Annotated in this window: 53 protein-coding genes and 4 pseudogenes (1 of these 57 only partly in view); 42 read left to right on the plus strand and 15 right to left on the minus strand. The window is 70.4% G+C overall.

Annotation, left to right across the window (positions count from 1 at the left end; translation table 11 throughout):
- The 3 genes from J7656_RS03555 to J7656_RS03565 all read left to right on the plus strand — a co-directional run.
- Positions 1-1300, plus strand: partial view of a sodium:solute symporter family protein gene (locus J7656_RS03555; protein WP_211554120.1) — the 3' portion only. Its footprint begins 185 nt before the window's first position; 1300 of the gene's 1485 nt are visible here — the last part of the coding sequence; its start codon lies beyond the left edge, outside the window; its stop codon occupies positions 1298-1300.
- A gap of 465 nt (positions 1301-1765) precedes the next feature.
- Positions 1766-2638, plus strand: coding sequence for a YqcI/YcgG family protein (locus J7656_RS03560; RefSeq protein ID WP_211554122.1), 873 nt, complete (start codon positions 1766-1768; stop codon positions 2636-2638).
- On the plus strand, positions 2631-3224 hold the full coding sequence (locus J7656_RS03565) for a cysteine hydrolase family protein (RefSeq protein WP_211554124.1): 594 nt from the start codon (positions 2631-2633) through the stop codon (positions 3222-3224). The genes J7656_RS03560 and J7656_RS03565 overlap by 8 nt, the downstream gene beginning before the upstream one ends.
- Before the next feature lie 25 nt (positions 3225-3249).
- Here the strand turns inward: J7656_RS03565 and J7656_RS03570 are convergent, their stop codons facing one another.
- Positions 3250-4716 carry an MATE family efflux transporter gene (locus tag J7656_RS03570; protein ID WP_211554127.1) on the minus strand — a complete coding sequence of 489 codons (1467 nt, stop codon included), beginning with the start codon at positions 4714-4716 and terminating at the stop codon, positions 3250-3252.
- 249 nt (positions 4717-4965) lie between these two features.
- On the opposite strand from J7656_RS03570, the gene J7656_RS03575 reads away from it, so the two are divergent.
- Positions 4966-6411, plus strand: a complete 1446-nt coding sequence (locus J7656_RS03575) for a HEAT repeat domain-containing protein (protein ID WP_211554129.1) — start codon at positions 4966-4968, stop codon at positions 6409-6411.
- A 114-nt stretch (positions 6412-6525) separates the two neighbouring features.
- A pseudogene (locus J7656_RS03580) lies at positions 6526-8216 on the plus strand (phospholipase D-like domain-containing protein).
- Positions 8217-8286: 70 nt separating this feature from the next.
- Here J7656_RS03580 and han read toward each other — a convergent pair.
- Positions 8287-10281, minus strand: a complete 1995-nt coding sequence (gene han / locus J7656_RS03585) for a Hef-associated nuclease (RefSeq protein WP_017343922.1) — start codon at positions 10279-10281, stop codon at positions 8287-8289.
- Between the two features lie 141 nt (positions 10282-10422).
- Here han and J7656_RS03590 point away from each other — a divergent pair, with 141 nt between their 5' ends.
- From J7656_RS03590 to J7656_RS03610, 5 genes are all read left to right on the plus strand, one after another.
- Positions 10423-10938 carry a Mov34/MPN/PAD-1 family protein gene (locus J7656_RS03590; RefSeq protein ID WP_017343923.1) on the plus strand — a complete coding sequence of 172 codons (516 nt, stop codon included), beginning with the start codon at positions 10423-10425 and terminating at the stop codon, positions 10936-10938.
- The gene (locus J7656_RS03595) at positions 10935-11396 is read left to right on the plus strand and encodes an FAD synthase family protein (RefSeq protein ID WP_017343924.1); all 462 of its coding nucleotides are present in this window, start codon (positions 10935-10937) and stop codon (positions 11394-11396) included. Before J7656_RS03590 ends, J7656_RS03595 begins: the two co-directional genes overlap by 4 nt.
- A 118-nt stretch (positions 11397-11514) precedes the next feature.
- On the plus strand, positions 11515-12936 hold the full coding sequence (locus tag J7656_RS03600) for a heme o synthase (protein ID WP_017343925.1): 1422 nt from the start codon (positions 11515-11517) through the stop codon (positions 12934-12936).
- A 78-nt stretch (positions 12937-13014) separates the two neighbouring features.
- On the plus strand, positions 13015-13257 hold the full coding sequence (locus J7656_RS03605) for an Rdx family protein (RefSeq protein ID WP_017343926.1): 243 nt from the start codon (positions 13015-13017) through the stop codon (positions 13255-13257).
- A 106-nt stretch (positions 13258-13363) separates the two neighbouring features.
- Entirely contained in the window at positions 13364-13981 is a 618-nt protein-coding gene (locus J7656_RS03610) for a hypothetical protein (RefSeq protein ID WP_249191492.1), read from the plus strand.
- Positions 13982-14022: 41 nt separating this feature from the next.
- Here the strand turns inward: J7656_RS03610 and J7656_RS03615 are convergent, their stop codons facing one another.
- A complete protein-coding gene (locus J7656_RS03615) occupies positions 14023-16455 on the minus strand; it encodes a heavy metal translocating P-type ATPase (RefSeq protein ID WP_017343928.1) in 2433 nt (810 codons plus the stop codon).
- A gap of 145 nt (positions 16456-16600) precedes the next feature.
- Entirely contained in the window at positions 16601-16801 is a 201-nt protein-coding gene (locus J7656_RS03620; protein WP_017343929.1) for a DUF8131 family protein, read from the minus strand.
- Positions 16802-16898: 97 nt separating this feature from the next.
- On the opposite strand from J7656_RS03620, the gene J7656_RS03625 reads away from it, so the two are divergent.
- From J7656_RS03625 to J7656_RS03670, 10 genes and pseudogenes are all read left to right on the plus strand, one after another.
- Positions 16899-17075, plus strand: coding sequence for a hypothetical protein (locus tag J7656_RS03625; protein ID WP_017343930.1), 177 nt, complete (start codon positions 16899-16901; stop codon positions 17073-17075).
- Positions 17076-17081: 6 nt separating this feature from the next.
- Positions 17082-17590 (plus strand): annotated as a pseudogene (locus tag J7656_RS03630) (cytochrome c oxidase subunit II).
- Entirely contained in the window at positions 17587-19377 is a 1791-nt protein-coding gene (locus tag J7656_RS03635; RefSeq protein ID WP_017343932.1) for a b(o/a)3-type cytochrome-c oxidase subunit 1, read from the plus strand. Before J7656_RS03630 ends, J7656_RS03635 begins: the two are co-directional and overlap by 4 nt.
- Positions 19374-19589: a hypothetical protein gene (locus tag J7656_RS03640; protein WP_017343933.1), complete on the plus strand. Its 216-nt coding sequence runs from the start codon at positions 19374-19376 to the stop codon at positions 19587-19589. Before J7656_RS03635 ends, J7656_RS03640 begins: the two co-directional genes overlap by 4 nt.
- A 97-nt stretch (positions 19590-19686) precedes the next feature.
- Positions 19687-20073: a thioredoxin family protein gene (locus J7656_RS03645; RefSeq protein ID WP_017343934.1), complete on the plus strand. Its 387-nt coding sequence runs from the start codon at positions 19687-19689 to the stop codon at positions 20071-20073.
- A 250-nt stretch (positions 20074-20323) separates the two neighbouring features.
- Positions 20324-20737: a hypothetical protein gene (locus tag J7656_RS03650; RefSeq protein ID WP_017343935.1), complete on the plus strand. Its 414-nt coding sequence runs from the start codon at positions 20324-20326 to the stop codon at positions 20735-20737.
- Between the two features lie 213 nt (positions 20738-20950).
- Complete coding sequence (locus J7656_RS03655) at positions 20951-21277, plus strand: DUF8065 family protein (protein WP_017343936.1); 327 nt, start codon at positions 20951-20953, stop codon at positions 21275-21277.
- Positions 21267-21881, plus strand: a complete 615-nt coding sequence (locus J7656_RS03660) for a hypothetical protein (RefSeq protein WP_044965846.1) — start codon at positions 21267-21269, stop codon at positions 21879-21881. The genes J7656_RS03655 and J7656_RS03660 overlap by 11 nt, the downstream gene beginning before the upstream one ends.
- A gap of 668 nt (positions 21882-22549) precedes the next feature.
- Positions 22550-22975 carry a Fe-S cluster assembly sulfur transfer protein SufU gene (gene sufU, locus J7656_RS03665; RefSeq protein WP_017343938.1) on the plus strand — a complete coding sequence of 142 codons (426 nt, stop codon included), beginning with the start codon at positions 22550-22552 and terminating at the stop codon, positions 22973-22975.
- A 110-nt stretch (positions 22976-23085) separates the two neighbouring features.
- A complete protein-coding gene (locus tag J7656_RS03670; protein ID WP_017343939.1) occupies positions 23086-23802 on the plus strand; it encodes an Sjogren's syndrome/scleroderma autoantigen 1 family protein in 717 nt (238 codons plus the stop codon).
- A 151-nt stretch (positions 23803-23953) separates the two neighbouring features.
- Here J7656_RS03670 and J7656_RS03675 read toward each other — a convergent pair whose 3' ends face one another.
- Positions 23954-24241, minus strand: coding sequence for a hypothetical protein (locus J7656_RS03675; protein WP_017343940.1), 288 nt, complete (start codon positions 24239-24241; stop codon positions 23954-23956).
- Between the two features lie 536 nt (positions 24242-24777).
- Positions 24778-26142: a phosphoglucosamine mutase gene (gene glmM, locus J7656_RS03680; RefSeq protein ID WP_017343941.1), complete on the minus strand. Its 1365-nt coding sequence runs from the start codon at positions 26140-26142 to the stop codon at positions 24778-24780.
- A gap of 129 nt (positions 26143-26271) precedes the next feature.
- Here glmM and J7656_RS03685 point away from each other — a divergent pair, with 129 nt between their 5' ends.
- Positions 26272-26862, plus strand: a complete 591-nt coding sequence (locus J7656_RS03685) for a DUF6517 family protein (RefSeq protein WP_017343942.1) — start codon at positions 26272-26274, stop codon at positions 26860-26862.
- Between the two features lie 34 nt (positions 26863-26896).
- Here J7656_RS03685 and J7656_RS03690 read toward each other — a convergent pair whose 3' ends face one another.
- The 4 genes from J7656_RS03690 to J7656_RS03705 form a co-directional block, all read right to left on the minus strand.
- A complete protein-coding gene (locus J7656_RS03690) occupies positions 26897-27505 on the minus strand; it encodes a DUF7504 family protein (protein WP_017343943.1) in 609 nt (202 codons plus the stop codon).
- Positions 27506-27548: 43 nt separating this feature from the next.
- Entirely contained in the window at positions 27549-27941 is a 393-nt protein-coding gene (locus J7656_RS03695; protein ID WP_211554131.1) for a DUF8057 family protein, read from the minus strand.
- On the minus strand, positions 27941-28636 hold the full coding sequence (locus tag J7656_RS03700) for an RAD55 family ATPase (protein WP_017343945.1): 696 nt from the start codon (positions 28634-28636) through the stop codon (positions 27941-27943). Before J7656_RS03700 ends, J7656_RS03695 begins: the two co-directional genes overlap by 1 nt.
- 113 nt (positions 28637-28749) lie before the next feature.
- Positions 28750-29223 (minus strand): chemotaxis protein CheW, encoded by a 474-nt coding sequence (locus tag J7656_RS03705; RefSeq protein WP_017343946.1) that lies wholly within the window; start codon positions 29221-29223, stop codon positions 28750-28752.
- 102 nt (positions 29224-29325) lie between these two features.
- On the opposite strand from J7656_RS03705, the gene cheB reads away from it, so the two are divergent.
- The 10 genes and pseudogenes from cheB to J7656_RS03750 all read left to right on the plus strand — a co-directional run bounded on the left by cheB (position 29326) and on the right by J7656_RS03750 (position 39406).
- Positions 29326-30426 (plus strand): chemotaxis-specific protein-glutamate methyltransferase CheB, encoded by a 1101-nt coding sequence (gene cheB, locus J7656_RS03710; RefSeq protein ID WP_211554135.1) that lies wholly within the window; start codon positions 29326-29328, stop codon positions 30424-30426.
- Positions 30426-30822: pseudogene (locus J7656_RS15240) on the plus strand (Hpt domain-containing protein); the annotation flags it as partial. The gene cheB and the pseudogene J7656_RS15240, both read left to right, overlap by 1 nt.
- A gap of 98 nt (positions 30823-30920) precedes the next feature.
- Positions 30921-32780 (plus strand): annotated as a pseudogene (locus J7656_RS03715) (chemotaxis protein CheA); the annotation flags it as partial.
- Positions 32777-33595: a CheR family methyltransferase gene (locus J7656_RS03720; RefSeq protein WP_017343949.1), complete on the plus strand. Its 819-nt coding sequence runs from the start codon at positions 32777-32779 to the stop codon at positions 33593-33595. The pseudogene J7656_RS03715 and the gene J7656_RS03720, both read left to right, overlap by 4 nt.
- Entirely contained in the window at positions 33595-34809 is a 1215-nt protein-coding gene (locus J7656_RS03725; protein ID WP_017343950.1) for a HEAT repeat domain-containing protein, read from the plus strand. Before J7656_RS03720 ends, J7656_RS03725 begins: the two co-directional genes overlap by 1 nt.
- Positions 34810-35682: a CheF family chemotaxis protein gene (locus tag J7656_RS03730; RefSeq protein WP_211554147.1), complete on the plus strand. Its 873-nt coding sequence runs from the start codon at positions 34810-34812 to the stop codon at positions 35680-35682.
- A gap of 84 nt (positions 35683-35766) precedes the next feature.
- On the plus strand, positions 35767-36480 hold the full coding sequence (locus J7656_RS03735) for a ribulose-1,5-bisphosphate 5-phosphatase (RefSeq protein WP_211554149.1): 714 nt from the start codon (positions 35767-35769) through the stop codon (positions 36478-36480).
- Positions 36477-37154 (plus strand): ribulose-1-phosphate aldolase, encoded by a 678-nt coding sequence (locus tag J7656_RS03740; protein WP_211554151.1) that lies wholly within the window; start codon positions 36477-36479, stop codon positions 37152-37154. Before J7656_RS03735 ends, J7656_RS03740 begins: the two co-directional genes overlap by 4 nt.
- Positions 37155-37214: 60 nt before the next feature.
- Positions 37215-38186, plus strand: coding sequence for a ribose 1,5-bisphosphate isomerase (locus J7656_RS03745; RefSeq protein WP_017343954.1), 972 nt, complete (start codon positions 37215-37217; stop codon positions 38184-38186).
- Positions 38183-39406, plus strand: coding sequence for an ATP-dependent ribose-1-phosphate kinase (locus J7656_RS03750; protein ID WP_211554153.1), 1224 nt, complete (start codon positions 38183-38185; stop codon positions 39404-39406). Before J7656_RS03745 ends, J7656_RS03750 begins: the two co-directional genes overlap by 4 nt.
- Positions 39407-39433: 27 nt before the next feature.
- Here the strand turns inward: J7656_RS03750 and J7656_RS03755 are convergent, their stop codons facing one another.
- Positions 39434-40669: a hypothetical protein gene (locus J7656_RS03755; RefSeq protein WP_017343956.1), complete on the minus strand. Its 1236-nt coding sequence runs from the start codon at positions 40667-40669 to the stop codon at positions 39434-39436.
- A 99-nt stretch (positions 40670-40768) separates the two neighbouring features.
- Positions 40769-41830, minus strand: a complete 1062-nt coding sequence (locus tag J7656_RS03760) for an asparaginase (RefSeq protein ID WP_017343957.1) — start codon at positions 41828-41830, stop codon at positions 40769-40771.
- Between the two features lie 313 nt (positions 41831-42143).
- Between J7656_RS03760 and J7656_RS03765 the strand changes: the two genes are divergently transcribed.
- The 3 genes from J7656_RS03765 to J7656_RS03775 all read left to right on the plus strand — a co-directional run bounded on the left by J7656_RS03765 (position 42144) and on the right by J7656_RS03775 (position 45242).
- The gene (locus tag J7656_RS03765) at positions 42144-42365 is read left to right on the plus strand and encodes a DUF8028 family protein (RefSeq protein ID WP_017343958.1); all 222 of its coding nucleotides are present in this window, start codon (positions 42144-42146) and stop codon (positions 42363-42365) included.
- 267 nt (positions 42366-42632) lie between these two features.
- Entirely contained in the window at positions 42633-44291 is a 1659-nt protein-coding gene (locus J7656_RS03770) for a DUF255 domain-containing protein (RefSeq protein WP_211554155.1), read from the plus strand.
- Between the two features lie 144 nt (positions 44292-44435).
- A complete protein-coding gene (locus tag J7656_RS03775) occupies positions 44436-45242 on the plus strand; it encodes a TrmB family transcriptional regulator (protein WP_017343960.1) in 807 nt (268 codons plus the stop codon).
- 552 nt (positions 45243-45794) lie between these two features.
- Here the strand turns inward: J7656_RS03775 and mptA are convergent.
- Positions 45795-46721, minus strand: coding sequence for a GTP cyclohydrolase MptA (gene mptA, locus J7656_RS03780; RefSeq protein WP_004597169.1), 927 nt, complete (start codon positions 46719-46721; stop codon positions 45795-45797).
- Positions 46722-46915: 194 nt separating this feature from the next.
- On the opposite strand from mptA, the gene J7656_RS03785 reads away from it, so the two are divergent.
- Together J7656_RS03785 and J7656_RS03790 are read left to right on the plus strand one after the other, a co-directional pair.
- Complete coding sequence (locus J7656_RS03785) at positions 46916-47209, plus strand: 50S ribosomal protein L21e (protein WP_004597168.1); 294 nt, start codon at positions 46916-46918, stop codon at positions 47207-47209.
- Between the two features lies 1 nt (position 47210).
- Positions 47211-47567, plus strand: coding sequence for an RNA polymerase Rpb4 family protein (locus J7656_RS03790; RefSeq protein ID WP_017343962.1), 357 nt, complete (start codon positions 47211-47213; stop codon positions 47565-47567).
- Positions 47568-47670: 103 nt separating this feature from the next.
- Here J7656_RS03790 and J7656_RS03795 read toward each other — a convergent pair whose 3' ends face one another.
- Together J7656_RS03795 and J7656_RS03800 are read right to left on the minus strand one after the other, a co-directional pair.
- A complete protein-coding gene (locus tag J7656_RS03795; RefSeq protein WP_211554546.1) occupies positions 47671-48414 on the minus strand; it encodes a class I SAM-dependent methyltransferase in 744 nt (247 codons plus the stop codon).
- A complete protein-coding gene (locus J7656_RS03800) occupies positions 48372-49175 on the minus strand; it encodes a hypothetical protein (protein WP_017343964.1) in 804 nt (267 codons plus the stop codon). The genes J7656_RS03795 and J7656_RS03800 overlap by 43 nt, the downstream gene beginning before the upstream one ends.
- 102 nt (positions 49176-49277) lie before the next feature.
- Here J7656_RS03800 and J7656_RS03805 point away from each other — a divergent pair, with 102 nt between their 5' ends.
- The 6 genes from J7656_RS03805 (at position 49278) to J7656_RS03830 (ending at position 54894) form a co-directional block, all read left to right on the plus strand.
- Positions 49278-49901: a DUF655 domain-containing protein gene (locus J7656_RS03805; protein WP_017343965.1), complete on the plus strand. Its 624-nt coding sequence runs from the start codon at positions 49278-49280 to the stop codon at positions 49899-49901.
- Between the two features lie 76 nt (positions 49902-49977).
- Complete coding sequence (locus J7656_RS03810; RefSeq protein WP_211554157.1) at positions 49978-50904, plus strand: 16S ribosomal RNA methyltransferase A; 927 nt, start codon at positions 49978-49980, stop codon at positions 50902-50904.
- Positions 50901-52112: a mechanosensitive ion channel family protein gene (locus J7656_RS03815; protein WP_017343967.1), complete on the plus strand. Its 1212-nt coding sequence runs from the start codon at positions 50901-50903 to the stop codon at positions 52110-52112. Before J7656_RS03810 ends, J7656_RS03815 begins: the two co-directional genes overlap by 4 nt.
- A complete protein-coding gene (locus tag J7656_RS03820; RefSeq protein WP_017343968.1) occupies positions 52109-52729 on the plus strand; it encodes a HemK2/MTQ2 family protein methyltransferase in 621 nt (206 codons plus the stop codon). The genes J7656_RS03815 and J7656_RS03820 overlap by 4 nt, the downstream gene beginning before the upstream one ends.
- A 78-nt stretch (positions 52730-52807) precedes the next feature.
- Positions 52808-53824 (plus strand): 5-methyltetrahydropteroyltriglutamate--homocysteine S-methyltransferase, encoded by a 1017-nt coding sequence (locus tag J7656_RS03825; RefSeq protein WP_017343969.1) that lies wholly within the window; start codon positions 52808-52810, stop codon positions 53822-53824.
- Positions 53824-54894 carry a methionine synthase gene (locus J7656_RS03830; protein ID WP_017343970.1) on the plus strand — a complete coding sequence of 357 codons (1071 nt, stop codon included), beginning with the start codon at positions 53824-53826 and terminating at the stop codon, positions 54892-54894. The genes J7656_RS03825 and J7656_RS03830 overlap by 1 nt, the downstream gene beginning before the upstream one ends.
- Positions 54895-55286: the final 392 nt, after the last annotated feature.

Raw genomic sequence — 55286 nt, forward strand, 5'->3', positions numbered from 1 at the left:
CGGCGGCCCGAACCTCGCGTACGCGGCGGGCCCCGAGTGGCTGATCGTGATGGGGACGCTCGACGGCGTCCTCTTTGCCGTGCTGTGGTACGTCATCGGCTACAAGCAGTGGCTGATCGGCGCCCGCAACGGCTACGTGACGCTTGGCGAGATGCTCGGCGACCGGTTCGGCTCGACCGGGCTGCGCGCGCTGGTCGCGGGCGTGAGCCTCCTGTGGCTGTTCCCCTACGTGATGCTCCAGCAGATGGGCGCCGGCGAGGCGCTCGTCGGGCTCACGAACGGCGCGGTCCCCTACTGGGGCGGCGCGGCGCTCATCACCGGGTTCATGATCCTCTACGTCGCCGTCGCGGGGCTCCGCGGCGTGGCGTGGACCGACACGCTCCAGGGGCTGTTCATGCTCTCCGTCGTCTGGCTCGCGGCGGCGTGGGTCGTCTCGGCGCTCGGCGGCGTCGGCGCCGCGACCGAGGGGATGCTGGCAGCCCGGCCCGAGTTCGGGTCCTTCGGCGGCGGGACGTACTCGGTCGGGTTCATCGTCTCGACCGCGATCACCATCGCGTTCGGGGTGACGATGTTCCCGCAGATCAACCAGCGGTTCTTCGTCGCGAAGTCGGCCGCGACGCTGAAGCGGTCGTTCGCGCTGTGGCCCGTGCTGGTGCTGCTCCTCTTCGTCCCCGCGTTCATGCTCGGCGCGTGGGCGGCGGGCACCCCGGTGACCGTCCCGGAGAACGCGAACGTGCTCCCCGTCGTGTTAAACGAGTACGCGCCGGCTTGGCTCGCCGCGGTCGTCGTCGCCGGCGCGATGGCCGCGATGATGTCCTCGTCGGACTCGATGCTGCTGTCGGGGTCGTCGTACTTCACGCGGGACCTCTACCGCCCGCTGATCGACGCGGACGCCTCTGAGCGCCGCGAGGCGTGGATCGCGCGGATCGGCGTGGCGGCGTTCGCGGCGCTAGCGTTCGTCGCGAGCCTCTTCCGCCCCGGGACGCTGATCGAGGTCGGCGACACGGCCTTCTCCGGGTTCGCGCTGCTCGCGCTCCCCGTGATCTGCGCGCTCTACTGGCCGCGGACGACGCGTACGGGAATGATCGCAGGCGTCGCGGTCCCGCAGGCGATCTACCTCGCGGTGGTGCTGTCGGCGGTCGTCGGCGCCGTCCCGACGCTGCCCCGGACCGTCGCCGGCGGCTGGGACGTGGCGCTCGGGCTGATGCTCCTGTCCGGCGCGCTCACGGTCGGCGTGTCGCTCGTGACCGCGCCGACCGAGGAGAGCGACGCCTCGCGGTTCGCGGTTGTAAGTGATTGACAATTTGTAAAACGGTTCGTTCTGGGCCGGCGTTTCGTGTTCCTCTGCCACCGAGTCAGGGATGAACGCCGCCAAAGCCCCAGTCGCTCGCTTATAAATAGTTGATCACGGATCGACGACGAAGGCCTCCAAAGCCCCAGTCGTGAGGGCGGCGCACGCTCGCTGTGCTCCTCGCTCGCGCTGCTCGCTGCGGTGCTTACGTCGCCTGCGCCGCCCTCACGACTGCCCCTTTGAGTCCCACCCCACCGCGACCGCACAGCACCTCACGCCTCCCCAGCCTCGTCGGCCTCCCTCCGCTTCGCTCCGGTCGGCCGACTCCCTCGCGCGCGCTCCTCGCGGCCGCCTTCGGCGGCCACTCGCAGGCACGCGCCACCGCGACCTTCGGGTTGAAATAGCGCCACCGAACCGTTCCCGCCGCGCCGAAGCCGGCGAAAGCCAAAAGACCGCTTCGCCCCGACAACGCGTATGAACGAGCCCGGTACCGAGGGCGTGCTGCTGGACCAGGAGACGCTCCGCGGTCGGCTCGACGACGCGCCGGCGTGGCTCCGGGAACACTACCGAACCTTCCGCGAGTCGATGCTCGGCGAGCGCGACGGGTCGCCGTTCCCCTGCTACTTCGGCATCGAGGTCGAGCGCGAGGGCGACCTCCTGTACGCGGCCTGCGAGTCGACCACGGACCCGGCCGCGCTGTTGCGGCTGCGCGACGTCCTCCTCGAATACCTCGACGCGTACCCGGACCACGCCGACCGCGCGCCCCTCGCGGTGTTCTTCAGGCCGCCCGACGACGACCGCGGCGAGGCGCACTACCACGAGCGGCTCTGGAACGTGCTGGAGTTCCTCCACGTCCACGACCCCGAGCCGTGGCCCGACGACATCCCGACCGACCCCGACACCCCGCGCTGGGAGTTCTGCTTCGGGGGCGAGGCGCTGTTCCCCACGTCGCGGGCCCCCTTCTACGACGACCGGAAGAGCCGGTACTCGCCGGTCGGCTTAGAGATCACCTTCCAGCCCCGCGCCGTCTTCGAAGGGATCACGGCCGACACCGAGGCGGGCGAGCGCGCACGCGAGGCGATCCGCGACCGCATGGGCGACTACGACGGAGTCTGCCCCCACGCCGACCTCGGCGACTGGGGCGCCGAGGGCGACCGCGAGTGGAGACAGTACCTCTTCCGCGAGGACGACGACGCGAGCCCGGACGCCTGTCCGCTGTCTCCGACGCGCGAGCACCCGAAGGCGCCCGAATCCCTGCTCGAACGCGGCGCGTGGCGGCGGTTCGCGGGCGACGCCGACGCGAGCGATCACGACGCTCCCGTCATCGCGGGGCTCGGCGATGACTGACGGCCCGGCGGCCGACGACGCGGCGCGCGCCGCGACCGTCCCCGACGACGCCGTCCTCCTCCTCGTCGACTTCCAGACCGGCTTCGACGAGCCGGGCTGGGGCGAGCGCAACAACCCCGACGCCGAGGCGGTCGCGGCCGCGCTGCTCGACCGGTGGCGCGAGACGGGCCGCCCCGTCGCGCACGTCCGCCACGCCTCGACGGAGCCCGACTCGCCGCTGCGCCCGGACGCCCCCGGCTTCGCGTGGAAGCCGGAGACGGCGCCCGTCGCCGGGGAGCCGACGTTCGAGAAGTCGGTCAACGGCGCGTTCCTCGACTCCGGGATCGACGAGTGGCTCCGCGAGGAAGGGTACGACTCGCTCGTCGTCTGCGGGCTCACCACCGACCACTGCGTCTCGACGACGGCGCGCGAGGCCGAGAACCGCGGCTACGACGTCCGCGTCGTCGCCGACGCGACCGCGACCCACGCTCGCGAGGCGCCGGACGGCGAGCGGATCGATCCGGAGACCTCCCACCGCGTCGCGCTCGCGCACCTGAACGGCGAGTTCGCGACCGTCGTCGACAGCGGCGACCTGCTCGCGGAGTGACGAGAGACCCCGCCGCCGCCCGCGCTCAGTCGTCGGCGGCGTCCGCGGCCTCCGCGTCCCCGCCGCTCGCGCGCTCGGCGGCGTTCGTGAACATCCCGCGCCGCGTCGTGTACAGGAAGTAGCCGCCCAGTCCGAGGAAGCCGACGACGTTCGAGGCCGCCACCGCCCAGAAGACGGCCTCGACGCCCCAGCCTAATCCCGGCGTCACGGTGACGCCGAACGCGCCGAACGTCGTCGCGACCGGGACGGCCGCGACCGCGATCGGGAACCGGACCGCCCAGTACTTGACCAGGTCGGCGAGGAAGGAGGTGCGGGTGCGGGAGGCGCCGTTGAATCCCGCCAGAAGGGTGTACGTGCCGCCGAGCGCCCAGTAGGAGGCGCCGAGGATCCGGAGGTAGAGGACCGACAGGGATCGGCCGGTCGCGGTGAGGTCGGGCGCGAGCAGGTCCGCGATCCCGCCGGCGAAGAGGAACTGGACCGCGCCGAGCGCGAGGAACCCGGCGACGACCATCCCGGTGCCGACCGTGGTCGTCCGGCGGGCGCGCTCGGGGGCGTCCGCGCCGAGGTTCTGTCCGATCATCGACTGGGCGGCCTGCTGTATCCCGAGAGCCGGCACGACCGCGAGCGTCGCGACCCGGGCGCCGACCGTGTACGCCGCGACGCCCGCCGCGCCGCCGGCGACCGCGACGAGGGCGACGACGAACACCCGGACTAACTCGCTTACGCCGCGCTGGCCGCCGAGCGGGAGGCCGACCGAGACGACCTCGCGGGCGGTCGCGGGGTCGAACGCGAACGCCTCTCGGGTGAGCCGGAACGTGTCGCGGCCGATCCCCGCGGCGTACCCGAGGATCCACAGGAGGCCGGCGACGCCCGCGAGCGCGGTGCCGAGCGCGGCGCCGGCGACGCCGAGCTCCGGCACTGGGCCGACCCCGAAGATGAGCACCGGCGCGGCGATCAGGTTGACGAGGACGCCCACGAGGCTCACGTGGAACACCGCCTGCGTGTCCCCGTACGCAGTGAAGCAGTTCTCGACGGTGTCGCCGACCGCGCCGACCGGGAGGACGGCGATCACGATCGCGAGGTACGTGGCGGTCGTCCCGGCGAGCGCGGGGTCGGCGCCGAGCAGCGCCACCACTTCCTCGGCGTAGACGACCACCGGGAGCGCGACCGCCGCGGTGACCGCGAGCGCGACGAGCGCGCCGTTGACCGCGACGCGGCGCGCGCCCGCCTCGTCGCCGTCGCCGGTCCGCTGCGAGACGAGGATCTGGGTGCCGACCGCGCCGACCACGACCGTCGCGCCGAGCAGCGACTGGATCGGGAGGCTGAGCCCGACGGCGGCGACCGCGTCCTCGCCGACCCGGCCGAGCCAGAACGTGTCGACCAGCGCGTTGGCGACGTACACGACGTTCTGCGCGACGAGCGGCGCGGCGAGGACGAGCAGCACCCGTCCGACCGGCCCGTCGGTTATCTCCTCGCGGTCGACGTCCAGCATCTAATCGTTCCAGTATTAGTCAGTGATAATAAAAGTGTGCTGGTAGTGAACACGACTCTCGTATCGGGGGTCACTACTCTTCTCCAGTCGGGGAATTTCGCACCCTCTCGCCCCGGCGCTTGTCGACCGCTTCTCGCCCGGTGCGATCGCTCTGTGTCCTCGCGCGCGGCCGTCCCGCTCCTCCCACGCGGCCGCCCGGCGCCCGCGAAGGGAAACCTCTTAATGGACTACGCGCGGAGTTCGTGGTATATGAGCAACGGCGACGACGACCCGGCCGACGCCTCCGAGGAGGCCGACGCCGCGGACGACGGCGGGGACGCCGACGAGTCGATGGGCACAGCCGCCGCCCCGACGCTCCCCGATGACGCGACCGAGGAGTCCCTGAATGAGTACCTCGACGAGATCGCCGAGCGGCTCGAGGCCGCCGAAACGGAGGCCGACCTCGACGACGTCGAAGCGCTCTTAGACGACGCGGAGACCGGTATCGAGGGGGCCGATCTCCCCGAGCCGGACGAGGACGACGAGGACGCCGACGACCCCCGCGGCGACCTCGAGGACCGCGTCGCGGAGCTCCGCGACGGCGTCGAGGAGGCCCGCGGCCCCTACGGCGAGGACGTCATCGACGCGATCGAGGCCGCGTCCGGGACGGTCGCGGACACCGAGTGGACCGAGGACGGCCACGAGGACGTCGCGGCCGCCGTCGCGTCGTTCGTCGACGAGGCCGCGGACGCGATCGACGAGGCGGCCGCCGATGCGATCGACGAGGCCGACGAGGACCCCGAGGCGCTGCTCGGCGAGGCCGCGGACGACGAGGAGACCGCCGCCGCGGGGCCGATCCCCGTCGACCAGCTCACCGCGGCGCTCGACGCCGTCGCCGCGGCGGTCGCCGAGGCCGGCTTCGACGCCGACGAGGACGCGGACGCGATCGCCGCGCTGCTGGAGGCCACCGACGACCTAGAGGCCGGCCTCGACGACGCCGAGGAGTGGGACGACCTCGAGACCCACGAGCAGCTCCGCGCGCAGGGGTACTACGACGTGCTCGGCCACTACAAGGACTTCCCGGTCGAGTGGGCCGCGCTGAAGGAGCACGAGGCGCAGGGGAACGTCGACATGATCCTGCTCGCGCTCGACTCGCTGCAGTCCGAGTTCATGGAGCGCCACTGCCTGGAGGCGTTCGAGCGGATGGGCAAGCGCGGCAAGACCGAAGACTCCGTTCAGGAGATCCTCGGCCGCGCCGAGAAGCGCGACCAGCCCGCGATCCGGATCCTCGGGAAGATGGCGGCCGCGAAGGCGACCGACACCCTCGTCGAGTACGTCGGCGAGGACTCGAACCCGCAGCTCCAGAAGACCGTGTTCAAGGCGCTCGGCGAGATCGGCGCGCCGGAGGCCGTCCAGCCGCTCGCGAACCAGCTCGACCCCGACGGCGACACCGACGAGCTGGTCCGCCCTCACGCCGCCCGCGCGCTCGGGCTGATCGGCGACGCGCGCGCCGTCGACCCGCTCGCCGACGCGCTCGAAGACGACCCGTCCGACGACGTCCGCGCGGCCGCCGGCTGGGCGCTCCGGCAGATCGGGACCCGCGAGGCGCTCGAAGCGGTCGCCGAGTACGCCGACGAACACTCCTTCGTCGTCTCGACGGAGGGAGAGAAGGCCGAGCGCGCGCTCGACGAGGCCGAGCCCGCGCCGACGGCCTGAGGGGCGCACTCCTCTCTCCCGCAGCGGTCGCGAACCCTTTTAGCCGATACAGGCGCCACGCTCGCCGTGTCACCCCGTCGTCCGAGCCGCCGGTCCCGCGTCGCCGCGCTCCTCTTGCTCGTCGCCGCGGCGACTGTCGCCTGCTCGCTTCCGGCCGCGGCCGCCCCCGTCGGCGCCGCCGCCCCGGTCGACGAGGTCGAGCCCACCTCAGCCAACGCCTCCGCCGACGCCCGCGGCGAGCCGCGAATCGTCGAGCTGTACCCGAACCCGACCACGGCGGAGAACCGCGGCGAGTACCTCGTCGTCTCGCTGCCCGAGCGCGGGAACTGGTCGCTCTCGGACGGCTACTACGACACCGAAATTCCGGCGAACGCGAGCGGCCGGGTGACGCTGTCGATGGCCCCGAACCGGACCGCGTCGATCCTCGCCGGCGATTCGGGGACGGCCGCCGCGGTCGCGGACCGGCGTCAGATTCGCCGCCTGACCGACTACTTCCCGCTGTCGGCGTCGGGCGACCGGATCGAACTCCGCCGTAACGGGCGCGCGGTCGACGTCGTCGCCTACGACCGCGCCAGCGAGGGGCACCGCTGGCGCGCCTCGTGGGGCGAGTGGCGCCCCCGCGGCTACGATCCCCGCTCCCCGGAGTCGACCGCGGACGCGGCCGTGACGCCCTTCGTCCTCCCCGACAGCCCGGGAATTCCGGTCGAGCCGCTCCGGAGCGCAGACGAGCGCCTGTTCGTCGCCGGCTACACGCTGACCTCGGAGCGAATCGTCGGGACGCTCGTCGCGGCCGCCGACCGCGGGGTGCGCGTTCGCGTGCTGCTCGAGGGGTCGCCGGTCGGCGGGTTCCCAGCGCGGAGCGCACCGCTGATCGACCGGCTGACGGCCGCCGGCGTCGAGGTCCGGATCCTCGACGGCGAGGTCGAGCGGTTCCGCTTTCACCACCCGAAGTACGCGGTCGCGGACGACCGCGCCGTCGTGCTCACGGAGAACTGGAAGCCGTCCGGCACGGGCGGACACAGCAACCGCGGGTGGGGCGTCGTCGTGGGCGGCGACGGCGAGACGGGGGACGACGAGACGGCGGACGGCACCGGAGCCGACCGGAGCGCGGCGGTCGCGGACGACCTAGCCGCCCTGTTCCTTGCCGACTTCCGGGCCCACGACGCGCGGTCGTGGCGCGCCTTTCGCGCCGATACGGAGTTCCACGGGGCGGGCGAGCGAACGGCTCATACCCGACGCGGTTCGACGCGCCCGCGCAGCCGGCGGCGGCGAACGTGACCGTCCTCACCGCCCCGGGCAACGCCGCCGACCGGATCGTCGCGCGGATCGACGCCGCCGACGAGCGGGTGCTCGCGGTCGTGCCGCGCGTGGGCGGGCCGAACGACCGGATCGTCCGCGCGCTCCGGCGCGCGGCCGACCGCGGGGTCGACGTCCACCTGCTGCTCTCGGACGCGTGGTACGACCGCGAGGCGAACCGGAACCTCTCGAAGCGGCTCGCGGACGAACCGATCGCGGTCGACCTCGCGGAGCCGCGCGGTCGGTTCGGGAAGGTCCACGCGAAGGGGCTCGTCGTCGACGACGCCGCGGTCGTCGGGAGCCTCAACTGGAACCCGAGCGCGGAGACGAACAACCGCGAGGTGTTGCTCGCGGTGGAAAACGAGTCGGTGGCGGACTTCTACGCTCGCGCCTACGCGGCGGACTGGCGCGGTGGCGGGATTCAGCTTCCGATCGCCTTCCTCGGCGGCTTCGGCGCCGCGCTTGCGGGGGCCGGCGCGGTGGTTCGGCGGGAGGTCACGTTCGGCTGAGAAACGGGCTCGGTGCGAACGGCCGCAGCGAGCCGCCCGTTGGCAGTGTCGAGGGCCGGACCGATTGCGGTCAGTCGTCGAGCGCGATCGTCGACGAGAGCGCCTCGTCGATCTCCGCGCCCGCCATCTTCTCGACGAGCGTCTCGATCACCTCGCTCCGGCGGCCCTTCACGAACTTGATGGAGCCGACGACGAGGTGCCCGCCGCCGGAGACGCCGGCCTCGGGCAGCTCCTCGTTCAGCTCGGTCACCATGTTCGGGATGTCGAGCCGGACGCCGTCCGAGCGGAGGACGCAGAAGTCGGGGCCGTAGCCGATGGTGATGACGGGGTCGCCGGTCTCTTTCACCTTCGCGTCGTGGAGTTCACCGGTGGTCTTGCCCGGTGCGGGGTAGGTGAACCGGTGGGCGTACTCGTCGAGGTCGATCCGGTAGAGGTGCGCGCCGGAGGCGAGCCGCTCGTGTTCGACGTGGTCGTCGACGGCGTCGAGCTGGCGCTCCACGTCCCGTTCGGCGCGCTCCGAGAGGAACTCGACGAGCTCCTCGTGCCGCTCCTCGTCGTCACAGCCCACATTCAGGGCGTCGTTGACGAGCGTCTTCCCTTCGGAGTAGCGGAGCCAGTGGGCCGCGTAGTCGAGCGCCTCCCCGATGTCGAGGAGGTCGGACTCGTCGTACCCCGCCTCCTCGGCGAGCGCGACGTAGTCGTCCATCGCCTCCGCCTTCGAGCGGTCGGAGAGGCCGGCGACCGCCGGCACGTGTTCGAGCTCCTCGGTGAGCGACGGGTCGATCAGGCGGGCGAGCTCGACGCACATCATCCCCGTCGTGACCCGGTAGTCCTCGCCGTGGAGGTACGGGTTGACGTGGGCGTCGAGCAGCGGCTCGACCGCTTCGGGGTCGGGGTGGTGGTGGTCGACCGCTGCGATGGGGATGTCGTAGTGCGCGAGGTTCTCGTAGGCCGGCACGTCCTCCTCGGTCGACCCGTTGTCGAGCATTAGGAGGAAGGGGAGCTTCTGGCCGTGGCGGGCGCGACCCTCCAAGGCGAAGTTGAGGTCGCGGGTGACGTCTTCCATCTCGTAGTAGGGCGCCTTGCTCGGGAGCCGCTTGAAGAGGTGGCGCGGCGAGTCGGGGTCACCGTGGACCTCCTCGATCAGGTTCTCCAAGGCGAGCTGGACCGGGATCGCGGCGCACATCCCGTCGCCGTCGGCGTGGTGGCGGACGCGGATCGGGCGGCCGGCGAGCACGGTCCGGCGGAGGAGCCGGGCGAGTTCGCGGAGGTCCTCGTGGATCGGTTCGAACGCCTCCCAGTCGACGAGGGGGTCGACGTCGGCGGGCTCGGCGCGCTCCTCGAGGGCCGCCTCGAAGCGCTCGCGGGCCTCGGCGGCGCGCTCGTCGGGCAGTCGCTTCAGCGAGTCGACCTCCAGCTGGAGCGCGTCCTCGCGGCTCTCTATCGTGCCCGCGACGTGGACCATGTCGCCGACCTCGACCTCGGGGTACGCCCGGACGCCGGCGGACTCGAAGGCGGCACAGGAGAGGACGCCGGAGGCGTCCGCGACGGCGAATATGGTGGGACCGCCCGTCTGTTTCGCCTGGACGACCTCGCCCTCGACGGTCACCTCGTCGCCCGGGGTCAGGCCGCGGACTCGTGAGACCGTCGGCTCGTGGGCGACGGCCTCGGTGCGGTAATCGTCGGGGTCGACGTCGTCGAACGCGATGTCGCCGTTCTCCTTCACCTCGGTGAGCCGGACGATCAGCCGGTCGCCGACCGCGTACTCGCCGTCGAGGTTCGACTCGTGGACGAGTCCGCTCACGGCGTCGGAGAGGTCGACGAACACGCCGTAGTCGACGACGCCGTTGACCTCCGCGTGATACAAGGCGTCGGCCTCCGCGTCTTCGAGGGTACAGTCGGGCGCCAGGTCGTAGACGGTCGGCCGGTCGTCGGTTGCGTTCTGCGATCGGTCGTCGGTCGCGTGATCCGGCCGGTCGTCGGCCGTCCCCTCCGCGGCGTCGGCGTCGGGTTCGGGGCTCGAATCGCCCCGCGTGCCGGAATCCCCGGCGGTGTTTTCGCTCATGGACACGTCTCGGGAACGGCCGGTGTTAAGCCTGTTCTCTCGGGGCTCACGGCTCCGGGCTCCGCTCGTCGGTGGCCGAGAGACCGCCCCCGCGTCCCGCGGTCCGGAACCCCTATGAGGCGACGGCGACTTGTCTCGCTCATGCGACTGTTCCGCTCGGACGAGCTCCTCGGGATCGCCCGAGAGACCCTGGAGTTCGTGCTCGAGGCGAGCGAGGAGACGCACCCCAACGAGTACATGGGGTTCCTCCGCGCGGACGACGCCCGGAAGCTGGACCTCGACCGGGAGGGCCAGGTGATCACCGACGTGCTCGTCATCCCGGGGACGGAGTCGAGCCCGACGAGCGCTACCGTCCGCACCAACATGAAGCCGAACGACATGCGGTCGGTCGGCTCGGTCCACTCGCACCCGAACGGCGCGCTGCGCCCGAGCGACGCCGACCTCGCCACGTTCGGACAGGGGAAGGTCCACATCATCGTCGGCGCCCCCTACGGCTGGGGCGACTGGAAGGCGTTCGACAACGACGGGACCCAGACCACCCTCGACGTGCTCGACGTGGAGGTGCCCGACGAGCACTTCTTCGATTTCACACAGGCGGACATCGATCGCGAGCTGGACGAGCGCGACTCCGGCGGCTTCCTCTCGTGGTTCAGATGACGCGGGTCGTCGCGCAGGGGACGTTCGACCTGCTCCATCCCGGCCACGTTCACTACTTAGAGGACGCGGCGACGTACGGCGACGAGCTCCACGCCATCGTCGCCCGCCGCACCAACGTCACGCACAAGCCGGAACCGATCCTCTGTGCCCGCCAGCGGCGCGACATGGTCGAGGCGCTCGACGCGGTCGACGAGGCCCACCTCGGCGACCCCGAGGACGTGTTCGTCCCGATCGAGCGGCTCGACCCCGACGTGATCGTGTTGGGGTTCGACCAGCACCACGACGAGGCCGACATCGCCGACGCGCTCGACTCGCGTGGGATCGACTGCCGCGTCGAGCGCGCGTCGGGGCGGGAGCCGAAGTACGAGGACGAGCTGCTCTCCAGCGGCGACATCGTCGACCGCATCCTGCGCGAGCGCGGCGAGCGCGGCGAAGACGGCGACGCGACATCTCCGTAGACAACGCGACGCCCTCGTAGGTCACGGCCGCGGAGCCATCCGACCGCGGGGAAACGTGAGGACCCCGACGGGTGCGGAAGCGCGGGGTCTAAATGGACTGACTCCCAAACCGAGGTGAGTGAAGATTCCCGACAAGTTCCCCGCGGTGTTGGCCGCGGCCGCGATGGGCGTGTACCTGCTCGTCGTCGTCGGCGCGACCACCTCCCTGACGGAAGCGGCGACCGCCTGCGGCGGCTGGCCCGCCTGCGGGACCGGCGCCGCCCTGCCGACGGCGACCGCGGGGTGGATCGCCCTCGGCCATCGAGCCCTCGCCGTCGTCGTCGGGATCCTCGTCGCCCTCTCCGCGGCGCTCGCGTGGCGGGAGAGGGCGGACCGCCGGGTCAGAGCCGCGCTCACGGTCGCGCTCGTCGTTTATCCGGCCCAAGCCGGGGTCGGCGCGCTCGTCGCGGTCGGCGACCTGCCCGACGCGCTCGGCTCCGCCCACCTCCTCCTCGGGATCGGCATCTTCGGCGCCGTCCTCGCGGCGCTCGCGTGGTGGCTGGAGGCCGAGACCGGGCACCCGGACGACGCCCCCGACGACTTCGAGCCCGGCACCGACCACCTCCCGCCGGTCGAGGAAGCGCCGGAGCCGTCGATCCCGTCTGCGACGCTCCCACGGCTGAAGGCGACCGCGACGGCGTACTTCCGGCTGATGAAGCCGCGGCTGATGTGGCTGCTCTGTCTCGTCGCCGCCGCCGCGATGGCGCTCGCGCAGCCGGTGGCGACCGCCGGCGCGCCCGGGTTCACGCCCCCGGTCGTGGCCGCCACGCTGGCCGGCGGCGCGCTCTCCATCGGCGCCTCCGGCACGTTCAACCACGTCCTCGAGCGCGACGTCGACAAGCGGATGCAACGCACCAGCGACCGCCCGCTCGCGACCGACCTCGTCCCCGTCCCGCACGCGCTCGCGTTCGGCGGCGCCCTGACGCTCGTCTCGCTCGCGCTGTTCTGGACGGTGAACCCGCTGACGGCCGCGCTCGGGCTGGTGGCGATCCTGTTTTACAGCGTCGTGTACACGCTCGTCCTCAAGCCGAACACGGTCCAAAACACCGTTATCGGCGGCGCGGCCGGCGCGCTCCCGGCGCTCATCGGCTGGGCCGCGGTGACGGGCGAGGTCGGCGGCGGCGGGCTGCTGCTCGCGGCCGTGATCTTCCTGTGGACGCCCGCGCACTTCTATAACCTCGCGTTAGCGTACAAGGACGACTACGAGCGCGGCGGCTTCCCGATGATGCCCGTCGTGCGCGGCGAGACGACGACCCGCCGCCACATCCTCTGGTACCTCGGCGCGACGCTGGTCGCCGCGGTCGCGCTCGCGGCGGCCGCCGACCCGCTCGGCGCGCTGTACGCCGTCGTCGGCGTCGGCGTCGGCGCCGTCTTCCTCTGGGCGGTCGTCCGGCTCCACTACGAGCAGACGGAGAGCGCGGCGTTCCGCGCGTTCCACGCCTCGAACGCCTACCTCGGCCTGCTGCTGTTCGCCGTCGTCTTCGACGCGTTGGTGGTGTGAGGCGGTCGGCGTCGTCGCGGTTCGTCGCAACCGTCCGCGACCCGCCCTTTTAATCCGGTTCGCGTCCTACCTCGCGGCATGACACGCGTCGAAGTCGAGTACTGCGTTCCCTGTGGCATGTTGAACCGCGCGCAGGACGTCTCGGAGGCGATCCTCAAACAGTTCGGCGAGGGAATTGACGAGGTCGCGCTGGTAACCGGTGACGACGGCGTGTTCGTCGTCCGGGTCGGCGACGAGGTCGTCTTCGACAAGACCGAAGACGAGTACGACGTCGACGCCATCGTCCGCGCGGTCAGGCCGCACGTCGGCGCGACGGCGTAGCCGCCGGCTCCGGCGTCGCCCCCTTCCTCGGCGAACGCCCCGCGATTCCTGACTCTCGTTCACACGCCACAAGCTAATTGTCCCTCGGCCGCGAACCGCCCCGACGATGTCGGACTCATCGAAACGGGCGCGAGGCGGGCCTCCGGCCGACGATCCGACGCGTGAGTCGGACGATCCGACGCTCGGCGGCGACGCCGCGCCCGCCGCTGACGACCGGCCGCAGCTCGCGCGGACCTGGTATCGGTCCCGGCTCGGGACCGCCGTCGTCGCCGTCGACATCCTCCTCACCGCCGTCCTCGCGGCCGCGGCGTCCGTGGCGATCGACGCGCCGTTCGCCGGGATCGCCGGTCTCGCTCCGGGGATCGTCCCGCCGTTCGTTCCGCTGTTCAGCCTGCTCGGCGCGCTGGGGTTCGTGTTCACGGCCTTAGTCGAGCGCTTCGACGCGTCGGTCGGCACGCTGGTCCGGTACAACCTCCGGCTGCCGGCCGCGCTGCCGCTCGGGGTCGGGGTCTACCTGCTCTCGGATCTCGTCCTCGGGCAGGGCGTCGACGAGGTGCCGCTCGTCGTCGGGACCGTCTTCCTCTCGGGGCTGTACGTGAACCTCGCGTACAAGCGCCTCGGCGCGCTGGCGCGCCGGCTCCTCCCCCGGGCCGCGGCGGGAGCGAGGACCGCTCGGGACGCGGCGGGAACTGACGGAGCGCGTGAGCGTCAGTCGCCCGCGTGAGCGTCAGTCGCCCGCGTGAGCGTCAGTCGCCCGCGTGAGCGTCAGTCGGGGTCGAACACCGCGCGCGCGGAGTTCGTCACCACGAGGATGCTGCTCGACGCCATCGCGAGCGCGGCTAACAGGGGGTTGAGGAGGCCGGACAGGGCCAACGGGATCGCGACCGCGTTGTAGACGAACGCCCAGCCGAGGTTCTGCTTCAGCCGCCGGTTCGTCCCGCGCGTGACGGCGAACAGCTCCGGGACCGCCGAGAGCCGGTCCTCGAGGAGGACCGCGTCCGCGGCGTCCGCCGCGAGGTCCGTCCCGGAGGCGATCGAGATACCCAGGTCGGCCGCGGCGAGCGCGGGCGCGTCGTTGCTCCCGTCGCCCACCATCGCGACCGACCGGTCGGCGCCGAGCCGCCGGACCGTCTCGGCCTTCGCCTCCGGCGGCACCTCGGCGAACACCTCGTCGATCGCGGGGTGCTCCGCGAACCGCGTCGCGGCCGCGGGCGCGTCGCCGGTGAGCACGACCACGCGCCGCCCGTCCGCGTCGAGGTCGCCGACGACCGCCTCCCACCCGTCGCGCACCTCGTCGCCGACGGTCAGGACCCCGCGCACGCGGCCGTCCCAGCCGACGTAGACGGGAACGTTCCCGCGGTCGCGGGCGGCCGCTCCCGCCTCGCGGAGCCGGTCCGAGACCGCCCACCCGCGCTCGGCGAACAGGTCGGGGTGGCCGACGACGACCTCGTCGTCGTCGACGCGCCCCGCAACCCCGCGGTCGAAGACGTCGACGTCGGTCGCGGCGGGGGCGTCGAGCGCGTCGACCTCGGCCGGCGGGCCGTCGCTCGGGTCCGCGGCGGCCGCGGCGCCGCCGTCGGTGGCCGGTCGCTCGCCCGACGTCTCTCCGGCATCTCCCAGCACACCCGCGACGATCGCCTCGGCGACCGGGTGGATCGAGGCGCGCTCGACGGCTGCCGCCCGTTCGCGGACGCGGTCGACCGAGGTCCCGTCCTCGGCGGTCGCGTCGAGCAGCCGCATCTCGCCGTCGGTGAGCGTCCCGGTCTTGTCGAAGACGACCGTGTCGACGTCGGCGGCCGCCTCGAAGACGGCGTCCGAGACGACGACGATGCCGCGCTTCGCCGCGTCGCGGATCCCGGCGGCGACCGCGAGCGGGGTGGCGAGCCCGAGCGCGCACGGACACGAGACGATCAGCACCGTCAGCCCGACGAGCGCGGCGTCGATCGGCGCCGAGCCGAGGGCGAGGGTGGCGGCGGCGCCGACGGTCGCGACCGCCACGACGAGGGGGACGAACACCGTCGCCAGCCGGTCGACGAGCCGCTGGATCCCGGACCGCGAGCTCTGGATCTCCCAGAGCAGTCGCACGAGGGTGTCGAGGGTGTTCGCCGCGTCCTCGCCGACCTCGATCACGACGGGCGAGTCGGTGACGACGGTGCCCCCGCGGACCGGGTCGCCCTCGCGTTTCGTCGCCGGCAGCGACTCGCCGGTGACCAAGGCCTCGTCGACCGCGGCGGTCCCCTCCGCGACGGTCCCGTCGAACGGCACGCGCTCGCCCGGACGGACGAGGAGGCGGTCGCCGGGATCGACCGCGTCGGCCGCGACGGTCTCGCCCGCCTCGGTCCGCACAGTGCGGTCGTCGGCCGTCGTCAGGTCGGCCAGCATCCCGGTCGCCCGCCGCTTGATTATCGACTCGTAGTGGTTGCCAGCGGTGACGACGAGGATGACCGCGATGGTCACGTCGAAGTAGAGATCGGTCCGGCCGACGAGCAGCGCGAGGGTGCTGTACGCGTACGAGCTCGTCGCCGCGAGCGACACGAGCAGGTCCATGTTCGGCTGTCGCGCCCGGAGGCTCACGTACGCGCCGCGCAAGATTGGGTAGCCGGTGTAAAACAGCACGATCGAGGCGAACAGCCAGATCTGCGCGAAGAGGTAGGTCCCGGAGACGCCGCCGAGGTCGACTATCGGCTCGTACCCGAAGTAGGTCGGATATAAGAAGAGGACGTACCACAGCATCGCCATCATCCCGAAGAAGCCGCCGCCGATGAGGAACCGCACAACGGCGTCGTCGTCCTCCGCGTCCGGGTCCGCGCGGTCGCTCGCCGAGTACCCCGCGACCGAGAGCCGGTCGGGCAGCTCGTCCGCGTCCACCGCGTCCGGGTCGTAGTCGACCCGGATCGTGTCGGTAGCGTAGCTCGCCTCGGCGGCCGCAACCCCGTCCTGCTCGCCGGCCGTCATCTCGAGGAACGACTCGCAGGTCGCGCAGTGCATCCCGTCGACGTGGAGGAACGTCGTCTCGCCGTCGAACTCCTCGCCCGGCGTCGCGTCCGGGCGCCGCGCGTCGAGGTCGTCGAGGTCCTCGACGTCGTCGAGCGAGCGCGCGACGGTCAGACAGCCCCGACAGCAGAACTCGCCGTCGACGTCGGGGGCCGTGTGCGGGTCGTCCCCGGTCGGGAGGTCACAGAGTGTACAGCCTGTCATGCGTGGTCAGTTCGGATTCTCTCCGGGCGGTCAGTTCGGGCTCCCTCCGGGCGGTCAGTTCGGGCTCCCTCCGGGCGGTCAGTTCGGGCTCCCTCCGGGCGATCAGTCGGCCGCATCTGGCGGTCCAGCGGTGCGTTCGGGCCGGTTACGCGTGTTCCGGCTCGTCTGCGTCACCGGTGAATCCCGGTAGGCTCCCGCCGGTCGCGATCCGGAGGCTCGCCCAGATGAGCAGGACGTTCACCAGCGTCACCGCCACGACGAACTCCGCCCGGTCGGCGATGAACACCACCGCGGGGACGAGCCCGCCGAGGACGAGGAGTACGGCCTGTTGGATCGAGAAGTTCATACCCGACACAAGGCTTCCCTGAGCATATATAATGCCCGTGTTTTCACGGTTCGAGAACGGGTAGGTGTTATATGTTCCCCTGACCATAACCGGACCTATGGGCCAAAATGAGGCCGTACACGCCGGCACGGAAGACGGGGGCGGCGACGCCGAGGAGTTCGACCCGATCGGCACGCTCACGCTGATCGGGATCTACTTCGTGATATTGGTGCTCGCATGGGTGTCTATATACTTCGTAGAGTTCCTCGGACGAGACCTCGTCATCGTGGGGTGATCAGACATGCACATCCACGCGTACGAAAAACTCTGGCTCGCGCTTTCGATCGTGTTGATCCTCGCCCTTATCGGGACCGTGACGTACGGCGCCGTCGGTCCGGGCGTGGCGATGGTCGCCGACTCGCAGTCAACGATCGATGCCGGGGGATCGACGAGGACGAGCGGTTCTCGGAACCCCGGGTCGAGCGGGTCGGTGAAAACGAGTACGAGGCGTACGTCGTCGCCTACCAGTTCGGCTTCGAACCGACCCCGATCGTCGTGCCGGCGAACAGCACCGTGACGTTACAAGTGACTTCCCGGGACGTGATCCACGGCTTCGAGGTGGTCGGCACGGGCGCGAACACGATGGTCGTTCCGGGCGAGGTCTCGGAGATCACGGTCGAGACCGACGAGCCCACCGAGTACGGGATCGTCTGTAACGAGTACTGCGGCGCGGGCCACCACGTCATGGAAGGGAAGCTCCACGTCGTCAGCCAGTCGGAGTTCGAGAACCGAGGAGGTGACTCGGAGTGAGCACTGCCCTCGAGTCCGAGCAGACGTTCGTCGACAAGTTCCCGGACGAGGCGCGCGTCGTCCGCGCGGCCTTCCTGAGCTCCTTTTTCGCCCTGTTCCTCGGCGCGGTGTTCGGGATCATCCAGACGCTCCACCGGACCGACGTCGCGCGGATCATCCCTTCGACGGACTACTACACCGTCCTCACGGCTCACGGCGTCTTCATGGTGATCAGCTTCACGATCTTCTTCCTCGTCGGGCTGTTCACCTGGGCGGTGACGCGGAGCCTTGACCGGCCGCTGTTGAACATCAAGATCACGTGGACGTGGTACGGGCTGATGGCGACCGGCATGACGCTCACCGGCATCTCGATTCTCGCCGGGTTCGTCGACTCCATCGACATGAGCGCGGACGTACTGTACACCTTCTACGCGCCGCTTCAGGCCCACCCGCTGTTCTACGCCGGACTCGCGGTGTTCATCGTCGGTACGTGGATCGCGGGCGCGGACTGGTTCCGGACGTTCCTCGCGTGGCGGCGCGACCACCCGGACGAGCGGATCCCGCTCCAGACGTTCATGGTGTTGACGACGATGACGATGTGGTACATCGCCTCGTCCGCCGTTGCGGCCTCCGTGCTGCTGTTCCTCCTGCCGTGGTCGCTCGGCTTCATCGAGCAGGTGAACCCGACGCTCACCCGGACGCTGTTCTGGTTCTTCGGCCACCCGGTCGTCTACTTCTGGCTGATGCCGGCGTACCTGCTCTGGTACACCGTCCTCCCGAAGATCGCCGGCGGACGGCTGTTCAGCGACCCGCTGGCCCGGGTCGTGTTCGTGCTGTTCGTCCTCCTCTCGACGCCGGTCGGGATCCACCACCAGTACCTCGACCCCGGCATCGCGGAGGGGTTCAAGTTCATCTCCATGACGAACACGATGTTCCTGCTGTTGCCCAGCCTGCTCACCGCGTTCACCGTCGTCGCGAGCGTCGAGTACGGCGCTCGGAAGAACGGCGGCAGCGGACTGCTCGGCTGGCTCACGCACCTCCCGTGGCGGAAGCCGGAGTTCACCGGCATGATGCTCGCCGGGCTGATGTTCGCGGCCGGCGGCTTCTCCGGGATGGTCAACGCGGGGATGAACATCAACTACCTCATCCACAACACGCTGTGGGTGCCCGGGCACTTCCACCTCACCGTCGGGACCGCGGTGGCGCTGACGATGATGGCCGGAATCTACTGGCTCTGGCCGCAGATCAGCAACAAGCCGATCTACAGCAGTCAGATCGGGCTGTTCCAGGTCGTGCTCTGGTTCATCGGCATGGCGCTGATGTCGAACGCGATGCACGCGCAGGGCCTGCTCGGCGTGCCGCGGCGGACCGCCGAACCGGAGTACTCCGGCTTCGACTACCCGACGATGTTCGGCGGCTTCGAGGAGCTGAACATCCAGATCGCGATCGGCGGGACGCTGCTTTTCGTCTCGACGATCCTGTTCCTCGGGAACCTCGCGTTGACGATGGGGAACCCGAAGGTCGCCGGGCTCGCGGAGCCGCTTCCGAGCCCGGTCTCCGGCGCGGAGGACGCCCCGCAGGTGCTCGATAACCTCCGCCTGTGGGTGAGCATCGCGCTCGTCCTCGTCGTCCTCGCGTACGCACTCCCGATCGCGGCGATCATCAGCCGCGGCGGGCTGCTCGGACCGGGCGTCGGTACCTATCCGGTGTGGCTCGCGCCGCTGCTCGACGCGCTCGCGAACGCGGCGGCGACGCTGCTCGGGGGCATCGCCGACACGTCGGCCTCGCTCGCCGAGGTGGTCGGATGACCGTCGACGTGAGCCGCGGCGGGCTACTCGTGACGCTCGCCATCTTCGGCGTGATCGTCTACGAGATGCGGACCGTCCTCGACTTCGTCGGGGTCGAACTGCCGATCATCCCGTACATGGCGGCCGTCTTCGTCCTCGCCGGCCTCTCGATCTGGTTCGTCACGCTGAAGGGCGGGTGGCGCACTGAGCCCGAGGGCGACGAGCCGGCGTAGCGGATCGAAACGCGGTCTCACGGACCGCTCCTCGTCTTTCTCCCGGAACACGGTTCCCGACAGAAGCAGTTATTACCCTTCGGCGACAATAATGCGTATGAATTCCAATACTGTATCGAGCGAGGCCGAGACGGCAGACGGCGGATCGTCCGGCGCGAACCGCCCGGTCTCGCTGTCGGACGAGGACGACCTCGACGCCTTCGTCGCCGACGCGGACGTCGCGCTCGTGGAGTTCTACACGGACGGCTGCGGCATCTGCGCGAGCATGGAGCCGGTGATCGGAAACGTGGCCCGCGGCGCCGACGCCGATCTGGCGGTCGGCACCGTGAACCCCCGCGACGACCCGCCGTTGGTCGAGCGGTTCGACGTGCGGAGCGTCCCGCTGTTCGTCCTCTTCGTCGACGGTGAGCCGGTCGCGCGCCGCGCCGAGGGGTTCATCCCGGGCGACGAGCTGACGGCGTGGATCGACGAACACGCGGCCTGAGCGAGAGCGATTCGTCGGTTCGAGATCGTCTCGAGAGTTCGGTGTGGCGACGACGACCACCGAAGTCCCGGCCACTCGGCCGTACGACGATTCTATTTATAAACGATGGTGTCATAGAAGTCTTCTCACACCTACACAGGAATCGCTTAGTACAGGTGGTGCAATTACCAACGACGCCCAGCTCAAGTGAATCACCGGAACAAGGACAAATAGTCAAAAAGCCTATTATCACTACTATGTGGTTTCGGGTATGTCGTTGAAGCGGCGAGCCATTCTCTTGGGCGGTGCGGCAACGGTCGGATTCGGGGCTCTTGGTTACTATGAGATAACGAGGTGCGACGAGGTCGCCTGTTTTTCTTTTGAGTTTCAGGGTGCTGACCATGTGGCTGATAGATTAGATGTTCAGCATACGGGTGGCCAGGAGAGCCTGCAAGCGGGTGATGTGTACTTCCGCGAGGTTGTTGTTGATTGGGAGTCCCGAGAGACAGACACCATCGCATGGTCTGAGTTAGATGATGAGATGGAGCCAAGCGACACGATTGATGGCGATGAAATACGGCTCCAACTCTTGTGGGAAACGAACGTTGTGGAAATCCTATGGCGGCAGGAGGGTGAGGAGACACTCATCGGAGCATGGGTTGACGAAGACGATGATGCTAGATAGGCACTCTTCAGCGACTGCCCGTTTCAGACGAGAATATGTCTGAAGAATAGGATTTCAACAGAGCCGATTAAACCCATCTGCACGGTTCCTAACTCATATCGTACCCCCTTGAGAGAGGGTGACCTGTCTGGTAGTGCTACGTTCTTGGCCACTTGTAATGACAAGTAAGTACGCGTCATAACATATATGCCTCTCCACGTCGAACATCAATGTATGAGCGGATCAAGCTACGACAAGACGATTCAGTTCCGTGCCGGAGCCGAAAAAGAGGCCGCGGAGCTCCTCGATGAGATCCACATCGGTGGCGTCAACGTGAGCGAACTCGCCCGCGTCGGCCTGGTCGAAATGCTCCGACAGTCATTGGATGAACAGGACAAGATTGCGGTGTACGAACGATACAGTCGTGATGAGATCGGCGAGGACGTGGCCCATGTCCTTCTCGGTGAGAAACTCGATAGGATGGAAGAGGAGAAAGAGTCGTTCGAGTCAGCTATGGAACGAGACACGTCTGAATTCTTGACGGGCAGCGATGGCGAGTGAGGCTCGCTATCCGATACTGGCTGATACGAGTTCCTTGATCGCAGTTGCGAACACCACTCAGTGGAAACGACTGAAAGACGCGATTCACCTTACAACGACAAACGTCTGCAAGCACGAACTTCAAAACCACGTCAACTCGAACAAATACCCGCCTGAGGGCAGCCGTGAGTACTACTTGAAACGAGGGAGCCAACGTGTTCTTGAACATCTAGACGAGGATTCGTCGCCGTGGTCGTGCGTCACTGTCGTTCCCCGCCCGCATGGACCAGATGCAGGCGAGCAATCGCTCAAGCAGGAACTTTCTGAATACGGTTCATCGTATCAGATCGTATCGATTCTTGACTCAGCTGCGAGACGGTCAATTCGGCGTCTCATCGATAACAACGGGTACGACATTGACGTTGTGGGGCCACCGTATCTCCTCTACATCCTGCTTGACAACGACCTCATCGAAAAGCCTGAATTCTGCGAGGCAACCGTGAGGATGATTCAAACGGAAGGGTGGACTGGGTACGAGGTTGTGAAGAACGCGTGGACCAGTATTCCCGTTGATTGTTCCGAAATCCTTGACGACGAATATGATGACGCCCTTCCACCGAAATAGTCTGGCTTATACTGCCAATCTGATCAGTAAAGGTTGAGTAGGTAACAAACCAGCGGTGAATTAGTTTGTTTGTCTATCTTGGTTCCTTTGTAATCTTGGGTACATCCAAATCCATATCGCCATCAGAAACACACAGCTGAATAGCCAGACAGGGTCAGTAAATTTGCCAAGAAGAAACACAGAGGGCGTACGTCCGAACAAAACTGCCCCAAGAGTCCCGACAGCTATGAGACCCGTCACAGATAAACTGATGAAAATAATCGTGTCGCGTCTAAATGACCGCTTCATACTTTTTGTTTAGTCTCTACGATTATACCCTTTCGGTCAATACGCAAGCGCATTCTATCGGCTGATTCAGCTGTGAATCCACGAAATGAATGTCGTGGTAAATCTTCTATGACACCCTATTATAAACCCCTAAGCCACGCGGACTGCCCCTTCGAGTCCCGCCCGATAGCACCGCACAGCGCCTCGCGCCTCCCCAGCCTCGGCGGACGGCCCGGCGCGGGCGGAGCCGCGCCGGACCGCCGCCTCCCTCGCGCGTGCTCCTCGCGGTCGCCGAGGGCGACCGCTCGCAGGCACGCGCCGCCGCATCCTGTGGTCTGATTTATAAACGATCCCCCCTCGACGGAACCCTTTTGAGCCGGACCGGCGTATCTGTGTCCGATATGGGACTGGGCTCGGACATGTACCGACAGCAGATCCTCGACCACTACAAAAACCCGCGCAACTACGGGGAACTCGAGGATCCGGACTTCACGCACGTCGGCGAGAACCCCTCCTGCGGCGACACGATCCGGATGGACGTCCAACTCGACGACGACGAGGAGACGGTCGAGGCGGTGCGGTTCACCGGGGACGGCTGCGCCATCTCGATGGCCTCCGCGAGCATGCTCTCCGAGCGGCTCCACGGGATGCCCGTCGACGAGCTCGACGCGCTCGACACCGACGACGTCACCGAAATGCTCGGCGTCGACATCTCGCCGATGCGCGTCAAGTGCGCGGTGTTGGGGCGACAGGTCGCGCAGGACGGCGCGAAGATCCACCGCGGCGAGCTCGACCCGGACGAGGACCGCACGGTCACCGAGGAGTAGCCGCTCGGCTCTCGTTGCGGCCGCGCTCCCGCGCCGCGGCCGGCTCGCACCGCGGACGCGCCCGTCCCGAGCCCACCGGACTTTTGCCCGCGAACCACGTTCGTCCGTCCATGAGCGACGGCTTCGACAAGGAGGCGGAACGAGAGAAGCTCCGCGAGAAGTTCGCGGACGACGAGAAGAAGCGCGAGCACACCCAACAGATGTCTGAACTCCTCCTGAAGGGCGCGACGATGACGAACCGCCACTGCGGGGAGTGCGGCGACCCCATCTTCCGGTACGACGGCCGCGAGTTCTGTCCCACCTGCGGGAACGAGGCCGGGGGCGCGGCCGAGGCGGACGAGGCTCCGGCCGAGGTAAGTGGGAATTCGGCCGAGGCGGACGGGACTTCGGCCGACGTGGGCGACGCTCCCGCCGTCGAGTCCGGAACATCGGCTGACGCGGACGCCGAGAGCGTCGACGCCGCGGCCGACAACGGCGCGGTCGACGCCGGCGCGAACGAACCGGTCCGGTCGCAGTCGCCCCCGTCAACCGCGGCCCCGCAGGGATCGACACCGTCGCAGGAGCCGGCGCCCTCGCAGGAGTCGGCGCGCTCGGAGGACTCGGCGTCGCCACGGACGTCGTCGCCGCAGCGGTCCGCGCCGCAGCAGTCGGTCCCGTCGCGGTCGGCCGCCGACGCCGAGGGCGTTGACGCCGCCCGCGCGTCACTGACGCGGACGCTGACGCGGTTCGCTCGGGCGGCCGAGGAGACCGATGACCCGCGGCGCGCCCGAGACCACCTCGAAGCGGCCCGCGAGGCGGCCGAGGCGCTCGCGGCGCTGAATCGGTAATCGGCGGCGGGGCGACGCGGCGCCGGCTCGAACGAGAGTCGGGGAGACCGCGAAGAACGGAGAGCGAGGAGACGGAAAAGAGAGGGCCGGAAAAGACGGGAAGGGTGAGAGAGAACGGAGAGACGGCAGACTCGCTTCGGTCGCGGCGGCGTCAGGCCCGAACCGGCGAGCCGGCCGGCTCCATGTTCGCCCAGCTCGGCTCGTCGCACAACAGCGCGTGGACGATCCGGACGACCGCGTCGAGGTTCGCCTCGATGTCGATCTCGCCGCGCTCCGCGCGCCGGACGAACTGAGCGACTTCCTCTAGGGTCACGGTTCCGGCGGCGATAGCGCCGGTGACCGTCTCCGTGTCGCTTTCGAGCGCGTTCAGCAGTTCGGGCGACGGGTCCGGGTCGGTCTGGGCGAGGGACGACGAGGTGTTAGCCTTTGCGGTGGTCATTCTGATAGTTACTACACAGCGAGTTAATATATTAGCACCGGTACTGGTCGGGTTTCTGTCAGTTTTGTGCTGCCCGCCGAGCGAGTCGAGTTGATGCGCCGGCATTCGAACCGGACACGCCGAGAGCATCGTCGAATTCGCTGTTTGTTTATAAATGACTGAGTCGGATCGCCGGTGAACGCCGCCAAAGCCACAGCCATTCGCTTATAAACGGCTAACTGTGGATCGACAGAGAACACCGCCAAAGCCCCAGCCGGGAGGCGGGCGCACGCTCGCTGCGCTCCTCGGTCGCTCACTTCGTTCGCTCCCTGCGGTGCTTGCGTCGCCTGCGCCCGCCTCCCGGCTGCCCCTTTGAGCCCTGCCCGACCGCGACCGCACCGCAGCCTCACGCCTCCCCAGCCTCGTCGGGCGCGTCCTTCGGGCTCCCTTCGGTCGCCCTCGGAGCGCCCGACTCCCTCGCGCGTGCTGACTCGCGGCCGCCGAGGGCGGCCGCTCGCAGGCACGCGCCACCGCGTCTATTTATAAATAGGTCGCCGCTATCGCCCGCTCTCGACGGCGACGCGCATGTCTTGGGCGAGCCGCTCGGCGCGCTCGGCGTCGGCGGACTCGGCGTAGATCCGGATCTTCGGCTCGGTGCCGGAGGGGCGGACGAGCACCCACGCGTCGCCGTAGTCGAGGCGGTAGCCGTCGGTCGTGTTCGGCTCCGCGTCGGCGGTCTCGACGTACGCGCGGGCGGCCGAGAGCAGCTCGTCGCGCTCGTCGTCGCCCTCGTACTCCACGTTCGCCCGCACGAAGTGGTAGTCGCTGTACGGCGCGACGACCTCGCTGACGGGCGCGCCGTCGGCGTCGGCGAGCAGTTCGAGGAACCGCGCGCCGATGTATGCGCCGTCCCGCGAGAGCCGGTACGGCGGGAAGAAGACGCCGCCGTTGCCCTCGCCCGCGACCGGGACGTTGACCCCCTCCTCGTGGAGCTCGCGGGTGCGGGTGATGATGTTCGTCGCGCCGATGGGCGTCAGTTCGAGGTCGGCGTCGTTGTCGGCGCAGACGTCGACGAGCCGCTGGGAGACGTTGACCGCGCTGACGACCGCGTCGCCCGGTTCGAGACAGGCGTCCGCCAGCGCCGCGAAGGAGGTGTCGCCGTCGACGAACTCGCCGTCCTCGTCGACGAAGACCGCGCGGTCCGCGTCGCCGTCGTGCGCGATTCCCACGTCGGCGTCGGAGGTCGCGACCAGCCGCGAGAGGTCCCCGAGGTTCTCCGGGACCGGCTCGGAGTCGCGGCCCGGGAAGTGGCCGTCGGGCGTCGCGTTGACGGTCAGCACCTCGCAGCCGAGCTCGCGGTAGATCCGAGGCGACGCGACCGAGGCCGCGCCGTGACCGGGGTCGACCGCGACCGTGAGGTCGGCGTCGGCGATCGCCTCGCGGTCGACCGCGTCGATCAGCTGGTCGACGTAGTCGTCGACGGCGCCCTCGACCGGCGTCGTCGCGCCCGCCGCCCGCCAGTCAGCGTGGTCGTACTCGTCGTCGAGGACGCGCCGCTCGATCCGCTCTAACACGTCGACAGAGAGCTCGACGCCGTCGTCGCCGACGAGCTTGATCCCGTTGAACTCCGGCGGGTTGTGCGAGGCGGTGACGAGGACGGCGGGCACGCCCGCCGACTCGCAGTAGTTGCCGACCGCGGGCGTGGGGACGACGCCGAGCCGGTCGACGTCGCAGCCGACCGCGGCGAGCCCGCTCGCGGCCGCGTTGGCGAACAGCTCGCCGGTGGTCCGCGTGTCGCGCGCGACGGCGACGCGGTCGGCGTCCCACACCGTCCCCGCCGCCTTCGCGATGTCGAGGACGAGCGCGGGCGTGAGGTACCGCAGCGCGACCCCACGGATGCCGCTCGATCCGAACAGCTCCATGGGAGACCATCCGCCCGCCGAGGGGAAAGCGGTTCCGAACCGCTTGGCGACGTGTCGGCGGAGGGACACGCTCGCGCCGGGCCCGCGACGACGCGTGCGGTTCATGCCGGTGGCGCCCGTTCGCCCCGTATGGACCACACGCGACGCGACGCGCTCGCCGGGGGCGCGCTCGCCCTCTCGGTCGCGACGGCGGGCTGCCTCGACTTCGCCGCGGGCGACGGGCCGCAGGGCCCCGAGGGGACGCCGGCGACGCTGACCTGCGAGGACGAGGAGTTCGTCCGCCTCGATCGGCCGTTCGAGGCGTCGGTCACCGAGACCCTCGTCGAGACGGCGGAGACGACCGTGGAGCTCTCCACCGAGGGGACGACCGAGACGTACGGCCAGTCGCTCCGGCTCGTCCTCCGCAACACCGGCGACGCCCCGACCCCCACGCTCGGCGAGGCCGCGTACTCGCTCCAGCGCGAGACGGGCGAGGGGTGGCTCGACGTCCGCGGCTCGACGACGGGCGAGGCGGTCGAGCTACCGCGGAGCGAGTCGTCGCTGGACACGAGCTCGGCGTACTCCTGGGATATCACGCTGACCGAGTCGGGGGTCGCCGACGCCGTCGACAGCGTCGACCTGTCGGTCTGCCCGCCGCTCGGTCCCGGGACCTACCGGTTCGTCTACTGGGGGCTCGTCGACGCGCCGCCGATCGGCGCGGAGTTCGAATTAGTCGGGTGAGGGGTTCGGCTCCCGCGTCGCCGCCGAAATCGACTCAGAACGACTGCCAGTCGGAGGGCTGGCCGACGCGGCCGCGGACCCGGAACTCCCTGTCGTCGTCGTCGACGCGCGTCTCGACGACGAGCTCGAACGGCTCGTGGAGGGTGTGGACGACCTGCTCGTCGTGGGCGGTCGAGCCGACGACGCCGACGAACGGCCACCCCTCGCCGGAGGTCTGGGAGGTCATCACGCGGGTGAACCGGTAGATGCGCTCGGGATCCCAGTACATCAGCAGCTGCGAGAGCGAGTAGACGCCGACCGCGCGGTCGCGCCCGGCGGAGGACTCGACGACGTCGGTGAACTTGATCCCGATGTCGGTGAGGTTGCCCGCGCTGGCGACGTACTTCGTCGTCGGCGTGTCCTCGCGCTTGTCGCCCTGCTCGTGGGTGACGCAGTCGATGACGACGACGTCGTCGCCGTCGCCGCCCGTCAACTCCTCGTAGTCGGCGCGGACCTTCTCCGCGGTCCGGCCCGTCGAGATGACGACCGGGCCGTCGGACCACGCCGCGAGCAGCCGGTTGAACAGGTCGTACTTCCCGCTCATCGGGGGACCGCTGATGAGGACGCTGTCGGCACCGCGGACAGCGTCGGGAAGCGCGGTCATGGTGAAAACGTGAGAGAGTGTCGGGTAAAACCCTTCCGAGGGATCACTTTCGGAGCATGGAAGGGAGGTCGAGCGACGACGGCGGCCCCTCCCGCGGCCCGTCGGTGAGTGTCAGCTCGCGTATCGCACCGGGGAGCGCGGCGGGGACCGGCGACTCGCGCGGCTCGCCGGCGCCGTCGACGAGCGAGCGCCAGACCGCCTCGTCGTCGGGGTCGTCTCGCTCCGCCTTCGCCTCCAGCGCCTTCGTCCGCCCCTCGTCGTACGCCAGCTCCACGATGCTCCGGTCGTAGCTCCCCGGGAACGCCTCCAGCACCCGGTCGAGCTCATCCGGGCGCTCGCTGTCGACGCCGGCCGCGACGCCCAGCGCGAAGGCGCGCTCGACGGCCTCCTCGCGGGTGAGGTCGTCCCACTCCGTGCCGAACGTGCGGTCGTACATCAGTGCGTCACCGTCGCGGCCGAACCGACGCGGAGCCCGCCGTCGGTGAACTCCACGTCTTGGATGTCGGTGTCGACGTTCGTCCCCCGCATCTTCAGCACCTGAACCCCGCGCTGCATCCCCTCGTCTTCGAGGTAGTTGTGCATGAAGACGACGCCGTGCGCGAGGTAGTGCTCCTCCGAGTAGGCGCTCGGGTCGGTCATCTCCGATATCAGCAGCGTCGTGGCGTCGGTCCGCTTCAGCGAGGAGAGCAGCTGGATCATCGTGTCCTCGTCGTCGTCGAGGAGGAACCGCAACAGCATCGTCGAGTCGAAGACGACGCGGTCGATGTCGCGGGAGTTGATGAACCCGGTGAGGCGGTTGGTGACGCCCGAGCGGTCGCGCCGGTCGCCGGGGAGGCCGAAGAAGCGCCGACCGTCCGACGAGAAGGAGTCGAGGAAGGTGACGCGGTCGGAGTCGAGCGCGCGGTCGAACCCGAAGTCGTAGCCGCTCATGTCCTCGCGGATCCCCTCCTTCGTCTCGTGCATGCTGATGTAGAGGACGTCCTCGCCGTTCCGGGCGCCCTGGGCCGCGAACTGCGAACAGAAGGTCGTTTTGCCGCTCCCGGGCGGACCGCTGACCACGTAGAGGCGGTTCTCGGGGAACCCGCCGTCGACGAGGCCGTCGAACCCCGGGACGCCGCTTGAGACGCGCATACGTGGGAAACCCGTCGGACGGCTGATAAGCGTTGGCACCCGGTTCTCACGGGTGAGAACCGACGCGGTCAGCGAGCGTCTCGCGCCGAACCGGGGTCGGCTTCTCCTCCCGCCTACGCCTCCGCGGCCTCGACGTCGTCGAGTTCGGCGGCGAGCGCGTCGTCGACGTCCGGCGAGACCCAGACGACGAACCGGTCGTCGGACTTGACGATGCCGCGGACGCCTTCGTCCTCGACCGTCGTGCCCTGGTCGACGTCCTCGGGCGAGACGTCGCGGACCTGGAACACCTCGTCGACCATCCAGCCGACCGTCCCGCCCTCGTCGATCTCGGCGTCGTCGAAGACGACGATCCGCTCGCGCGGGCCGTCCTCGTCGATGTCGAACAGCGTCTTCGGGTCGACGATCGTCGTCGTCCGGCCGCGGAGGTCCATCACGCCCTCGACGTGGTCCGGCGAGTTGGGGATCCGCGTGAGCTCGCCGGCGTCGACGATCTCGTCGATGACGCCGATGTCCAGACAGTACGTCCCGTCGCCTAACCCGAACTCCAACACCTTGGTCGGTTCGGCCTCCGCCTCTGTTGCTGCCATGCCCGTAGCTGCGGCGAACCGACAAATAATCGTGTCCCCTGAATTATCAGGGGTGATTACTGGGTCCGTGGATTTATGCTGATTCTGCGCCCGCCGTGAGACATGAGCAGGACGACGGATCGGCGCGGCGGTCGGGACGGGTCGCCGCGGGTGGTGGTCGTCGACGACTCGCCGTTCATGCGGGGACTGATAGGCGACCTCCTGAGCGACGCCGGGGTCGCGGTCGTCGGCGAGGCGGGGGACGGGGAGGAGGCGCTCTCGGTGGTCGCCGAGACGCGCCCCGACGTCGTGACGATGGACGTCGAAATGCCCGGGATGGGCGGGCTCGAAGCCGTCGAGCGGCTGATGGAGGAGACGCCGACGCCGGTGTTGATGCTGTCTGCGCACACCGACGAGGGCGCGGAGGTCACCTTCGAGGCGCTGGACCGCGGGGCGGTCGACTTCTTCGCGAAGCCCGGCGGCGAGGTGTCGACGGGCGTCTCGCGGGAGTCGGAGCGCCTCGTCGAGGCGGTGCGCTCGGTCGCGGGCGCCGACCTCGACGCCGCGACCCGCGAGCGGGACGACCCGAGCGCCGCGGCGTCGCGGTCGAGCGAGTCCGGCGGCGACGCCGGCGCCGGCGCGGCGGACGTCGACGGGCCGCTGACGGTCGTTATCGCCGCGTCGACCGGCGGCCCGAACGCGGTCGAGCGCGTGCTGTCGGCGCTGCCGATGGCTGACTGTCGCGTGGTGGTCGTCCAGCACATGCCGGAGGCGTTCACCTCGCGGTTCGCGGACCGGCTCGACGCCGCCTCCGCGTACGACGTGCGGGAGGCGAGCGACGGCGCGCGGATCGGCGCGGGGGAGGTGCTCGTCGCCCGCGGCGGGAGCCACACGCTGATCGACAGCTACCGCTCGGGGCGGCTCCGGGTGAAGCTCGACGAGGACGACGACTCCCACACGGTCACCCCCGCGGCCGACGTGACGATGCGCTCCGCGGCCGAGGTGATCGACGACCCGCTCGTCGGCGTCGTGTTGACCGGGATGGGCTCGGACGCCGCCGAGGGGATCCGCGCGATGGCCGACGCCGGGGCGCGCACGCTGGCGCAGAGCGAGGACACCTGCGTCATCTACGGGATGCCGAAGCGCGCGGTCGAGACGGGCGGGGTCGACGCCGTCTACGACCTCGACGACGTCGCCGGCGCGATAGTGGGGGGTGAGGCCTGATGGACTCCCACCGCGCCGCGTTCGTCGCCGAGGCCGAAGACGGGATCACCGACCTCAACAACGCCTTACTCGCCCTCGAGGCCGACCCCGAGGACACCGAGGCGATGGACGACGTGTTCCGCGTCGCCCACACCCTGAAAGGGAACGCCGCGGCGATGGGGTACGAGGACGTCTCCGACTTCGGGCACGCCTTAGAGGACCTGCTGGACGCGGTCCGGCAGGGCGACCGCGAGGTGACGCCCGAGCTGATGGACCTCCTCTTCGAGGGGGTCGACACGGTCGAGGCGATGGTCGAAGAGATCGCCGACACCGGCGAGGTGTCGACCGACCCCTCCGACCTCGAATCGCGCCTGCGCGAGATGGAGGAACACGGCACCGTCGGGGGGGACGGCGGAAGCGATGAGAGTGACGACGAGAACGACGAGGCCACCGGCGACGAGGACGACACCGATAGCGAGCCGTCCGGCGAGTCCGGAGATGACGCCGAAGGCGACGCGGACGACGCGACCGACGTCTCGGTCCCCGAGCCGCCGGCGGCCGCGGCCGACCTCCCCGACCCGGTCGCGTACGCGGACGTGACGATCGGCGACGCGCAGATGCCGGGCGTCGACGCCGCGCTCGTCCTCCAGGCGCTCGACGAGCAGTTCGACGGGCACGCGACAGACCCCGCGCCGGAGGCCTTAGAGGACGGCGAGTACGACGAGTCGTTCGACGCCTTCGTCGGCGGCGCCGACCCCGAGGTCGTCGCCGAGGGGCTCCGGGCGCTCACGCAGGTCGAGGCGGTCACTGCGGTCGCGGTCGGCGACCGCGCGGACGGCGCGGAGGCGGAGTCGAGCGACGCGGACGCCGAGTCGGACGACGCCGAACCCGCCGACGCGGCGATCGACGACGAGCCGGCCGACGCCGGTTCGGAGGCCGCGGAGCCGGCCGAGGAGAGCGTAGACGAGGAAATCGGCGGTGAGACCGAACGGGCCGACGACGGCGGCGACGATTCCGGTTCGAAGTCGGACGATTCCGGTTCGAAGTCGGACGATTCCGGTTCGAAGTCGGAGTCGAAGTCCGGCGACGAGATCAAGTCGATCCGCGTCGACGTCGACCAGGTCGACGAGCTGTACGGGCTCGTCGAGCAGTTAGTGACGAGCCGGATCAAGCTCCGGCGGGAGCTGGAGGCCGCCGACGCCGAGTCCGACACGTTAGACGAGCTCGACAAGCTCGCCTCCAGCCTGCAGGACACGGCGATGGACATGCGGCTCATCCCGTTCTCGCAGGTATCGGACTCGTTCCCGCGGCTCGTCCGCGACATCTCGCGGGACCTCGACAAGCGGATCGACTTCGAGATCGAGGGCGACGACGTGGAGCTCGACCGCACCATCCTCACGGAGATGCGCGACCCGCTCGTACACGTTCTGCGGAACGCGGTCGACCACGGGATCGAGCCGCCCGAGGAGCGCGAGGCCGCTGGGAAGGACCCGACCGGTCACGTCAAGCTCTCGGCCGAGCGCGAGCGCGACCACGTGATCATCGAGGTCGCGGACGACGGCGGCGGACTCGACCCCGACCAGCTCCGCGAGAAGGCGGTCGACGAGGGCGTCAAGAGCCGCGAGGCGGTCGACGCGATGGAGGACGACGAGGTGTACGATCTCGTCTTCCACCCCGGCTTCTCCACCGCGGAGGAGGTGACCGACGTCTCCGGCCGCGGCGTCGGGATGGACGTGGTCCGGACGACCGCGCGCGACCTCGACGGCTCCGTCTCCGTCGAGAGCGAGCCCGGCGAGGGGACCACGGTCCGCTTCCGGCTCCCCGTCACCGTCGCCATCGTGAAGGTGATGTTCGTCGACGTGGGCGGCACGGAGTACGGGATCCCGATCAAGTCGATCGCGGAGGTCGCCCGCGCCGACGACGTCGAGGAGGTCCACGGCGACGAGGTCGTCAGACACGAGGACGACCTCTACCCGGTGATCCGCCTGAACGAGCGGCTCGGCGAGGTGGCCGCTGACGCGGCCGAGGCGTCCGCTACCGAGGCGGCCGCTGCCGAGGCGGCCGCCGACGAGACTCCCGCTGCCGACGGCGGCGTCGCGACCGACGAGCCGGGCGACGACGGGTTCGTCCCGGCCGATCCCACGGCGCCCGGCTCCGAGCCCGACGGCGCTGGCGGGCCCGACGACGACGGCATGCTCGTCCGGATCCGCGAGGAGACGCGGCAGGTCGCGCTCCACTGTGACGCTGTGCTCGACCAAGAGGAAGTGGTGGTCAAACCCCTCGACGGCCCGCTCTCGGGGACGCCCGGCCTCAGCGGCACGGCCGTCCTCGGCGACGGGGACGTCGTGGCCGTGCTCGACGTGGTGAGCCTATGAGCGGGTCAGCGGACGACGGCGAGACGGCGTTCGAGGGCGTCCTCCGGCAGATCGACGACACGGTGCCGTTCGAGCCGGGCTACTACAACGAGTCGTACCTCGACCGCCGGATCACGGCGCGGATGCGCCGGCGAGACACGGAGTCGCACGCCGAGTACGAGCGCATCCTCCGCGAGGACGCCGACGAGCGGCAGGCGCTGATGGACGCGCTCACGATCAACGTGACGGAGTTCTTCCGCAACCCGGAGATGTGGGACGTCCTCCGGGACGTGCTACGCGAGCGGACCGCGGACCAGCGGCGGGTCCGCGTCTGGTCCGCGCCGTCGGCGGACGGCCGCGAGCCGTACTCCGTCGCGATGTTGGCCTGCGACGACCCCGAGATCGACGAGTCGCGCGTGGAGGTGCTCGGCTCCGACATCAGCGAGGAGGCGCTCGACAACGCCCGCGAGGGCGTCTATCACACGACGCGGACGACCGACATCGCCGAGGAGCTCGAACCCCTCTCGGACCCGGACCGCTACGTCGAGCGCGACGAGGACACGTTCCGCGTCCGGGAGGCCCCGCGCCGACTCGTCGAGTTCGAGACGCACGACCTGATCCGCGACGGCGCCCGCGACCCCTTCGACGTGGTGTTGTGCCGGAACCTGCTGATCTACATCGACGTCGACCACAAGGCCGCCCTCTTCGACACGCTGGAGGCGTCGCTCGCCGAGGACGGTGTCCTCGTGTTGGGGATGACCGAGAGCGTCCCGCCGGACCGCAGCGACCGCTACGAACCGATCGACAAGCGACGGCGGGTGTTCGGGAGGCGCTGATGTCGCTGTACCAGCACGCTCGGGACGGGAACGCGGAGCGCCTTCGAGACGCGCTCGGTAGCGACAGCGCGGCCGTCCGGCGGCGCGCCGCCGAGTTCCTCGGCGAGGTCGGCGAGGAGGGCGACCAGCCGACGATCGACGGGCTGCTCCGCGCGGCGACGACGGACGACGACCCCGAGGTCCGCGGCGCGGCGGTCGACGCGCTCGACGAGATCGGCGAGGCGGCGCTCGAACAGCTCCTCGAGGAGCTCACCGGCGGCGGCGGCGACTCGGAGGCGGAGTGGGTCACCGCGCGCAAGTTTGCCCGCGCGCTGAAGGCCGACCGACCGGAGCTCCGGATGGCGGCGGCGAACGCGCTCGGGCGCCTCGACGACGCGAGCGGTCTCCAACCCCTGGTCGGCGCGCTCGACGACGAAGACCCCCGCGTCCGGCTTCGCGCGGCGCAGGCCTGCGGGACCTTCGCGGACGCCAGGGCGGTCCCCGGCCTCCGCGAGCGGCTCGACGACGAGGAGCCGCGGGTGCGCCGCGCCGCGGCGAACGCGCTGGGGACGATCGGCACGGACGAGGCGCTGTCGCCGCTGCTCGACCTGCTCGACGACGGCGACGAGTCGATCCGGCGGATCGCGGCCGGGGCGCTCGGCAAGGCGAGCACGCCGGAGCCGGTCGAGCCGCTCGCGCGGGCGCTCGGCGACGAGAGCGCCGTCGTCCGCAACGCGGCGGTGTACTCGGTGATCGAGCTGCTCTCGAACGTGCCGACCCAGCAGAGCCACGCGGTCCGCGACCAGGTGGTCTCGGAGCTGAAAGCGGCCGACGACGCGACCGTCGTCGAGCCGCTCGTCGAGATCCTCACCGACGGCCAGCAGTCCCGCCAGCGCCGGAACGCGGCGTGGATCCTCGGCCGAGTGGCGGACCCGGATACGGCGACTGCGGTGGAGGCGCTCGCGGACGCGCTCGCGGACGACGACCCGCAGACCGCGCAGTTCGCGGCCACGAGCCTCAAGAGCCTCGGCGGCCCGGTCGTCGAGGACCGCCTGCTCGACAAGCTGGGGCCCGAACACCCGGAGGACGCCCGCGCGAAGGCGGTGTTCGTCCTCGGGCAGATCGGCGGGCAGGAGACGCTCAACCGCCTCGAAGAGTACGCGGACGACGACAGCCAGGCCGTCAGAAAGCGCGTGTTCTCGGCCGTCTCGAAGCTGCGCGCGGGGGGTCCGTAAATGGCGCAAGAGGAGGGCGAGTACAAGATCACCGACACGCAGGCGAAGTTCGCGGTCGCGGTCCGGGAGGGCCGAAAGGTGAGCGACGTCTCGTGGACGCCCGGCCGCGTCCTCCTCTCGAACCGGCGGCTGATACTCGCCGGCAACGACGGGAAGCGGACCGTCCCGCTGTCGAAGCTGGAGCGGCTCGGCGGTCGCCACGACGCGAACCAGTCGGTCGCGCGCGTCTCCAACTACGTGAGCTTCGACCTCGGCGAGCAGGTGATGCTCGTCGCCGCCAAGGACCACGAGCCGTTCGAGCGCGACGTCTACCGCGCGCTCTTAGACCAGAAGACCGTGATGGCGAAACACCCCGCGATCGAGGGCGGCGTCGTCCAGGACACCGAGTGGGAGCAGGCCCGCGTGAAGATCGACGAGAACGGGCTCAACGCGGCCTTGGAGCGCGGCGCGTTCGTGAAGTTCGACCTCGACGACATCAGCGGGCTCGACGCGGCGAAGCGCACCGTCAACGGCGACAAAAAGCCCGTCATCGAGGTGTCGCACACCGACGACGAGGGGACGAGCATCGAGACCCACGTCGCCGGCGACCCCAGCCGCATGCGGTTCGTCGAGTCGTGGCTCCGGAAGGGCGAGGAGCGCTCCTCGACGAACGTCGACCTCTCTAACCGCGACCGGGAGGTGCTGATGGCGCTGTACTCCGGCGTCTCGCCGTTCGAGATCCCCTCGTTCCTCGGGATGGACGTCGACGACGTCGAGGAGACGTTCGAGCGGCTCGTCGAGCTCGAAGTGGTCGAGGAGGTCCGGGTCCGCCGCGAGGTCGCGCTCAACTCCCGCGGCCGCAACATCGCCAGCGAAGCGATGAACGAGCAGTAGGGCGGCCTCGCTCCCCCGAAAGCAACCCCGCGCCGGGTCGGCGCGTCGAATCACGCTTAAGTCGCCGCCCGGCGCAGTACGGGCATGAGCTACGAGGCAGTGCTTTTCGACCTCGACAACACGCTGTACCCGTACGCCCCGTGTAACGAGGCGGGCAAGCGGGCCGCGCTCGACGCCCTCCGCGAGCGCGGGTACGAACTCGACCGCGCGGCGTTCGACGACCTGTACGCGACCGGCCGGCGGGAAACGAAGCGCGAAACCGGCGGCACCGCGGCCTCGCACTCCCGCCACGTCTACTTCAAGCGCGGGCTGTCTCGGCACGCGGGCGAGCCCGACCCCGCGGGCGCGCTGGCGGCTGGCGACGCCTACTGGAACGGCTACCTCGCGGAGATGTCGCTCTGCGACGGCGTCGAGGCGGTCCTCGACGCCCTCGACGCAGCGGGGACGGACGTCGCGGTCGTGACGAACCTCACGACGCGGGTCCAGCTGCGGAAGCTCGTGCGCCTCGGGATCGACGACCGGATCGACCTGCTCGTCACCTCCGAGGAGGTGGGCCGCGAGAAGCCGAGCGCGCTCCCGTTCACGAGCGCGCTCGCCGAGCTTGACCGCCGGCCGAGCGAGGCGCTGGCGGTCGGCGACAACGTCGAGACCGACGTCGCCGGCGCGAACGCCGTCGGGCTCGACTCGGCGCTGTTCGTCGCCGACGGCGACGCGCCGGCGGACGCGGAACTGTCCGAACGACAGCGCCCGGACCACCGGCTCGACGCCTTCGCCGACCTGACGGAGGTGGCGGCGTGACCCGAGAGAGCCGCGACGACGCCAACTCCGACCTCCTGCGCGGGGCGCGCGAGGCGGTCGTCGAGTACGCCCCCGCGCTCGCGGACCTGACGCCCGGCCGGACCGGGAACCTGAGCGTCCGCGACGGCGATTCGGTCGCCGTCACGCCCACCGGCGTCCCCTACGACTCCTTCGACGCCGCCGACGTGCCCGTGGTGTCGCTGGAGGGCGAGCGGCTCGCGGGGCGGATGGCGCCGTCGAGCGAGGTGCCGATGCACACGGGCATTTATCAACACGACCGGCCGGGCGCGATCGTCCACACCCACTCGCCGTGGGCGACGACGATGGCGACGCTTCATCAGAAGCTTCCCCCGATCCACTACATGATCGCCGCCGTGGGGCGGGAGGTCCCCTTAGCGGACTACGCGCCGTACGGCACCGAGGAGCTGGCGGCGAACGTCGTGGCCGCGATGGCCGAGGCGGGCTCCGACGCCGCGATCCTCGCGAACCACGGGCTCGTGGTGACCGGCCCCGATATCGAGACGGCGGTGGAGAACACCCGCCACGTCGAGGACATCTGCCGCCTCTACCTGCGCGCGTCCGCCGTCGGCGAGCCGCACGTCCTCACCGACGAGCAGATGGCGACGGTGGAGGAGCGGTTCGAGAGCTACGGCCAGCAGCCCGACGCGGAGTGAGGAGGGGAATCGCCGACAGTCGGCCGGTTTTATAAATACACGGGCGGCTACCGGATCGGTATGACAGACACCGAGCCGGCGCCGGCGGTCCGCGAGACCGCCGAGTCGATCGCGACCATGGAGATCCGCGGCGCGGCCACCATCGCCTCCGCGGCCGCCGAGGCGCTCGCCGAGCAGGCGGAGGCGGCGGCCGAGGCGGACGCGACCGCGAGCGACCCCGAGGCGTTCCGCGCGTCGATGCGCGCCGCGGCGCGAACCCTCCGCGAGACGCGCCCGACCGCGGTGTCGCTGCCGAACGCCCTCCGCTACGTCCTCCAGCGGATGGAGGGCGACTCCGTCGATCGGCTCCGCCGGAGCGTCGTCGACGCGAGCGAGGCGTTCGTCGAACAGCTCGACCGCGCGCAGGAGGACCTCGGGCAGGTGGGCGCGAACCGCCTCGCGGACGGCGACACGGTGATGACCCACTGCCACTCCACCGACGCCCTCGCGTGCATCGAGGCGGCCGTCGAGCAGGGGAAGTCGATCTCGGCGGTCGTCAAGGAGACGCGCCCGCGCCAGCAGGGGCACATCACCGCCGAACAGCTCCGCGACGCAGGGGTGCCGGTCACCCTGATCGTCGACTCCGCGGCGCGGCGCTACCTCGACGAGGTCGACCACGTCGTCGTCGGCGCCGACTCGATCGCCGCCGACGGCGGCGTGATCAACAAGATCGGCACCTCGGGGCTCGCGGTCAACGCCCGCGAGCGCGGCGTCCCGATCATGACCGCGGCCCAGACGATCAAGCTCCATCCCGAGACGCTGACGGGCCACACCGTCGAGATCGAGATGCGCGACGAGGGCGAGGTGATCGAGCCCGAGGCCCGCGAGGAGATCGGCGACATCGCGGTCGAGAACCCCGCGTTCGACGTGACGCCGCCGCGGTACATGGACGCGATCGTCACCGAGCAGGGGCAGTTCCCCCCGGAGAGCATCGTGACGCTGATGCGCGAGCTGTTCGGCGAGGGCGCCGCCGAGCCGTGGGCGGAGCCATGAGCGGGCGCGACGGCGCTCCGGAGGACAGCGCGTCGGGCGACGGCGCCTCGGTCGACGGCGACCCCGGAGACGAGGGCGTCGACGACTGGGACGAGACCGTCGCGGCGTGGGACCGCGAGGTCGACGAGTGGGAGGAGGCCCCGGACGGCGGCACCGAAGGGCCGGTCGGCGGCGACGAGGCCGCCGACGGAACCGCCGACCGCGCCGGCGACGACGTCGATCCCGCGGTCGACCGCGACCCCGACCTGACCCCCGACGAGGCCGACCGCGTGCCGAAGGTCGTCTCGGCGGGCCACATCAACTGGGACGTGACGATCCACGTCGACAGCCTCCCCGAGCCGGACGGCGAGACGCGGATCGAGCGGCTCGAACAGTCCGGCGGCGGCAGCGCCGCGAACGTCGCGGTCGGGCTCGTCGACCTCGGCGGCCAGTCGGTCGTCTACGGCAGCGTCGGCGGCGACGAGTCGGGCGCGCTCGCGCTGCGCGAGCTCGCGAGCGCCGGCGTCGACCCGGGGCAGGTGCTCGTCGACGCCGACGAGCCCACCTCGGTGAAGTACGTCATCGTCGACGGCGGCGGCGAACTGCTCATGCTCGCGAACGACGGCGCCAACGAGTCGTTCTCGGCGGCCGGGCTGGACCGCGACACGCTCGCGGCCGCCGACCACCTCCACCTCACCGGCCAGCAGCCCGAGACCGCGGCGGCGCTCGCGACCGCGGCCGCGGAGGCGGGCGCGACCCGGAGCTTCGACCCCGGGCGCCGCGTCGCGGACCGCGAGTTCGAGGCCGCGCTCCACGCGAGCGACGTGCTCTTCTTAAACGACCGCGAGGCCGACGCGCTCGAAGCGGCGACCGACGTCGACCCGTGGGAGCCGGACGACCGCGTCGTCGCGATCAAGCTCGGCGACGAGGGCGCGACGGTGCGGACGCCGCACGGCAGCGTCTCGCACCCGGGGTTCGACGTCGATCCGGTCGACACGGCCGGGGCGGGCGACGCCTTCGCGGCCGGGTTCCTCGCGGCCGCGCTCCGGGAGCCGGAAATCACCGGCGACGGGTTCTCGCACGACCCGCGCGACTACCAGGTGCCGATCCTGGTCGGCAACGCCTGCGGCGCCGTCGCGACCGAGTCGGTGACCGCGCGCACCGACCTCTCGTGGGACCGCGTCCGCGAGACGATGGGCGAGTCGCCCGAGACGGACCTGCTGATCGAAGTGCGCGCTTGACGCACAGCGGGGTCACCGCCGGGGCGGTCACCCTTCGTAATCGAACGCGACCGCGAGGTCGGCGGCGCCCCAGAACACGAACCGGTACCGACCGGGGACCAGGTCCGGGCAGACCCGGAGCGCGTCGGCGTGCGGGCCACCCTCGACCGACGTCCCGTCCCTGACGGGCCCGCCCTCGACGAGCCCGGACTCGGTCATCTCGAACTCCCACTCCAGACTCTCGCCCGGCGGGACGATGATCGCCTCGTCGGTGTACGCGAACGTGGCGTCGCCGTCGGTCCCGCGGAGCTCGGTCCACCCGTCCTCGGTGCGGATCTCCAGGTTGTACTTCCCCTGATTGCCGACGGACGCCTCGCGCGCGGAGACGTTCGTCAGTTCGATCCGGAACCGGGTGCCGCGGCCGATCGCGAGCGGATCGGACCCGGCGTCGTCGTCGCCGGGGGTCACGACGCGAAGCGCGAGCGGCCCGTCGCCGCTGGCGTCGCTGCCGGCGCCGCCCCCGCCGCCCCAGTTGACCCCGCCGTCGTACATCTTCGGGTGTCGCTCGAAGCCGTCGGCGTCGCAGTCGAAGGCGGCGGGGACGGTCGAGGGCTCGTGGTCGGGCCGGATCCCCCCGGCGAGCCCGTCCGGGTCGCGGAGCCAGTCGCCGTCGCGCACCGTCCCCGTCTCGCCCCAGCCGTCGGTGACGGAGAGCCGGACCGCGTCGGGGAGCGGGTCGGCGGTGACCCGGAGCAGCGCGGCCGGGTACGTGATCGCCTGGCCGCAGGCGACGTCGTCGCTTTCCGCCCCGCGGACCGTCGCGTCCGCGACGAGCGTCCCGTCCTCGACGCCCACGTTCTCGAACGCGATCTCGTCGTGACAGGTGTCGGGACCGACGGACTCGACGTAACAGAGGACCGACTCCGCGAAGTCGGTCTCCTCGACGAACGCGCGGACCTCTTCGGGTGCGTCGTCGAGGAGCCACGAGCCGTCTCCCTCCTCGGCGATCAGCGTACAGAACCCGCGCCGCTCGGTCCGGCGCCACGCCGGGCCCGAGAGGGCGGCGCCGACCTGCTGGACGACCGTCGTTACCTCCTCGGCGTCGCCGCCGTCGCCGTCGGGCCCGTCGTCTCCGTCGCCTCCGCTCCCGTCGCTGCCGTCTCCGTCGCCTCCGCTCCCGTCGCTGCCGTCCGCCGGGACGCTGGCCTCCGTACACCCCGCGAGCGCGACGCTGCCGGCGGCGGCGACGCCGTAGAGGGTCCGTCGTCGCGTGAACTGAGTCATACCTCTCGGTACGCGGCCGGTACATAAGGGCTTCCTGTAAGCTCAAACGCCCGTCTGACCCATCGCGGCGAGCGGTTTCGTCCGCCCGTCGCGGTCGGCTTACGCCGGCGCGAACAGCGCCTCGATCCCCTCGGAGTCGAGTTCGGCCGCGAGGCCGAGCGCGAGCGCGACGCGCGCCTTCGCGGCCGGGAGGTCGCCGGCGAACGTCACCCCGCGGTCCGCGAGCGTGACGGCGCCGCCCGGCGTCCCGTACACCGGCTCCGTCGGCCCGGCGGGCGGGCGGCCGGCGACGACGACCGGCACGGACTCGACCGCCTCGCCGATCGCGTCGCCGAGCGCCCCGGTGACGTTGCCGAGACCGGTCCCCTCCACGACGATCCCGCCGACGCCAGCGTCGAGCGCGCGTTCGAGCGCGCCCGCGCCGACGCCGGTCCCGGAGTGGATCACCGGGACCTCGGGCACGTCCGCGGCGCCCCCTATCGCGTCTGCGAGGGGGTCGACCGCGACGCCGCGCTCGGGGGCCCGGACCAGCCGCGAGGCGGCGCGGGTGAACGTCGCGACCGGTCCCGTCCCCGGCGAGGTCATCGTCGACAGCGCGTTGCTGTGGCCCTTCACCACGTCGCGGGCGGCGTGGAGCTCGTCGTCGAACGCGACGTGGACGCCCGGCGCGAAGCGGTCGTCCGCGGCCGCCCGGACGGCGAGCGCGAGGTTCGCGGGCACGTCGCTGGAGGGCTCGTCGAGCCGGCGCTGCGCCCCGGTGACGACGACCGGCGCGTCGAGGTCGGTGAGGAGGTCGAGCGCGAACGCGGTGTCCGCGAGCGTGTCCGTCCCGTGGGTGACGACGACGCCGTCGGCCCCCTCTGCGACCGCGTTGCGCGCGGCCGTCGCCGTCGCGAGCACGTCCCGCCACCGCACGTCGAACCCGGGCTGTGAGCACACCTCTCTGGTCGTCACCCGCGCGTGGTCGCTCACGGCCGGCACCGCCTCGACGAGGTCGTCGCCGGTCTTCTCGGGCGCCGCGCCGTCGTCGCCCGGCTCCGAGGCGATGGTGCCGCCGCAGGCGACGACCGCTACCCGCGGGCGGCCGCCGTCGGCGCGCGCGGCTGCGTCGTCTGGATCCCTCCGGTCCTCGCGTCCGTCACGGCGATCGGTCTCGGTCATACCCCACCTCGCTCCCCGACGGACAAAGCGGTTGGTGCCGCGGCAGTCGTTCCGCGCCGCGCCCGTCGGTCTCCGACTGTCGCCCGCCCCCATCGTCGGCGGTCCGCAGCGGTCTGGTCGCTCCGGATGGGTCGACTCGCCCCGCGGCCGGCGGATCGCCGCTGATCCCGAAACAAAGGATTAGCTGGCTCGATAAACAGTTAAAATGTCTTTGCGGCCGTTTTAAAACGACGCGATCGGTCGAGAAATGTGGTGAAATTCGTCGAACCCTCGGCGGGGTATATGTGGTCCCCCGTCGTACGGAGAAGTGTCCATGTCAACCCCCGCTCCCACCCAGATCGCCTCCGGCGAACGGCTCGCCGGGCTGATGACCGGCACCGTCAAGGCCGCCGCCTTCTGGGCGGCCATCGCCATCCCGGCGACGTACCCCGCCCTGCTGTACTCGGGGCTCGACGGCGGCACCGGGCAGCTGTTCGTCGTGCTGCTGTTCGCGAACGCGCTCGCGCTCGCGCTCGGTCACGACTACAAGCGGTGACCGTCGACGCCTGACCGCTCACCGAGAGCCGAGTCGAACCGCCCTCCGAACGTCCGACGCGCCGCGTGGACACCGGCGCTTCGCCCTCCCTCCTTCCGCCCTTCCCCTCCTGCCTTCCGCCCTTTCCCTCCCGCCCTCCGCCTTTCCCCTCCTGCCCTCCGCCCTTTCCCCGCTTTCGTTCTCTCCGCCCTCCTTCCGCCGCACCTCGGTTCCTGCGCCAGCATCCGCTCTCGAAGCGCTTACCCCCGCCCCGATCCGACTGGGCGTATGAGCGACGAGACCCGCGTCGAGTGGCGCGACTGGGGCCCCGAGGCGTTCGCCGAGGCCGACGAGCGCGACCGCCCGGTGCTGCTCTCGCTGTCGGCCACCTGGTGTGAGGGCTGTCACGAGATGGACGCGATCACCTACGCGGAGCCGCGGATCGCGGCCAACGTCAACGAGGAGTTCGTCCCCGTCCGCGTCGACGTCGACCGCCACCCGCGGGTGCGCGAGCGGTACAACATGGGCGGGTTCCCGACGACCGCCTTCCTCACGCCCGAGGGGACGCTGCTGACGGGCGCGGGCTACCTCGACGTCGACGGGATGCGGCAGGTGCTCGAATCGGTCCGCGAGATGTGGGCCGACAAGGGCCGCGAGGCCGGGCGCGTGCCCCGCGCGCTCGACGCCGACCTGCCGCCCCGCGGCGAGGTGACGGACGGGATCGAGAGCCACCTTGCGGGCCAGTTAGAGGCGAAGTACGACGCTGAGAACGCCGGCTGGGGGACGGACGCGAAGTTCCCGCTCCCGCGGACCGTCGAGTTCGCGCTGAAGCGCGACCGGAGCCGCGCGCTCCGGACGCTCGACGCGGTCCGCGACCACCTCACCGACGACGTCGACGGCGGGTTCTTCCGCTACGCGGGCACCCGCGACTGGGGCGACGTCGCCTACGAGAAGCCGCTGGACACGAACGCCGCGGTGACCCGCGCGTTCGCGAACGCCTTCCTCTACACCGGCGACGAGGCGTACTTGGAGCCCGCCGTCGACGCCGTCTCCGTCCTCACCGACGAGCTCTGGACCGGCTACGGCGTCGGCGGCAGCCTCGGTCCCGGGCTCGGCCGCGCCTACTACGCCGCGCCGGCCGCGGACCGCGCGGACCTCGACGAACCCCGCCGCGACCTCACCGTCTTCGCCGGCGGCAACGCGCTCGCGGCGGACGCGCTGCTCGCGGTGGCCGCCTACACCGACGACGAGCACGCCCGCGAGTACGCCGACCGGATCCTCGACGGGCTCGAACGCGACCTGATCGACGCCGAGAGCGGCGTAGTGACCCACTACCGCGGCAGCGACGAGGCCGGCGAGACCGACCTGCTGGAGGACGCCGCCCGCGTCGTCGGGGCGTACGTCCGCGCCGCCGGCGTGCGCGGCGAGGGCGCCGACGTCGCCCGCACGGTCGCGGACCGGGCGATCGACCGGCTCCACGTCGACGGGTCGTTCGTCGACGGGCCGCGCTCGGGGCCGGGGCTGCTCGACCGGTCGTTCCGCCCGCTCGACGCCAACGTCGAGATGGCGTCGTCCCTGCTCGACCTGGCGGCGCTCACTGGCGAAGAGCGCTACCGTGAGGTCGCCCGCGAGACCGCCGAGGCGTTCGCCGGCGCCACCGAGCGGCTGAGCGTACAGGTCGCCGACTACGGGAGCCTCGCGGGGCGGCTCCGGCGCGGGACGACCGTCATCGCCGTCGGGACCGAGCCCGGGAGCGACCTCCACCGCGCCGCGTGGCGGGTCGCCGACCACGAGAAGGTGATCGCGCCGAACGCCCACGAGGCCGACGCGCCCGCGCCGCGGACGGTTTCGGAGGGGACGGCGGTCGTCCTCGCGGGCGACGGCGCCTCGGAGCCGGCGGAAACGCCGGACCAGTTGATGGATCGGGTCGGCGACGTTCTGGGCTGAGGGTCTGGACCGCGCCGGATCGACGCGTCGGCGGCGTCGCTCTGGCGTCGGCGGTATGGACTCGGCGTCGACGGTCGTCCGTGAGCTCGGCCGCGGATCGTAAACGGACGATGCGTTTATACGGGCGCCGGGGCATCCCCGAGTATGGCATCTCTTCGCGACTTGGGCCTCTCCGAGTACGAGGCCCGGGCGTACCGCGCGCTCCTTCGGACCGGGCCGACGACGGCGAAGGACCTCTCGCGGGCCAGCGAGGTCCCGATGGGGCGGATCTACGACGTGCTCAACAGCTTAGAGCAGCACAACCTCGTCCGCAGTCAGGCGGCGAGCCGGCCGAAGAAGTACGTCGCGGTCGAGCCGGACGCCGCGCTCGACCGCCTGCTCGACGAGAAGAAAGAGGAGCTCCGGACGCAGGCGGAGCAGTACGAGTCGGTCGTCGACGACCTCTCGACCGAGCTCGACGCCGGCGAGCCGGTCGACGGCCAGTTCTGGACCGCGGCGGTCGGCGCCGAGGAGGCGACGGACCTCCTCTTAGAGCGGATCGCCGCCTCGGAGCGCCGGGTGGTCGTGGTTGCGGGCGCGCCCGCGACCGGCTTCGACCTCGGCACGATCGGTGAGCGCGTGACCGCCGAGCTGGAAGCCGCGCTCGACCGCGGCGTGGAGATCCGGGTGCTGCTGTCGCCGGCGACGGTCGACGAGCTCCCACGGAGCGTCGGCCGGCGGTACACGTCGGAGCTGGCCGACATGGAGGGGTTCGAGGTCCGGACGATCCCGGGCGTCGACGGGACGTTCAACGTGTTCGACGAGATCGAGGTGTGCATCGAGGTGCCGCACCCGCTGTCGGCGGACGAGCCGTTCGCGATGATCGACGTGAAAGACATCGAGTTCGCGACGAGCGTGAAAGACCAGTTCGAGCCGCGCTGGGCGGAGGCGGAGCCGCTGACGTTCGGATAGGTGGCTAGCGACGACAGTTTATAAATGGCGGTGCGGCGGCGCGTGCCTGCGAGCGGCCGCCCCCGGCGGCCGCGAGGAGCACGCGCGAGGGAGTCGGTCGCCGAGCGGAGCGACGGCGACCGACGAGGCTGGGGAGGCGTGAGGTGCGGTTGCGGTGCTGTGCGGGGCGGGACTCAAAGGGGCAGTCGCGAGGCCACCGTAGGCGACCCAAGCACCGCAGCGAAGGAACGGAGTGACTGAGCGAGGAGCGCAGCGAGCGTACGGTGGCCTCGCGGCTGGGGCTTTGGAAGTGTTCGCAGTCGATCTGCAATCAGCAATTTATAAGCGAGCGGCTGGGGATTTGGAAGTGTTCGCAGTCGATCTGTAATCAGCAATTTATAAGCGAGCGGCTGGGGATTTGGAAGTGTTCGCAGTCGATCTGCAATCAGCAATTTATAAGCGAGCGGCTGGGGCTTTGGAGGAGTTCGCTGCCGCGCCGCTAACTATTTATAAACAATCGACAGCAACGCCCGGACTTATTTAAAATGGCCTGGAGACCACGTCTACACGCTCTTATCGGTCGAGTTCGTCCCGCAGGTCGCCTAAGCGGACCTCGCGCTCGGCGTGGGCGTTGTGCTGGTGGATCGACTCGTCGTTCGACTGCTTCATGTGGATCACGGCGTCGTCGGAGAGGTGCGGGAACTCCTCGACGGTCCCCTCGGCGAGCGCGCGGACGCAGTCCTCGACGAACTTCGCGTCGGCGTGGGCCTCGTAGGTCATGTGGTCCTCGTCGGGGCGCTTCGCCATGTTGTAGATGCGCGCGCTCATCGAGTCGCGGGCGACGTCGATCACGTCCCGGAGGTCCACGTCGGGGTGGCCGTCGGTCGTGATCGTCAGCGTCGCGTGGCCGCGCTGGGAGTGGCCCGGCTGCGGGACGGCGTCTAAGAACTCCTCGGTCGTCTCCTCGTCGACGCCCAGCTCGGCGAGCTTGTCGCGGGCCCGCGACTCGCTCATCCCCTGCGAGCAGGGGCAGACGGTCATCCCCGTCACCTCGGCACCGATCTCCTCGCGCGTGCCGTCCTCCGTCGCCTCGGCGCTGGCGACGATCGTCGCCGTGCTCTGCGTCTCGATGCCGGACGCCGGCGTGTCCTCGCGGGTGACCAGCTCCGCCGACATCGACACCTCGGCGGTGGTGGTGTAGTCGTGTTTCTCGAGGAGTCGCTCCGCGGCGTCGCCGCAGACGTCCTCGACGCGGTACGCCTCCTCGCGGGTGATGTCCTCTAAGATTTCGTCAACCGTCGCGAGGTTCCGCGACATGTCGATCCCCTTCCGGCCGCTCGGGAGGTCGACGAACACCTCGAACTCCGCCATGAGGACGATGGGCCGTTTGTCGCCGCGCGCCAGCTTGACGAGCTTCTCCACGCCGGTGACGCCGACCTGCGAGAGCCCGACGGTGACGTCGGGGGCCGAGGCCTGTACGTCCGGCAGCTGATGACTCATTACGAATATGATAGGGATTGCCGGGATTAGCCCTTTCGGAAGGGGGAGGTGCGTCTGGTAGTCGCGCGCGTGCGACCCGACCGCGCGAACGGGCGGCGCGGCGCTCGCCGTCGACTCGCGCGTGTGAGACGCCCACGTCCCGAGGATCGTAACGCACGATTTATAACGGCGGCAGCGGAAGGTATCCCAAGACCATGCCGAGTTCCAATGGGCCGCAGAAGGCGACTCGCGACAAGCTCTCGAACAAACCCCGCAACCGCGGCACCTCCCCGCCGCAGCGAGCGATCCAGGAGTTCGAGGAGGGGTCGCAGGTCCACCTCAAGATCGACCCGAGCGTCCCCAAGGGACGCTTCCACCCGCGCTTCGACGGCCGGACCGGGACCGTCGTCGGCAAGCAGGGCTCCGCGTTCAAAGTCGAGATCCCGGACGGCGGCAAGACGAAGACGCTCATCGTCACCGCCGCCCACATGAGCGCGCAGCAGAACTGAGATGACAATTTTCAAGGAAAAACTCGACGAGGAGTACGTCACCACCTCCGAGGCGAAGGAGATCCTCGTGGAGATCGAAGACGAGCGCGCGGAAGACGAGGACCGCGACCTCCGCTACGAGCTGGCTCGCGCGATCGAGCACGTCAACCGGTTCGCGGACCTCGACGCCGACGAGTCCCGCGAGCTCGTCGAGGAGCTGGCCGAGCTCGACCAGATCGACGTGCCGACCGCGGTGAAGATCACCGACCTGCTCCCCGAGGATCGCACCGAGCTCCGCTCGGTGTTCGCCCAGGAGCGCTACTCGCTCGACGGCGAGGAGCTCGACGAGATCCTCAACGTCGTCGCGAAGTACGCCTGATCGCGCCCCTCCCGTTGACGGTCGAGACGGACCCGCGCGTTTTCTCTCGCCTTCGACTGGACAGAGGCGGCCCTGTCTCGACCCCGAGGCGCGACCGCCGTTCTCAGCCGCTCCGTCCCGCTTCGACCACGATCGTTCCGAAGAGGCGTCGGTCGCGCTCGCGGACGGTCGCGCCGTCGTCGAGCGCGCGCCGCGCCGCGGCGGTCCGCTCGGCGAGCCGCCCGAGGGGGTCGTCGGTCGTCGCGTCGAAGAGGCGCCCGTTCAGCGCCACAAACGCTCGCAGCGCGGCGTTCGCCGCCCGGTTCCCCTCCGGGACGAACGCCGCGACGACGACGGCGTCGCTCAGCTCGCACCAGCGGCGCAAGACCGGGTACGGGTCGGAGAACAGCGACGTGACGAACGTCGCGAGGACGCCGTCCGCGGCCGCGACGGGCGGGCGCTCGGCGTCGGCCTCGACGAGCGAGACGTTCTCCCAGCCGCGCCGCTCGACCAGCCCCGCTGCCCGGTCGAGCATCCGGGGCGAGACGTCGACGCCGACGACGCGGCCGTTCGGCCCGACGGCGTCGCGGAGCGCGGGGAGGTTCACGCCGGGGCCGCAGCCGAACTCGACGACGGTGTCGCCCGGCGAGAGGTCCAGCGCGTCGACGCAGGCCGCGCGGACGCCGCCGACGGACGCCGTGGCCCGCGCGAACCAGTCGTAGGCGCGCGCCCAGGCGTCGTAGCCGCGCCGGATCCGGCGCAGGCGGTCGGGCTCCCGCTCGGCGGGCCCCGAGCGCGCCCGGTCGCCCGCCCCGTCGCCGCGGGTCACGGGTCGGCGCCGACCGCCGCCGGCGGGGTCTTCGGCCACCATCTCTCGGGCCCGTCTCGGGCGACGGTCGACTGACACCGCTCCGAGCCCTCGCAGCCCCGCGGCCGCTGGTAGGCTATCCCGCGCTCCGCGAGGTAGGTCACGTACCCGTCGTCGACGCGGTCTAACTTCTCGTGGCACACCCACCGCTTCCCGCAGGTCCCGGCCGCGACGTTCCGGTACGGACAGGTGAACCGCGTCTCCTCGATCCCGCCCGCCGACGCGGTCTCGTCGATCCGCACGCCGACGGTCCGGTACGCCAGCCGAAGCCGTCGGACGACCGCGCTCGGCGACGACGCGCCGAGGAAGAGGACGTGCGCGAGCGCGTACCCGAGGTCGTGGAGCAGCCGCTCGCCCCGCGTCAGCGACGCGCGGTCACCCCCCAGCCGCGACCGTAGGGTACCGTACCACTCCGCTATCTCGCGGACCTCGTCGCGCAGCGCGGCCGCCTCCGCGAGGGCCTCGCGGCGCTCTTTCAGGGGCGTCGGCCCGTCCGAGAGCCGGAACGAGGGCACCGCCTCGACGTGTTCGAGCACCCGCTCGCGGAGGCAGTCGCCGTCGGCGTGGGCCGCGGCGCGCCGCCTGAGCTCCGGGTACCAGTCCCGCGTCAGGGCGCCGTACGCGCCGTCGAGCAGGTTGTCGATCCGCGCGGCCTCCGCCGCCTCAGTCGTCTCGCCGCCGTCCGAGTCGCCCGCCTCCGGCGAGGGGCCCGGGAACACCTCGACGAGCCGCATCACCTCCGCCGGCTCCGGTTTTGCCATGGTACTACGTGGCACTCGACGCTCTTGAATCCGGCCGTCGGCTGACGCGGACGCCTCCGCCTCCCCAGCGGTTTTTTCACCGCTCGGAGCGATAAACGATACATGAACAACGCCGACGGCGACGGGACGCCGGCCGACGATCGGAGCGGGGGCAACGCCGCCGCGGACGACGCCGCCGCGGACGACGGCCCGACCGCCGTCCTGCTCGACGTGCTGCCGAACGGGCGTCCCGACGACGACCGCCCGCAGTCCAGTAAGTCGCCGGTGGCGTACGGGCTCGGCGTCGGTTCGTTCGCGCTGTACGAGCTGACGCTCGCCGACGGCGCGGACGTCTCGGTGGGCGACCGGATCGCGCTGGACGGGCCGGCCGTCGGCCGCTACCGCGAGGTGTCGTTCGACGACCTCACCCGGAACGCGGCCGCGGAGATCGAGTACGCCGCGGAGGCGATCGTCGAGGCCGACGAGGAGCGCTTCGTCGACTTCTACAACGAGGCGGGGCCGATCACCCTCCGGCTCCACCAGCTGAACCTGCTGCCCGGGATCGGCAAGAAGCTGCGGAACGACCTCTTAGACGAGCGGAAGCGCGGCCCGTTCGAGAGCTTCGCGGACGTCGAGGAGCGCATCTCCGGGCTCCACCGCCCGCGGGAGGTGATCCTCGAACGGATCGTCGAGGAGATCCGCGAGGACGACCTGAAGTATCGGACGTTCGTCGGCCGAGAGGAGTGAGCCGCGCCCTCCCTCGGCGGCCGCTCCGGTGACCCCGAAACGAGGCTTTTACCCGAACACCGCGTGTACCCCGGCTATGACCGACTCATCGACGGGTGAGGGCGCCGCGTACGGGAGTCGCGATCCCGACGCGCTCGCGAGGCGGGCCGGCTCGCGCGCCGACCCCGACCGCGACCAGCACTTCCTCGTCGACGACCGGGTCCTCGACCGGATTCCCGGCTACCTCCCCGAGGACGCCGACACCAGTCACGTCCTCGAGATCGGCGGCGGCGCGGGCGCGCTCACCGACCGGCTGCTGGCGACGGCGACGGCGACCGCGGACGCGACCGCCGACCGGGGCGCCGCCGACCCCGACCTCGGGCGCCTGACGGTGATCGAGCGCGACGGCGCCTTCGCCGAGTTCCTTCGCGAGGAGTTCGCGGCCGCGGTCGCCGACGGGCTGCTCGACGTGGTCGAGGGCGACGCGCTCGACGTCGATCTCCCGCCGTTCACCGCCTGCGTCGCCAACCTCCCGTACGGCGTCTCCTCGGAGATCGCCTTCCGGCTGCTCCCCGAGAAGAAGCCGCTCGTGTTGATGTTCCAGGCGGAGTTCGCCGACCGGATGGTCGCCTCGGCCGGCGAGTCCGAGTACGGCCGGCTCTCGGTGTCGGCGCAGCACTATGCCGACGTGGAGATCGTCGAGTGCGTCCCGAAGGAGGCGTTTGACCCGCAGCCGGCCGTCGAGAGCGCCGTCGTGCGCTGTACCCCGCGCGACCCGGACTACGTCGTCGGCGACGAGGCGTTCTTCCTCCGGTTCGTGAAGGCGCTGTTCACCCAGCGGCGAAAGACGGTGCGGAACGCGGTGCGGAACACGGCGCACATCTCGGGGCTCGACGACCCGGACGCGGTCGTCGACGCCGCGGACGAGGAACTCATGAGCAGCCGGCCCGGCACCCTGGAACCGGCGGCGTTCGCCGCGCTGGCGGAGCTTGCCCGGGAGCATGGGTCCCCGACGGAGGCGTGACGATGACGAGCTGGATCGGCGTCGTGACGGAGCTTCAGCGCGCGCTCGCGGGCAACTTCGAGCGGTTCGCCGCCTCGGTCGGGATCGTCGCCGCGGTGGTGACGGTCCGGTTCCTGACGGGGCGACTGAAGCACGGGGACCGGGACCTCAGCTCCACGCAGCGGCTCCTGCTGTCGGCGACGGTCGGCGTCGCGACCGCGGTCGGCGCGCTCACGCTGATCGCGGTGTGGGACCGGAGCGGCGCCCTCTTCGAGACCGCGCGGTCGGCGCTGAGCGCGAACCAGCTGTCGAACGTCGTGCTCGCGGTGATCCTCCTCGCGATCGCGTACGCGCTCACGGACTTCCTCGGCGGCGTCGTCCGCGAGGTCGGCGCCGAGAGCGCGTCGATCTCCAAACACCAGCAGGAGGTCATCCTCCGGATCACGCAGCTGACCGTCTACACGTCGGCGATCCTCGCGGTCGTCGGGCTGTTCACCGAGAACGTCGGCAGCCTCCTCGTCGGCGCGGGATTCTTAGGGATCGTGATCGGGATGGCGGCCCGGCAGACGCTCGGCGCGATCCTCGCGGGCTTCGTGCTGATGTTCTCTCGCCCCTTCGAGGTCGGCGACTGGGTGGAGATCGGCGACCACGAGGGGACGGTGACGGAGATCTCGATCATGAGCACCCGCCTCCGGTCGTTCGACGGCGAGGTGATCACGATGCCGAACGACGACGTCCGCTCGGGGTCGATCGTCGACCGCTCGCGCCGGAACCGGCTGCGGATCGAGGTCGAGGTCGGCGTCGACTACGACACCGACGTCGAGCGCGCGGCCGCGGTCGTCGAGGAGGCGGTCGCCGACGTCGAGGACGTCGCCGAGATGCCCGAGCCGAACGCCGTGACGAAGCGCTTCGACGACTCGGCGGTCGTGTTGGGGCTCCGCTACTGGATCCGGAACCCGAGCATGCGGAAGCGCTGGCGGACGCGGACCGCCGCGATGAACGCGATGAAGGAGGCGCTCGAAGACGAGGGGATCGTCATCCCGTTCCCGCAGCAGACGCTCTCCGCCCGTGCGGAGGGCGCGAGCGGGCCGCAGTTGGACGCGTCCGTCGAGGGCCGCGCGGCGACGCGCGGCGGGTCCGCGGACGGCGAGAACGACGGATCCGCGGACGCGGGCGACGGCGGCTCTGCGAGCGCGAGCGACGGCGGCTCGGAGGGCGACGGCCGATGACCGGCGGCGGGGACGAGGGAGACGGCGAGAACGGCCACGACGGCGGCGACCTCGCGGCGCTGCGCGGCGCCGACGACGCCACGGTCTACCAGCCCGCCGAGGACTCCGGGCTGCTCGCGGAGGCGGCGATCGAAGAGGCGCACGGGCGGGTGCTGGAGGTCGGCACGGGCTCGGGGTGGGTCGCTGAGCGGGTCGCGACCGAGCGCGACCTCGACGTGGTCGGCAGCGACCGCAACCCGCACGCGGCGCGGCAGGCCCGGGAGCGCGGCGTCGAGGCCGTCGTCGCCGACCTCCTCTCGCCGTTCCGCGAGGACGCGTTCGACGCGGTGTGTTTCAACCCACCGTACCTGCCGACCGACCCGGACAACGAGTGGGACGACTGGATGGAACACGCGCTCTCGGGCGGCGAGTCGGGCCGCGAACTCATCGAGCCGTTCCTCGCGGACGTGGGCCGCGTGCTCGCGCCCGACGGCGTCGTCCTCCTTTTAGTCTCCTCGCTCACCGGATACGACGAGGTGCTCGCGCTGGTCGAGGAGGCCGGGTTCGACCACGAGGCCGTCGTCGAGGAGTCGTTCCCCTTCGAGACGCTCACGGTGTTGGCGCTGCGGCGAGCGTAGCGCTCGACCGCGTAGAATAACTCAAAAGCATATTATACATTAGCAAATATTATACGACGGTATATCTAACGGACGGTGATGACCGAACGTGTCGCGGCGACGCCGGGGCTGTACCCGCTCCCGGACCGGGCGAAAGAGACGCTCTCCGACCTGAAGGGCCACCAGAAGGGGGACCTCCTGAGCGGCGACGAGAGCGAGGCGATCGTGGCGGAGTACGACGACGTGCGCGCCGAGTACGTCGACGACCAGCTGGACGCCGGCCTCGACCTGATATCCGAGGGGCAGGGCCGCTGGGACGACATGATCGCGCACCCGCTGACCGTCAGCGACGCCGTCGAGACCGGCGGGATCGTGCGGTACTACGACAACAACAACTTCTACCGCGACCCGCGCGTCGTCGACGACCTCGGCGTCTCCGGCGACGTGGCGGGCGAACTGGAGAAGGCCGCCGACCTGCTCGACGACGCCGACGGCGCCGCCGACGCGTCGCTCGCGGCGACGCTCCCCGGGCCGTACTCGCTGGCGGACCTCGCGACGGACGAGCACTACGGCGACGAGGCGGAGTTCCAGGCGGCGATCGCCGAGTTCCTCGCGGGCGAGGTCGCGGCGTTCCCCGACCACGAGACGCTGTTCCTCCTCGAGCCGTCGCTCGTCACGAACCCGCCCGCCGAGGGCGACGAGGAGCGCGCGACCGACGCGATCGCGACGGTCGCGGCCGAGACCGACGCCGACGTGGTCGTCCAGACGTTCTACGGCGCGCTCGACGAGAAGCTGTACGCCCACCTCGTCGACGAGGCGGGCGCGGACGCGCTCGGGCTCGACCTCGTCGCCGGCGACCGCGACGACACCGTCTACAACGTCCAGGAGTTCGGCTCCACCGACTCGCTGGCGCTCGGGCTCGTCGACGGGCAGAACACGCTCGTCGAGGAGCCGGAGACGGTCGCGGAGCGCGTCGAGTGGTTCGAGGAACAGATCCCCCTTGAGGGGTTCGACCGGACCTACCTCACACCCAACACCGAGCTGTTCTACCTGCCGACGAACAAGTACCGCGAGAAGCTGAACGCGCTCGCCGCCGCCGCGGAGGTGCTCGACTAATGGTCCGAAACCCAGCCGCCAACCGCGACCAGTTCCGCCCGCACGACCACCCGAACGACACGTTCCTGCTCTCGACCGTCGTCGGCTCCTACCCGAAGCCGAAGTGGCTCAACCGGGCCGACGAGCTGGTCGACGACCCCGACTCGAAGTTCGACGCCGACGACCTTCACGAGGCCCACGACGACGCCTGCCGGCTCATCACCCACGAGCACGAGCGCGCCGGGCTCGACACCGTCGTCGACGGCGAGATGCGCCGCAACGAGATGGTTGAGTTCTTCGCCGACCGCATCGACGGCTACGAGTTCAACGGCCCCGTGAAGGTGTGGGGCCACAACTACTTCGACAAGCCCAGCGTGGTCGAGGCGGTCGAGTACGACGAGCCGTGGCTCGTCGACGAGTTCGAGTTCACCTCGAACGTCGCCGAGCGCCCCGTCAAGGTCCCGATCACGGGCCCGTACACCCTCGGCTTCTGGGCGTTCAACGAGGCGTACCCCTCCACCGAGGAGCTCGTCTACGACCTCGCGGACCTCGTCAACGAGGAGGTCGAGAAGCTCGTCGAGGCCGGCGCGCGCTACATCCAGATCGACGAGCCCGCCTTGGCGACGACCCCGGAGGACCACGCCATCGTCGGCGAGGCGCTCGAACGCATCGCCGCGGGCATCCCCGAGGAGGTCCGCATCGGCCTCCACGTCTGTTACGGCGACTACTCGCGGATCTACCCCGAGATCAACGACTACCCGATCGACGAGTTCGACGTGGAGCTGTGTAACGGCGACTTCGAGCAGATCCCGACGTTCACCGACCCATCGTTCGAGCCCGACCTCGCGCTCGGCGTCGTCGACGCGCACACCGCCGAGATCGAGTCGGTCGAGGAGATCAAGCAGAACATCCGCCAAGGCCTCCGCGTCGTCCCGCCGGAGAAGCTCACCATCTCGCCCGACTGCGGGCTGAAGCTCCTCCCGCGCGACATCGCGTACGGCAAGACCGAGAACATGGTCACCGCGGTCCGCGAGGTCGAGGCCGAGATCGATTCCGGCGAGATCGACCTCGACAACCCGCTCGACGACTGAATCGGCGCTGTTTCGGGTTCCTCTGTCAGTCCGGTTCTCGCTGGGACGGCCGGGAGAACGCGATCGTTTTCTGTTCGATAGCGGGAGTACGTGTAGTACGTCGTGAGTGGAGTCGTTTATACAGAGAATTGGCGTGTTGCTGTCGGCTGTTTATAAATGAGTGACGCTGCTGCGGCGAGTGCCTCCAAAGCCCCAGCCGTCGAGGCGGGCGGACGCTCGCTGCGCTCCTCGTCACTCGCTTCGCTCGTTCCTGCGGTGCTTACGTCGCCTCCGCCCGCCTCGACGGCTGCCCCTTTGAGTCCCGCCCCGCACAGCACCTCACGCCTCCCCAGCCTCGCGGTTCGCGCTCTGCGAGCGCTCACCGCGTCCCTCGCGGGCTGGCTCGCGGCCTC

This window comes from Halorubrum ruber (genome assembly GCF_018228765.1).
GTDB lineage: Archaea > Halobacteriota > Halobacteria > Halobacteriales > Haloferacaceae > Halorubrum > Halorubrum ruber.

Bases quoted from the DNA above. Each gene is read 5' to 3' on its own strand.
- J7656_RS03560 (WP_211554122.1), top strand. From the start codon at position 1,766: ATGAACGAGCCCGGTACCGAGGGCGTGCTGCTGGACCAGGAGACGCTC.
- J7656_RS03565 (WP_211554124.1), top strand. From the start codon at position 2,631: ATGACTGACGGCCCGGCGGCCGACGACGCGGCGCGCGCCGCGACCGTC.
- J7656_RS03570 (WP_211554127.1), bottom strand. From the start codon at position 4,716: ATGCTGGACGTCGACCGCGAGGAGATAACCGACGGGCCGGTCGGACGG.
- J7656_RS03575 (WP_211554129.1), top strand. From the start codon at position 4,966: ATGAGCAACGGCGACGACGACCCGGCCGACGCCTCCGAGGAGGCCGAC.
- han (WP_017343922.1), bottom strand. From the start codon at position 10,281: ATGAGCGAAAACACCGCCGGGGATTCCGGCACGCGGGGCGATTCGAGC.
- J7656_RS03590 (WP_017343923.1), top strand. From the start codon at position 10,423: ATGCGACTGTTCCGCTCGGACGAGCTCCTCGGGATCGCCCGAGAGACC.
- J7656_RS03595 (WP_017343924.1), top strand. From the start codon at position 10,935: ATGACGCGGGTCGTCGCGCAGGGGACGTTCGACCTGCTCCATCCCGGC.
- J7656_RS03605 (WP_017343926.1), top strand. From the start codon at position 13,015: ATGACACGCGTCGAAGTCGAGTACTGCGTTCCCTGTGGCATGTTGAAC.
- J7656_RS03610 (WP_249191492.1), top strand. From the start codon at position 13,364: ATGTCGGACTCATCGAAACGGGCGCGAGGCGGGCCTCCGGCCGACGAT.
- J7656_RS03615 (WP_017343928.1), bottom strand. From the start codon at position 16,455: ATGACAGGCTGTACACTCTGTGACCTCCCGACCGGGGACGACCCGCAC.
- J7656_RS03620 (WP_017343929.1), bottom strand. From the start codon at position 16,801: ATGAACTTCTCGATCCAACAGGCCGTACTCCTCGTCCTCGGCGGGCTC.
- J7656_RS03625 (WP_017343930.1), top strand. From the start codon at position 16,899: ATGGGCCAAAATGAGGCCGTACACGCCGGCACGGAAGACGGGGGCGGC.
- J7656_RS03640 (WP_017343933.1), top strand. From the start codon at position 19,374: ATGACCGTCGACGTGAGCCGCGGCGGGCTACTCGTGACGCTCGCCATC.
- J7656_RS03645 (WP_017343934.1), top strand. From the start codon at position 19,687: ATGAATTCCAATACTGTATCGAGCGAGGCCGAGACGGCAGACGGCGGA.
- J7656_RS03650 (WP_017343935.1), top strand. From the start codon at position 20,324: ATGTCGTTGAAGCGGCGAGCCATTCTCTTGGGCGGTGCGGCAACGGTC.
- J7656_RS03655 (WP_017343936.1), top strand. From the start codon at position 20,951: ATGAGCGGATCAAGCTACGACAAGACGATTCAGTTCCGTGCCGGAGCC.
- J7656_RS03660 (WP_044965846.1), top strand. From the start codon at position 21,267: ATGGCGAGTGAGGCTCGCTATCCGATACTGGCTGATACGAGTTCCTTG.
- sufU (WP_017343938.1), top strand. From the start codon at position 22,550: ATGGGACTGGGCTCGGACATGTACCGACAGCAGATCCTCGACCACTAC.
- J7656_RS03670 (WP_017343939.1), top strand. From the start codon at position 23,086: ATGAGCGACGGCTTCGACAAGGAGGCGGAACGAGAGAAGCTCCGCGAG.
- J7656_RS03675 (WP_017343940.1), bottom strand. From the start codon at position 24,241: ATGACCACCGCAAAGGCTAACACCTCGTCGTCCCTCGCCCAGACCGAC.
- glmM (WP_017343941.1), bottom strand. From the start codon at position 26,142: ATGGAGCTGTTCGGATCGAGCGGCATCCGTGGGGTCGCGCTGCGGTAC.
- J7656_RS03685 (WP_017343942.1), top strand. From the start codon at position 26,272: ATGGACCACACGCGACGCGACGCGCTCGCCGGGGGCGCGCTCGCCCTC.
- J7656_RS03690 (WP_017343943.1), bottom strand. From the start codon at position 27,505: ATGACCGCGCTTCCCGACGCTGTCCGCGGTGCCGACAGCGTCCTCATC.
- J7656_RS03695 (WP_211554131.1), bottom strand. From the start codon at position 27,941: ATGTACGACCGCACGTTCGGCACGGAGTGGGACGACCTCACCCGCGAG.
- J7656_RS03700 (WP_017343945.1), bottom strand. From the start codon at position 28,636: ATGCGCGTCTCAAGCGGCGTCCCGGGGTTCGACGGCCTCGTCGACGGC.
- J7656_RS03705 (WP_017343946.1), bottom strand. From the start codon at position 29,223: ATGGCAGCAACAGAGGCGGAGGCCGAACCGACCAAGGTGTTGGAGTTC.
- cheB (WP_211554135.1), top strand. From the start codon at position 29,326: ATGAGCAGGACGACGGATCGGCGCGGCGGTCGGGACGGGTCGCCGCGG.
- J7656_RS03720 (WP_017343949.1), top strand. From the start codon at position 32,777: ATGAGCGGGTCAGCGGACGACGGCGAGACGGCGTTCGAGGGCGTCCTC.
- J7656_RS03725 (WP_017343950.1), top strand. From the start codon at position 33,595: ATGTCGCTGTACCAGCACGCTCGGGACGGGAACGCGGAGCGCCTTCGA.
- J7656_RS03730 (WP_211554147.1), top strand. From the start codon at position 34,810: ATGGCGCAAGAGGAGGGCGAGTACAAGATCACCGACACGCAGGCGAAG.
- J7656_RS03735 (WP_211554149.1), top strand. From the start codon at position 35,767: ATGAGCTACGAGGCAGTGCTTTTCGACCTCGACAACACGCTGTACCCG.
- J7656_RS03745 (WP_017343954.1), top strand. From the start codon at position 37,215: ATGACAGACACCGAGCCGGCGCCGGCGGTCCGCGAGACCGCCGAGTCG.
- J7656_RS03750 (WP_211554153.1), top strand. From the start codon at position 38,183: ATGAGCGGGCGCGACGGCGCTCCGGAGGACAGCGCGTCGGGCGACGGC.
- J7656_RS03755 (WP_017343956.1), bottom strand. From the start codon at position 40,669: ATGACTCAGTTCACGCGACGACGGACCCTCTACGGCGTCGCCGCCGCC.
- J7656_RS03760 (WP_017343957.1), bottom strand. From the start codon at position 41,830: ATGACCGAGACCGATCGCCGTGACGGACGCGAGGACCGGAGGGATCCA.
- J7656_RS03765 (WP_017343958.1), top strand. From the start codon at position 42,144: ATGTCAACCCCCGCTCCCACCCAGATCGCCTCCGGCGAACGGCTCGCC.
- J7656_RS03770 (WP_211554155.1), top strand. From the start codon at position 42,633: ATGAGCGACGAGACCCGCGTCGAGTGGCGCGACTGGGGCCCCGAGGCG.
- J7656_RS03775 (WP_017343960.1), top strand. From the start codon at position 44,436: ATGGCATCTCTTCGCGACTTGGGCCTCTCCGAGTACGAGGCCCGGGCG.
- mptA (WP_004597169.1), bottom strand. From the start codon at position 46,721: ATGAGTCATCAGCTGCCGGACGTACAGGCCTCGGCCCCCGACGTCACC.
- J7656_RS03785 (WP_004597168.1), top strand. From the start codon at position 46,916: ATGCCGAGTTCCAATGGGCCGCAGAAGGCGACTCGCGACAAGCTCTCG.
- J7656_RS03790 (WP_017343962.1), top strand. From the start codon at position 47,211: ATGACAATTTTCAAGGAAAAACTCGACGAGGAGTACGTCACCACCTCC.
- J7656_RS03800 (WP_017343964.1), bottom strand. From the start codon at position 49,175: ATGGCAAAACCGGAGCCGGCGGAGGTGATGCGGCTCGTCGAGGTGTTC.
- J7656_RS03805 (WP_017343965.1), top strand. From the start codon at position 49,278: ATGAACAACGCCGACGGCGACGGGACGCCGGCCGACGATCGGAGCGGG.
- J7656_RS03810 (WP_211554157.1), top strand. From the start codon at position 49,978: ATGACCGACTCATCGACGGGTGAGGGCGCCGCGTACGGGAGTCGCGAT.
- J7656_RS03820 (WP_017343968.1), top strand. From the start codon at position 52,109: ATGACCGGCGGCGGGGACGAGGGAGACGGCGAGAACGGCCACGACGGC.
- J7656_RS03825 (WP_017343969.1), top strand. From the start codon at position 52,808: ATGACCGAACGTGTCGCGGCGACGCCGGGGCTGTACCCGCTCCCGGAC.
- J7656_RS03830 (WP_017343970.1), top strand. From the start codon at position 53,824: ATGGTCCGAAACCCAGCCGCCAACCGCGACCAGTTCCGCCCGCACGAC.